Here is a 57,671-nt window from a genome sequence, read left to right on the forward strand (position 1 = left end):
CTGCGGGTCTCACAGACAGCGCCGCTCTGCTTGGCGACACGGGAAATATCACCGCAGGTCTCACAGACAGCGCCGCTCTGCTTGGCGACACGGGAAATATCACTGCGGGTCTCACAGACAGCGCCGCTCTGCTTGGCGACACGGGAAATATCACCGCTGGTCTCACTAAGGTTTCGGTCGGTTCCGTAACTCAATCCGTGAAATCTAGCTCCCAAAGCGTCTTGAAAGACGCCGCTCAGGGCGCATCAAAAAGTATAGTGCAAAGCTCATCTAAATCACTTGTCAGTGGACTCACACGTTCCGTCGCATCGGAATCTGCCAAAAGCGTTTCAAAAGAAGCGGCACAGGAAGTAGCTCAAGAAGTCGTGCAAGAGGCCGCGCAAGGCGTCTCTCAAGAAGTTGTGCAGGAAGCGGCTCAGGAAGTAGCTGAAGAAGTCGTGCAAGAGGCCGCACAAGGCGTCGCTCAGGAAGTTGTTCAGGAAGCCGCGCAGGAAGTAGCGCAAGAAGTTGTGCAGGAAGCCGCACAGGAAGTAGCTGAAGAAGTTGTTCAGGAGGCCGCACAAGGCGTCGCCCAGGAAGTTGTGCAGGAAGCCGCGCAGGAAGTAGCTCAAGAGGTTGTGCAGGAAGCCGCACAGGAAGTAGCTCAAGAGGTTGTGCAGGAAGCCGCGCAGGAAGTAGCTCAAGAGGTTGTGCAGGAAGCCGCACAGGAAGTAGCTCAGGAAGTTGTGCAGGAAGCCGCACAGGAAGTAGCTCAGGAAGTTGTGCAGGAGGCCGCGCAGGAAGTAGCCCAGGAAGTTGTGCAGGAAGCCGCGCAGGAAGTAGCTCAGGAAGTTGTGCAGGAAGCGGTGCAGGAAGTAGCTCAAGAGGTTGTGCAGGAAGCCGCACAGGAAGTAGCTCAAGAGGTTGTGCAGGAAGCCGCACAGGAAGTAGCTCAAGAGGTTGTGCAGGAAGCCGCGCAGGAAGTAGCTCAAGAGGTTGTGCAGGAAGCCGCACAGGAAGTAGCTCAAGAGGTTGTGCAGGAAGCCGCGCAGGAAGTAGCTCAAGAGGTTGTGCAGGAAGCCGCACAGGAAGTAGCTCAAGAGGTTGTGCAGGAAGCCGCGCAGGAAGTAGCTCAAGAGGTTGTGCAGGAAGCGGTGCAGGAAGTAGCGCAAGAAGTTGTTCAGGAAGCTGCACAAGAAGCGGTTCAGGAAGTAGCGCAAGAAGTAGCTCAGGAGGCGGTTCAAGAAGTTGTACAAGAGGTCGCTCAGGAAGCGGCTCAAGAGGTTGTGCAGGAGGTAGTGCAGGAAGCGGCGGAGGAAGCCGCCCAGGAAGTTGTGCAGGAGGCCGCACAGGAAGTCGTTCAGGAAGTTGTAAACACGGGACTCGGCGGCCTATTTTAACAACGAGTCCAAATGAGCAGAAGCACGAATCAGCAAAGCGATGGCAAATCACTTTCACAAGATTAAAAACGTGGTAAAGTAGAAGAATTCAAATAGTTACAAAAAACACATAACTTTGAGATTCACCTTTCAGGCGTTGCCATCGCGAATTATGCAAGTTCGTTATATATATGAGTCCTTATGGACCGCCTTATGCTTCACTCTTTTGTTTTCAGTTTTCTCTTCGCCTGTTTTAGCGGCACAATCCGAGGAAACTCCAAAAGCGACGGCAACTTCAGAGAATAAAGCTTCACCAGAAGTGAAGCCCCCCCCTGCCAAGGCCCCCAAGGCAAACGATAGCGCGTTGATGGCGCTTTCCAAAGGTCTGGGATTTTTTCAGACAGGCCAACTCGAGGAAGCCAGAAAAGCATTCGAAGAGGGTATCAAGCAAAACCCCGGCAAGGGCGAGTTGTATTATTATCTGGGGCTTGTCTTGAATAAATCGCAGGACTACGATCAGGCAATCGCAATCTTCAAAAAAGCTCTGACCCTGTCGCCTGACATTAAAGAGCTATTCCTTAATCTTGGGATTTCCTACTTCAAGACGCAGGATCTTGCATCTGCCCAGGAAACTTTTCAAATCGCTCTTGAAATTCAGCCAGAAAACGGTTCGGCTCAATTTTTTATGGGGATGACTCTAAACGCCCTGCAAAAATTTGAGGAATCGATCCCCTATTTTGATCGCGCCGCCCAACTCGATCCCGAATTCATCCAACTGGGCGGCTACTACAAAGGACTGTCTTATTATAAATTAGGCAAGACGCCTGAAGCGGTGGAACAGTTCGAAAAATCCGTCGCCGTCGATCCACAAACAAAAATTGCGAAGGATTCCCAGCAATTCATTGAACTCCTCACCAACAAGAAAACAAAAAGCAAAAAAAACTGGTCGGCTAATTTCAGCGCAGGCTGGGAGTGGAACGACAACATCACCCGCGCGGAATCGGATCAGGTTTCCAATGAATCGGACACCTCCTACATTTTTGAAGCCGGCGGAGAATACACTCTTCATAAAGATTCGCAATACACAGTCACCACGGGATACAGCTTTTTCCAAAGCCTGTTCGAAAATGCGACCGAGTTCAATTTTCAGTCCCACACCCCCAGCTTTTCTTTTTCGCGCGCCTTCGAAAAATTTGAAGCGAGTATGAATTATTCCTACTCCTATAATTTTCTGGATGATAAATCCTTTCTGGCCATTCACATCCTCGCCCCGACCGTTAATTTTTCTCTGCACCCACAGCATTACATGACGACCAGTTACATGCTCCAGAACAAAACATTTTTCACGGACGCCACCCGAGACGGCGACAATCATTCCCTCGGCTTTCTCAACTTTTTCTTTTTTATGGACAACAAGGCTTACTGGTCGGCTGGATACAGATACTCGGACGAAAGCACGATCAACAAAGAATTAGAGTACGCCGGACATCGAATCAGCACGACGCTGAAACTACCAGCCTACTTGCTCGACACCCTGAAGATTTCCTACAGCCTTTCAATTCGCGACTACAAAAATGTGACCGCAAGCATCAATGAAAAACGCCGAGACGAGAAACAAACGCTCAAGGCATCGATCGTGCAACCCTTGTTTGATTCATTCGTTCTCGACATCAGCTACACGCGCACAGAAAGCAGTTCCAATTTGCTTTCCGTGGATTTCAAGGAAAATGCCGCCGGATTCAATATAGGCTATAAATTCTAGCACCACCCGGCGCGCGAAAACGTTGGGGGTCTTTTGATAAGAGCCGGCCCCGAACCCTAGCTTATCGAATCCAATGCCACGATCATTACACTGGCCCATCGCATTCCTCGTCATCTTCCTTTCGACGTATCTGCTGTACGTCAACCCCGTTTTTCTACAAAAATTTGAAAGCATTTTTCAGGACCTGAATTTTCGCTGGCGGGGAGAAACCGCTCCCGGTCCGAATATCGCGATAGCGGCCATCGACGAAAAAAGCATGGACCAATTTGGACGGTGGCCCTGGCCGCGAGCAACCATCTCCAAGCTGATCGAGCGACTGACCGAGATGGAAGCAAAAGTCATTGGCTTTGACGTCGTCTTTTCATCGCCGGAATTGAACCCCGGCGCAAAAATCGTGGACGATATTGAGACCCGCCTGCTTCTGAACGGCCTTCCTAAAGCGGACGTAGACCAAAGCCTTCTTCCGTTCAAGAATAACGCTGAACCCGACCTTCAATTTGCCCAGACAATCCGCGACTCCAAGAGGACGGTGCTGGGATATTTCCTACATCATTCGCTCACCGATACAAACGAATTAACGCTCGATTCCGTTCAGACCAATATCGAGAACATAGAATCATCAAGATTTCAGAATTTCATCAAATCCAGCGGCGCGCTTCAGTTGGATGAATTACCCATTCGCCCGGCTTATGGCGCAGAGGCCAATATAAAAACCATCTCAAAAAGCACACGAGACGCGGGCTTTCTGAGTTTCGACGTGGAACCGGACGGGTCCATCCGCTGGCTACCTCTGATCGTCAAACTGCAAAACCCTAAAACCAAAGAGTCTTCCTTCTTCCCGCCCTTCTCCATCCGCGTCGTCGAAAAATACCTCGACGGGGCGTTGATTCTCAAGGCAGGGCCGACAGGCATTGATGAAGTTCTGCTCGACGCAGAGGAAGCGATTCCCCTGCCCGTCGATCTGCAAGGAAGAATTTTCATCAACTATCTGGGCAGGCAGAACACCTTTCCACATTATTCAATCGCCGATATCCTTCAAGGCCTCGTCCCCCCGGAAACCTTCAAGGATAAAATTGTTCTGGTCGGCGCAACCGCCCAGGGCTTGAAGGATATACGAAACACTGCATTCGATCCGATCATGCCCGGTATTGAAATCCACGCCACGGTGATCGACAATATACTCAGGCAGAATTTTATCGTTCGCCCGCAATGGGCGCCGTTAGCCGAAGCGCTTTATCTGCTCATTGCAGGCATCGCTCTAACTTTGGTCTACACCCGCATTCGCCCATCGGCCAGCGTCTTTTTCTGGCTTTTTGTCACCGCCGCCCAGTTCATTCTGTTTCAGTGGCTCTTTACATCCAAGCAAATCCTGTTCACAAATTTTTACGCCCACCTCGAACATTTTCTATTATTCACCAGCATCACGATTTATCGCTATCGTGCAGAAGAAAAGCAAAAAAAGCAGATCAAGAACATTTTTGGCCAATACGTTTCGCCCACCGTGATCGAACAGATTCTCCAGGATCCCGAAAACATAAGCCTCGGCGGAGAGCAAAAAGAACTGACCGCATATTTTACCGACCTTGCAGGCTTCAGCGCGGTCTCGGAACAACTATCGGCGCAGGAACTGGTTGCCCTACTGAACGAATATTTATCCGCAATGACCGACGTTTTACTCGCCCACGAAGGCACGCTCGACAAATACGACGGCGACGCCATCAAAGCTTTTTTTGGCGCCCCGATTTACTTTCCCGACCATGCCCTGCGCGCCTGTCTGGTGTGTATTGAAATGCAGGAACGCCTGCGAGAATTAAATAAATTATGGGAGAGTCAGGGGCGGCCAACGATGGGAATGCGCGTCGGCGTCAACACCGGGCAAATGGTGGTCGGCAACCTGGGGTCAAGAGAACGCATGAATTATGGAATGAACGGGGACTCCGTCAATCTGGCCGCGCGCCTTGAAGGAGTGAACAAACTCTATGGAACCGAGTCCATCATCAGCGAGTCCACCTATCTTCAAGCCAAAGATCACCTAGAAGTCAGAGAACTGGATCTGGTTAAGGTGGTAGGGCGAAAAACGCCTGTCAGAATTTATGAACTGCTGGCAAAAAAAGGCGCTCTTGACGACACGCTCAAGGAAAGTTATGAAATTTTCGCCGTCGGACTTCAGAATTACAGGGCCCAACAATGGGACCAGGCCATCGAGCGCTTCAACCATGTTCTGGAGAGAACGCCGCTCGACCGACCGTCCCAACTGCTGATAGAACGTTGCGAACGCTTCAAACTCACTCCGCCAGAAATCGACTGGGACGGATCCTTCACGCTGACATCGAAATAGCCAAGATTCTTTACTTGCAAAAATATTTTTTCAACGTTTAAATAATATTAACGCCTCATACAATGCGTTCACCAGATCGCTTCTATTGAATACCAACGATCTGCCTGTTATGAGTTTGACGACCTGAATCCAATGGAATGACTAATTATAATTTTTTAAAAATTCTCAAAAAAATTCCCTTCCTGAACGTTCTCGGCGACGTTGAGCTGGAACGATTGCTATTGGATTGTCGAACCGTAACCATCGCGCCGGAACAAGTCTTTTTTGAAGAAGGCGAGACCGGCGATTGTATGTTCGTTATCCTTTCTGGCCAGTTGGAAATTTACAAAGAGAATAAAAAAATAGCAGACAGAGGCCCCGGCGAATTTTTTGGCGAAATGGCCCTGGTCGATTCCGAGCCACGCTCTGCGAGCGTGCGCGCGATAACCGATTCCGAACTGCTTGAGATCAATAAAAATGAATTCGGCTGGATTTTCAACTCCCACCCGCAGGTCGCTCTCGAAATATTAAAAACCACCCTGTTTCGACATCGCAATGACCTGACCACCATTGACTGGAGCTTCAAGGAATTAAAAACAACGGAACAGCTCTACAGAGGAATCGTCGAAACCGTATCCGACATCATCCTTCAGGTCAGCCCCGATCATAAAATCGTTTTTGCAAACTCGGCGGTCCGACAATTGAATTACGAGCCGGAAGAATTGCTGGGCCGACCTTTAAAAGACATTATCAACGAGGAAGACCATGGAACCGTCATTCCCAAGTTGACCACAAAACGCAGTGGGGAAAGAACCACAGCCAATCTGGAGATCACCGTAACCTCCAACCGCGCTTCAAACAAACCACCGCAGGATCTGACGCTACTGTTGAACGCTTTTGGTCTCTGGGATATCCCCGATGAAAAATTAAAGCGTTCCAAGTCCGAAAAAAAATTCATTGGGACGCTCATCACCGGACGCGACATCACAGAAAGAAAAAGGGCGGAGATCAAGCTGAAAGAAGCCCACGACGCCCTCGAACAACGGGTGCTGGAACGCACGGCACAACTGGCGGAAAGCAATCAAAGCCTGAAGGATGAAATTCGAAAACATTTGAGAACGCTTGATGATCTCAACAAGGCCAAAATTGAAGCGGAGACCGCCAACCGCGCCAAAACTGATTTCCTCTCGCGCATGAGTCACGAATTGCGCACTCCGATGAATTCTGTCATTGGATATTCCCAGTTGCTCATGGACTCCGAAGGCGAATGGACCTCCGACCAACATAGCGAAGTGCAACGCATTTACGATTCCGGCAATCACTTGATGTTACTCATCAATGATATACTTGATTTGACCCACATTGAGGCCGGGAGATTGGAACTCGCCCTCGAAGACGTCCAGATCAACGGTTCGCTAGAAGAAGCGATTTCCGTCATCATGCCATTGGCAAGCAACAAGCAGATCAAAATCACGAGCAACCTTAAAGACCGCGACCCGATCCTTGTTCAATGCGACCCGACTCGCATCATGCAAGTCTGGCTCAACCTGCTATCCAACGCGGTAAAGTACAACTACCCCAAAGGAAACATCGAAATCCAGGTCGATGTGGTAAACGCAAAAACCGCTGCCATACATATCAAAGATACCGGCCCAGGAATTTCTCAGGAAGAGAAGAATAAAATATTTGAGCCATTCAATCGCCTGCACACGCCCGGCCTGCAAGAAGAAGGCACCGGAATCGGACTGACCATCACAAAAAACCTGATCGAACTGATGAACGGTTCCATTTCCGTAGAGAGCAAAATGAATGTCGGCAGTTGCTTTACCGTCACCCTTCAGCTTGCAGATAAAACCGCGTCTGCCGTAGCGACCGACTCCCCGCCTCCTCAAAAAGCCGATGTGCATCGCGATTCTGAAAAACCGGAACACGTCAAAAAAATTCTCTGTATCGAGGACAACCTGGCTCATTTGCAACTGATCAAGCGAATCATCACAACGCACACTCATTACGAAATTATTTCCGCATCCATCGCCAAGCTCGGGATAGAACTCGCTCAGGCTCATCAACCCGACCTGATTTTGATGGACATGCAATTACCCGACATAGACGGTATTGCCGCGTTTCTTGAATTGCAGAAATTAGAGGAAACGGCAAGCATCCCCGTCATTGCAATCAGCGCCAACGCCCTCAAGACCGCTGAAACCGAAGCGATGGACATCGGCTTCAAGGAGTATATTGTCAAGCCTTACCAGATCCGTCATCTCATCGAAACGATAGACAACTATTTGGCGATGAAGACTCCAAAATAATCCCCAGTTTCATCCAATCCCGGCGAGCATTGTTTTCATAACGATAAGGACTCTGGATCATGACGGACCCACTCTATGATGATGAAAATAACACTTACCGTCTCCTGTTCCACGCCCTTGACGAGCCGATTCTAATCCTGAATTGCGAAGCCAGTCGTTTTGTCGACGCCAATCCTGCCGCGACTCGGCTTTATGGATATTCTCAAGATGAATTCCTGAAACTCAATGTAAGCGCTATAGCAGAGGCTCTCACAACGTCACTAAACGCGACGCCCGACGCACCAACAACACGGCCCAATGAAATCACACAGCAAACCCATCGCAAGAAAGATGGATCTCAATTTCCCTGTGAAGTGAAGACAGGTTCACTCAGCGTCAACAAAAGCAAGCCTGTCTTTGCCATTATTAGAGACTTAACGAGTCACCCTCAAACAGACATCGTCCGATTGAACGAGAGTCAAATCCATTTACAGAGCATCATCAACAATTCCGGCTCTACCATTTACCTGAAAGACATCCAAGGTCGGTACATTCTTGTCAGCAAACTCACCGAATACTATGTACAAAAGACAAATGAAGAATTACGCGGCAAAACCGATTACGAAGTTTTCCCAAAACACGTTGCCGACGCCTTCACCAAACACGACAGAGAAGTCCTGGAATCACAAACCGTCATGGAATTTGAAGAGGTGGCGCCGCACCCGGATGGGTTATTCACCTTTCTGTCCATCAAGTTCCCACTCTGGGATCCCGAGGGGAATATCTACGGCGTCGGCGGAATTTCCATCAACATCAGCGATCGAAAGAAAGCCCAGCAGGAACTGGAAAATTACCGCAGTCAACTAGAAGAACTCGTACAACAACGCAGTCAGGAATTACAGAACACCCACCGACAACTCCTTCACTCTGAAAAACTCGCCGCCCTTGGCAAGCTGAGCGGAACCATCGCGCACGAACTGAATAATCCCATCTACGGAATCCGTAATATTTTTGAGGCGATGGGAGAGGATGAACTCGGCCCGCGCTATGAACACTACGCGCGCCTCGGCGTCGGCGAGTGCGACCGCATTTCCAATCTGGTGCAACGACTCCAGGATTTTTACCAACCCACCAGCCAGATAAAAAAATCACTGGACCTTCACGCAATTCTCCAGGACATGAGCTTTCTTCTTGATAAAGAGCTTCGGCAAAGCAACATTCAAATCATTGAGCGTTTTGCAAACGACCTCCCCAATATTATCGGCGTCGAGGATCAATTGAAACAAGTCGTTTTGAATTTAATTCAAAATGCGAAAGAAGCCATCGGCCCGGATGGAGGAGCGATAACTTTATCGACGCGACACGATAAGGATACCGTTGCACTGACGATCCAGGATTCCGGCGCAGGCATTCATCCGGATCATATCGACAAGATTTTTGACCCCTTTTTCACAACCAAAAATGCGATCAAAGGAACCGGGCTGGGGTTGTCCGTCAGTTACGGAATCATCAAAAATCACGGCGCAGAAATCACGGTACAGAGCGATCCTGAAAACGGGACAACGTTCACCGTGCTTTTTAAATCCCTCGAAACCACATAACCAACAATCATGAAAAACCTGGAAGCGCTCCTCGTGGACGATGAAGAAATTATCCGCGTCACCCTTGCGCACAAACTGAAAAAAAACGGTTTCAAGGTGACCCTTGCGGACAACGCAGACGCCGCCGTCGCGCTGATTCAGGAACGCAACTTTGATTTGATCATCACGGATTTAACCATGGATATCGGGTCCGGGTTGGACGTGCTGAAAGAAGCAAAAAAAAACGATCCATCCACTCCAGTCATCATGCTCTCCGGCTTCAGCTCTTCCCCTCAACTGGAGGAAGCGGCAGAATGCGGCGCCTCGTTCATCGTATTGAAACCCTGTTCATTCGGGGAATTGTTCGAAAAAATTCAAGCCTCCATCAAAGCCTGATTCCTGGGGGCTATCGTATTTCCCGCTTTGGAAATTTCCACTCAGACCGAAACACCGGCTCTCCTTGCGGGTCAAGATAGCCTTCCGCCGCCAGCATGAACGTTTCATCCAGCGGAATGAGAACCAGCTGGCGCCCCGCTTCGGGGTCGGGTCGAACGCCCCTCAACTCGACATTGTTTGGAGAAATCGGAACAATCTTCTGAATAAATTTCAATTCTTCACTGGAAAATTCCGGCGTGCCTTCAGGCACATACCATAACGTTTTCCCTTCAGGGGAAAGCATCCAGTCGACAAAGCGACTTGGCGTGACCATTTCTTTTTGATGATAAAACGGCGTTTGTTTCAAAAATTTTAAAGAAGAAACGCGTCGGGCAACGCGTTCCGCCTGCCTGAGATCAGGATGTTCCACAGGCTCTTCAAAGTCCACAAACAGCAAGGCCCCGCTCAGCAACAAACCAGCGCCAAGCGCCGCCATGTATTTAATTTTTCTATCCGGGGAAAGCCGAGCCATCTGATAACCTTGGAGATTCCAGCCACCCGCACAGAAAGCGCTTGCCAGCGCGCAACAGAGCGGGTCACAATGTCAAAAAACCACAAGAACATTATAACTTGAAAATAATCGCTATAAAGGAATTCCAATGAGCCTTGACTGGACGCTACCCAAAAACGATCCCTGGTCCACCCCCTTCGCAGATTCGCTTCTCCACCACCTGGAGTTGGCGCCCGACCTCAAGGTTCTGGACATCGCGGCGGGAGGGGGAATACCCGCATTCCATATTGCCGACAAAATAGGACCGCAAGGTCATGTACTCGCGATCGACATCAACCCGCATCAAATCCTGCGCGCTCGCTCCACGCAACAGGGCAGGATGCCCTGGTTAAAATTTGAAGTCGCAGACATGAAGCAACTGCCGCCGGGCTTTTCCCGCTTCGACCGCATCACCGGCAACCTGTCCTTCATGTTCTTTCGGCCCAATCGCCCCGAAGCCTTGCAACAATTGCTCGATTTCCTCAATCCCGGCGGCCAGATCGTTTTGACCTTTCCATCGCTCGGCACCTTCGATTCCCTCTGGGATCAGGTTCGCCTGCGCATGAAAGCTCAAGGTCATATGAAAGAACTTGAACGATTTGAAGAATACTTCGAAGAACGCCCCTCCGCCCAGCATGCCCGGCAGTGGCTTGCAGAACTGGGGATGGAAAAAATCGACGTGACCGAATGGCCGCTTGAAATTCCAACAGGACGCGGTCGTCAATTTCTGGAGCACCCTCTTTTGCGCGGAGGTTTTCTCGACGACGTTTACGAATGCTTCGAGGACCCTTCCCTCGCCGAAACATTCATGACCGAGCTGTCCGCAGACACCGAAAGTTTCACTCCCCTGCACGCCATCCGATGCGCCATGTCCGGCTGGAAACCCGCATGACTTTCAGGAATGAACTTTTAACGACTGTGGGTTTGATGATATGATCCCGACATGAACCGTCTAGACAAGCAGGACCTCAGACAACAAATCACGGAAGAAATCGCCGATCAGAAAATTCTGATCCAGCGCCTGACAGAAACCTCCAAGCCCGTGTCGCCGGACAACGCCATCGGACGATTGACCCGCATGGAGGCGATTACCAGCCGCGGCGTGAGCGAAGCGTCCCTGCTCACCGCAAAGAACAAACTGGTAAAACTTGAAAAAGCATTGGACAAGGTAGACCTTCCCGAATTTGGAACCTGCGTGAGCTGCGGACTGGCGATCCCCGCAGGCCGCATCCTTCTGATGCCTGAAATAGAAATTTGCGTGTCTTGCGCAGAAAAAAAATCATCCCGACACTAGCGAGATTCTCCCGCTCCATTTTCACGACCCCTATTGACTATGAAACGATTGAAACATTTTCTGACTTTTTTATTAATTTTGCTCGCCCTGTCACTGAGCGCCTGCAGTAAGGAAAAACCCGGAACGCCGCTCAACTTGCCGCCCGCAGAAGAACCCTCTGCGAGACTCTTCAACGACTTCGGAATTGATTTTTTTGAAAAAGGAAATTATTTCGACGCCTCATTGAATTTCAATCAGGCCATCGTCGCCGACCACACTTCAGGAGAAGTGCATTACAACATGGCGCTCGCGCTCTACATGCGCGGGGAAGAAGAACGCGCCGTCAAGGAATTGCAACTGGCGAAACAATACGCCGACGGCAACCCGGAAATTCTCGACTCGCCCTTTCTCAAACGCTACGTCAAATAAGAACTGGCCCGGCTCAATGCCCCGGCTCGGTATAATGCCGGATGTAGAGAATCAACTGCCACACCTGCTCATCATCCAGATTCTTGAACGCCGGCATCGCCGTACCCGGCGAACCGTTTTTAATCACCCAGAACAACTGACCGTCCGCAATCTCCCGCATCGTCTGACTGCAGGTGAAATTGCGCGATCCGGGAACCAGTTCGCGAAACAAGGTGCCCAGCCCATTGCCGCTGATTCCATGACATAAACGACAGGGCCCCGGAGACGCGTCAAAATGGAACAAGGTTTGCCCGGCGAAAAGATTTTTGGGAATCGCCTGCAGGGGATTTTTCATTTTCAGAAATTTATCCGGCGCCTGCGGCGTATCACGCACCTGGGGACATTTGGGTGAAAATTCCAGCCCCTGATCCATCTTGCTCGCAGGATGCGCCGCAAAAGCAATTCCAGAAAGAACCGGGACAGAGATGAGCATGAGACAACAACGTTTCAAAACATCGCAAAACATACCGACCCCCTTTAAAGTAATTTCAGACAGACGCGCAACAGAGCGCCCCCTCTATTTACAAGAGAGAACCACCCACACATTTATTCAAAAAAAACGGGAAAAGAAAAAGAGTAGAGCCAAATGAAAAAGGGTTAGCGAAAAATCGCTAACCCTTTAACATATAGTGGCGGGGCCGACGAGACTCGAACTCGCGACCTCTGGCGTGACAGGCCAGCGTTCTAACCAACTGAACTACGACCCCGCTATAATCTGATATCGGCGTGAACCGGAATCTACAATGGTGGGCGAAACAGGGCTCGAACCTGTGACCCCCGGCTTGTAAGGCCGGTGCTCTCCCAGCTGAGCTATTCGCCCATTTTGCTCCAGCTTTAAAAACTCCAAAGCCTCGGAAGTTGTGCAGTATATAAATCGCTTTTTTAACTGTCAAGACTATTCGCACATAATTCAATAATTCTATCAACAATGTTTCCAGTCATCCCTTATTTCAACCTATCAAGCGTTTCCCATCCCGAAACCAATTGGGGTTCGCCCTTGGAACATAAAGGTTTTTACCGCAAAAAGGCTTATGATAAAGATTGACAGCGCTCCGAACGGGCTTTAATATGTTTGAAGAAAGTATGGGCGGGTTTGGCGATTTTCCGCGATGCTACGACCCTTTTCAATCGTCCAGGATATGCTTCAAGATATTATTTCCTCTCTCGACGAATTGCCTCTGGAGGATCTGCTCAAGGTCAAAAATCATCTTGACCGATTGATCAAATTCGAAGATCAAAAGTCTCTGGGGAAGCGTCAAGTCAAACGCGCGAAAACCAAGCTGACCGCCTCTCTGGAAATTGAACGGGAAAAAGAGTTTTTTGACCAGACCCATAAAATTGAGATCACAGAAATGTCCGTGAATGGGTTTGTTTTCTCCTCTGCCGCAACGGTTATTGATGGCGACATACTGCAAATCTCGTTTCGTCACCCTGCGACCGGAGAGAAAAAATTCATTGATTGCCAGGCGGTACGGATCAATGAAAACAAGGAAAAAACCGGATCGCTTTACGAGGTAGCGGCTAAAATTGTCGACAAAGCGGCCGTCAAAGCCTACCGGGACATGCTGAAAAAAAGGGGCAAGTTTTAAGCCTTGTCCGCATCAAAGCGTCAATCAATCCATAACCGCTCCCGCTCCAAACGCACCGTCATGGATCTGTTATTTTAATGAAAAACCCCGATATCCTCACCCACTTGATCGAATTGGCTGGCAATACCGCCAACGCCTACACCACCGCATTGTTTCAACTGGATATCGACGGAAAAACATTAGTCCCAACCCGACATCTGAGTTTAAGCAAATCCTTCAATGAAAACGTTCGCATCGGCATGGGTCAGGGGCCTATCGGCAAGTCCGCGCTCACGCGAAATGCCGTGATACTCGATCAATTTGAAGGCGACGCCTCCAATCTGAAAATCTACAAATCCGACGAAAATCTGAAAAGCTTTCTGGCCTTGCCCCTGTTAAGCCCCGATGGCAATATTCTTGGCGTGCTCACCCTCGACAGCAAGGAAAGCTACGTTTTTTCGCAGAAACTGCAGAAGATCATGACCGGCTTTGCCGAACAGATGGCATGGCATTTACTCCACGAGGAAACCGCAGTCACGGTAGACGCAGACAGAAGCTGGCCCTTCTTCAAAGAATTGAGCGCCTACAGTCGCTTCGTTGCCGAGTCCCCGCAATTGCCTGACCTGTCGCAACGCCTGATACAAGTTCCGCCTGAAATTCTCAAATACGACGCCATCGCCGTCGTCGAGCTGGACGAAGGCCGCTTCCCCGGTCGCGTGCTGGCCCACCGGGGATTCTCCCAGGATTTTGAAAATCTGACGATCGAAGAAGGCAAGGGGCTGACCGGCTCCTGCGCAAAAAACAACCAGCCCATTGTGATCTCCGACGCCGAAGACCGCGAGTTGACGATCTTCAATGAAGATGAAGAACCGGAACCCTTTCAATCCCTTCTGGCCGTACCCATCGTTTTACGAGACGCCCTGCGCGGCGCCTTGATTTTCGCCTGCCAGGAACCCGATAGCCTCGACGCCGACGACGCGGACCGCATTTCCATCATTTGCGCCAGCGCCGGAGCGGCGATTTACTGCATCGAAACCCGACGCAACTGGCAATACGACCGAAGCCTCGACCAGATCACCGGCGCGCCCAATCACCGATTTCTCATCGAACACAGAGAGGCCATTCAAGGAGAGATTCTCAAAGAAAATCAGGAAGCCCATTTCCTTGCCGTACAGCTGACCAATTTACCGTCCATTTACGAAACCCACGGAACCGACTGCGGCGATCAACTGCTACGACAGATGATCTCCATGTTTTCCAAGGCCGCCCCATCGCCCAAATACGTTTTCAAGTATTCCGACAACACCTTTCTACTGATCCTGATGGAGAGAACCCGCGAAGAAGTCCTGTCACTCGAAGCGCGCCTCCGTCACGTGTTCGAGAACAACCAGTTTTACGCGCAATCCAAATCACTTTCCCTTAAAACCGACCTTGGCCTGGCGAGTTACCCGGCCGACGGCAAAGACCTTGCGCTTCTCGCGGGTCTGGCCTACGGGAGAGCCACTCAAACTTTCGCCTCCTTTTAAGAAAAGACACGATGGGAAAATTCTCCGACAAATTGTTCTCCTGGTTCAACGCCGATCTGGCCATGGATCTGGGCACCGCCAACACCCTGATATACATTCGCGATCGCGGCATCGTTCTCGATGAACCTTCCGTCGTCGCCATCAACTCCAACGGCGCAGTCGAAGCCGTGGGACTCGAAGCCAAGAAGATGTTCGGCCGCACCCACGCCAAGCTGGAAGCCATCCGCCCCATGAAAGACGGAGTCATCGCTGATTTCGACATCACCAACAAGATGATCACGCACTTCATCAAAAAAGTGTTGAAGCGCAGTTTTCTGGTCAAACCGCGCATTGTCATCGGCGTGCCCACCTGCATCACCCAGGTCGAAAAGAAGGCCGTCATCGACGCTGCCATCATGTCCGGCGTGCGACAGGTGAAACTGGTGGAAGAACCCATGGCCGCGGCCATCGGCGTCGGCATTCCCGTACACAAACCCGAAGGCAACATGGTCATCGACATTGGCGGCGGCACCACCGACGTCGCGGTGATCTCCCTGTCCGCCATCGCTTACGGCGAATCGGTGCGACTCGCAGGAGACGAAATCGACGAAGCCATCGTCCGCCACATGCGCCTGCAACACCATCTCAATATCGGCGTCTTTGAAGGCGAACGCACCAAAATTGAAGTCGGCAGCGCCTACCCGCTCATTAAAAAACTCAGCGTCGAGGTCAAGGGCCTGAACGTCAAGACCGGCGTGCCCACCTCCATCATCGTCGGCGACGACGAGATCCGGGAAGCCATGAAAGAACCCCTCTCCACCATCACCTCCGTACTTCTGCGCGCTCTGGAAAAAACGCCGCCGGAACTGTCCGCCGACATCCATTCCAACGGCATCTACCTGACCGGAGGCGGCGCCTTGATCCGCGGACTGGACAAAATGCTGGAAGAAAAAACCACTCTGAAAGTATACATCCCCGAAGACCCGCTCCTCAGCATCGTCAAAGGCGCCGGGGCCATTCTCGACAATTTTGAAGACATGAAAAAAGTTTGTGTCAACTGAGCCGCTTCTGTAGAATACGCCGGACTCGGTAAACCAGAACAAGGAGCCTCGGTGTCCCAAGAAGCCCATTGCCAGGAATGCGGTAACGTTGTAGAATCCCTCCCAACCCAGGTCGAATATCAGGGTCAGGAGATTCACCTGTTCAATCCGGTGATCTGCGTCGATTGTCTGCAACAGCTGTGCGAGCGACATTCCGCGACCTGCGCCAATTGCGGCGGCGCGATTCCGCCCTACACGCAAGTGGGCGTGCTCAAAGCCGAAAGCGGAGAGAAGCAACTCATTCATATGAACACCGCCTGCTCCACCGCCGGAAGCGCGTTTCACGGTTATTGGGGAAAAGGCGAATTACGAGAATTCATTCAAATCGAAGCATGCTAAATATAAAATTCGTTTCACATAACCGCACGATTCCAGCTGAACCCGGCGAAACCATTCGGGAAGCCGCCATCCGTTCCAAACTCAGCATATACCCGAACATTCGAAAAATTCTCAACTGCCGGGGCCGCGGCTTGTGCAGTTCTTGCAAGATCGAAATCGTCTCAGGCAACGTCGGCCCCTTGAACGAGATCGAAAAGAAAAACCTCGCCGGCGCGCTCAAGAAAAATCCCAACCTCCGTTTGGCCTGCCAGATACAGCTCACAGAGGAAATGGACGGCATCGAAGTGCGTAGCCACGTCTAAGTCGCAATCCCATCCCATCATGCCCGCGAATTGCCAAGCCCCAGCGCCAGGGCCGTCGCCCTGCATTGCATTTGTTTTTACGCGACGAAACAGCGTAAACTCTCCCTTCGAAAACAATTCAAAACCATTTGACAAAGCGCGCAGAACATCCCACAATTATGTTGTTACCTTTTAATTCGCAGTTGTTGGACGATGTGGATCGTCATGCCATCGAAGAGTACCCAAATGAGTGTTGCGGGATCATCCTCGGCAAACCCGGAGACCCCCAATACGATCTCTTTCGGCCTTGCGAGAACATTCAAAATAAACTGCACGAGAAGGATCCGGAGCAATACCCGAGAGACGCGAAAACGGCTTACAATATTTCGCCTCTGGAGTTGATGAAAATCACCAACGAAGCACGGGACAAGGGACTGGAGTTCAAAACGCTTTACCACTCCCACCCCGAACATGACGCCTATTTTTCAGAAGAAGACCGGCGCATGGCTTTGTTCGACGACGAACCCGTGTATCCCGGCGTTTCATATTTGGTGATTTCCGTCTATAATAGAATCATTAAGGATCGCGCTCTTTTTATGTGGGATGCGAGTAGCAAAACGTTTCAAAAACAAACTATCTGATCGATTAAAAACCGATTATTCAGGAGAGCATCATGTCATTAATGATCACCGAAGATTGCGTCAATTGCGGCGTTTGCGAACCCGAATGTCCCAATGAAGCCATTTCCGAAGGCGACGACGTCTATATCATTGACTGGGAATTCTGCACCGAGTGCGTTGGCTGGTACGACGAGCCTCAGTGCGTGGAAGTCTGCCCCGTCGACTGTATTCCAAAAGATCCAGAACACGTCGAATCCCAGGACGAACTACTTGCCAAAAAAGAAGCCTTGGCAAACGGGGAATGATTTAAAACCCAGGCTCGAAAAAAGGCTGTTATGAGAGAAGAAGTTGAAGAAGTATTGGAAACCGTACGGCCCATGCTCATCGCCGACGGCGGCAACGTCGAACTCGTAGATATTGAAGACGGCGTCGTCAAGGTCCGACTGGTCGGTTCCTGCAGTTCCTGCTCCAGCTCCACCATGACCCTTAAAATGGGTATAGAAAAGGCTTTGAAAAAAGCCATCCCGATGGTTCGATGCGTGGAAGCCGTAGAAAATTAATCGCTTCACCTGAAGCTCAACGATACTCTCCGGTTTCCGGATCAGCCCGGCGCCGGAGTCATCGTGGTCTCCTAGCGGCGCTCGATAATTCGTCGCGCGACATCCCCCAAATTCCACGACTACGCCAAAACTATGAACTGTATTCGCTCACAGATCGTTTCAATTGTATGCGCCTTGATATTCACCCTGACCTGTTCTGTCGCGTCCGCGCAAGAACAGGACATGATTGCGCCTGAATTTTCTCTCAACTCTCTGGATGGAAGAACCATCTCGCTGGAACAGTATCGCGGTAAATATTTACTGATTAATTTCTGGGCAACCTGGTGCGGCCCCTGTCGCATGGAAATGCCCTCGCTCGAACGTTTGCACCAGCGTTTCAAAAACAAAGGTTTTGAAGTGCTCGCCATTTCAAACGACATGTTTGGCGCGCGCGTTGTTAAACCTTACATAGAGGCCAACAAGCTCAGCTTCACCGTACTGCTCGATCAAAAAATGACCGTCAGCTCCCAGTACGGCGTCGTCAGCCTGCCCACCACCTATTTGATCGATCCTCAGGGAAAAATCATCGGCGCCCTGTACGGGGCGGAAAACTGGGACACCCCTGCCACCCTGCAATACTTTGAAACGCTTCTGGCCAACGGGTAAAAACGCTTAACACTGGAGAATTCGTGCCCTCACCGCTTTCCTGCATCAAACCCTTATTGCTTTGCGCGCTGTTCATCGCGATGAGCGGCGTTTGCAACTTCGTCCACGCCGCGCCGCAAGACCATCCACTGGAAAAGGACATGGTTCTGGTTCCCGCCGGCCCCTTTAAATTTGGAACCAATAAAACAGACGATGCCGCGGAAGCGCTCTCCATGGGCGTCCCCAAACCCTGGTATGCCGACGAAAAACCCGAGCAAACGATCTTCCTGAAAAGCTTTTATATCGACCGCTATGAAGTGACCAACCAACGATTCAAACGCTTCGTCGACGACGTCTACAGCGAAATTCCGCCGCAAGGATGGAACGGCGTGGACTTTCCCGAAGGAACCGCAGAACACCCGGTGACCGGCGTCAACTGGTACGACGCCTCAAATTTTTGCCAATGGGCTGGCAAGGAATTGCCAACTGAAAAACAATGGGCGAAAGCCGCCCGAGGAAAGAGCGGACGCGAATACCCCTGGGGAGACACCTTCAACCCAGACTACGCCAACCTGCCCGACCGGGCTGGAAGCAAGAAAAAAGTTCAGGCCGTCGGTTCCTTCCCCAAAGGCGCGACGCCTCTGGGCATTCACGACCTGGTCGGCAACGTCTGGGAATGGACAGCCGACGATTACGCCGCCTACAAAGGAAGCGACTACACAAGCCCCAACATCGGCGCAGGATACAAAACACTGCGCGGCGCCTCTGTCGCCGATCTCGGACATTTCCCCGGAGCGATGTACGCCATCGCACTCAAACAATACGCCCGGGCAGGATTTCGGCAGATCGCCAATCCCGAAAACGCCGCGCCCGACGTGGGTTTTCGTTGCGTGAGCAACAGCATGCCGCAACAGGAAAGCAAGTCTGAAGCGCTCAAACAATTGACGCAAAGCAAAACAACAAATTCCGGCAATAGCGAGGCGCCCTCATCGATCGCTTCGTCCACAGTTTCCGGCGATACCTCTGCGACGCAAACACAGTCTCTTGGAAATCCCTTTCAGGCCAAACCCAATTTACCCTCGGGAATCATTGCCCTTGTCGTTCTATCCTTTGTCGCAGGAGTGTTCAGTTTTCTTTCGCCCTGCACCCTGCCGATTTTACCGGCCTATTTCGCCGTCACCGCGCAAGCCGACCGCGCGCGCATGGGATTGATGTCCATTGCCTTTTTCTGCGGCCTCGCGACCCTGTTCGTCATGATGGGCGCCTCGGCGAGTTTTCTCGGGCAATACCTGCGCGATTATTTATTTTCCATCACCACCGGTTCGGGAATTTTAATCGCCCTGTTCGGCGTCATGACCCTGTTCGGAAAAGGATTTTCCGGAGCCAGTTTTCAGGGTCGCCCCACCTCCAGTTTTGTCGGTTATTTTCTTTTCGGAGCCGCCTTCGCTTTAGGATGGACGCCTTGCGTCGGCCCCATTCTTTCCGGAATATTACTGCTGGCCGCTTCCGACAAAACCATCATGCAAGGCGCCGCCCTTCTCTTCTTCTACGCAATGGGTTTGGGATTGCCGCTCATCATGATCGCTACCTTGTGCAGTCGACTGCCCAAGGGTCATTTGTTCTGGCGCATCTTGCGCGGCAAAGGCTGGGAAGTGACTGTCGCAGGCAAAACCCTGCTTTTGCATTCGACCAACATAGCCACCGGCATCCTGCTGATCGGACTCGGTTACGCTTTGGCGATGGGCTACATGACTTATGTGAACAGCCTGATACCCATCGAAGTTCAGCTCTGGTTCAGCGAATTTGAGGACGCCGTTCTGCATTGGTTCCTGTAACGCGCTCTCCCGATTCCTCCGCCATAACGCGCGCCGAATTCTCGTTGGATTACTTTTTGAATTTGATAATAAATTTCTGCTAAAATATCAACGTCATACATTTGAATCTTTTGAACAACCTCACATGAAAAAAATATTCTTAACATGGGCTTTTATATTGCTGACCGCGAGCGCCTGCACCGGCGTTGACACCCAGGTCAAGAAGCGCTGGTCCAATCCCGAAAACACGCTGATCCTGACGGACCTGACCTCGAAGGATTATGAAGTCAAAGACGCCGGGCTGGCTCTCATGGACGCGCTGGAAGACGCCTTGATCGCAAACTCCAGTTTTGTGATCGCGCACGACGCCGGACGCTATCAACTGAAATATAAAATACTGAACTACAACAAGGGAAACCGCGCGGCTCGCATCGCCACTTTTGGCCTGATGGATTCCGCCAAGTGCGAACTCAAAGTCAAAGTAGCGCTGTATGACGGGGAAAATCTGGTCGGCGGCTGGGTCGTTGAATCCTGGCAAAAAGATGGGATACGGTCCGAGGAGACCTTGTTTCAAAAAGCCGCACAGGACATCATCGCGCATCTTCGCGGCGGTTTTTGATTTCAGTTTCCCCCTTCCCCTTTGAATCTTGCTTTTAATTTCCCGCGACCGCGCCGAACATCAACTGCGGTCGACGCTAACGACCCCCGCCCCGACGGAAAGGCCAACCATAACGTTGAATGAACTCGGCAAGAACAAGGTCGGACATCTCCCTGAAACCACTACTGGCGCGAGTCGCCCTGTTCCTCGGCCTTGCGGTTTTGGGCGGCTGTCAGGGAATGCCTGGGGCTGTGTTCTGGGAATCCGAAGTCGGCGTCTATCATACCGTTCTGGAAGGGCAAACCCTTTATTCGATTGCCCAGGCTTACGACAGGGACGTCGATTACCTGGCCCGACTGAACGGGGTCGACGATCCCACAAAATTACGAACGGGAACACGGCTATGGATTCCCGACGCGCATCGCGTGTTGCAAGTTCCAACCGACGGCCGGGCGCCGCCTTCCCGGCAAGCTCAAGGCCGCTCAAAATCAAAACAAAAACAGCAAACAACAAAAGAAACCGCCAAAAAGCGGACTTTGATCTGGCCTGTGGACGGCGTTCTGACTTCCGGATTTGGACGACGCAATGGCAGGAATCATGACGGCATCGACATCGGCGCCGAAAAGGGAACGCCCATCGTCGCGGCTGAGGCGGGAAGAGTCGCCTTTAGCGGCTGGGGGCCAACGGGCTACGGGCGCATGGTCATCGTCCAGCATCAGGGGCACATAACAACTTTATATGCGCATAATGAAAAAAATCTTGTGAAGGTGGGCGACAAGGTCGTGCAGGGTCAACGCATCGCTCTGGTGGGAAGCACCGGGCGTTCCACCGGGCCGCATTTGCATTTTGAAGTTCGCAACGACACCCAGCCCAAAAACCCGCTCATTTATCTGAAGCCGAGAAAATAATTTTTGATATTGACCCCAACCTGATTGTTAACCCCGCATGACATCGATCCCGATAATGGATTGTTGAACGCAAAGGAGAGATTTTAATGGATTTGATTAAAAACGCGATTCGGGACATTCCCGATTTCCCAAAACCGGGCATTCTGTTCAAGGACATCACTCCGCTCCTCAGCAGCGCCGAGGCTTTCAAAGAAACCATCAATGTTCTGACAAGTCGTTACGCCGACAAAAAAATCGATATGGTGCTTGGCGTGGAAGCGCGCGGTTTCATTTTTGGCGCCGCTCTCGCACATGCGCTAGGGGCCGGCCTCGCCGTGATTCGCAAGCCGGGAAAACTTCCCTACAAAACCTACGAAAAAAAGTACACGCTGGAATACGGGGAAGACGCGATCCAAATTCATCAGGACGCCTGTCAAGCGGGTCAACGCGTCCTTCTCATCGACGACGTGCTCGCAACCGGCGGCACCATGGGCGCAGCGATTTCACTGGTCAAAGAAAATTTTGAAGTGGAGCTTGTCGAGGTCAGCTTTGTGATCGAGCTGGATTTTTTAAACGGGAAAGACCAGTTGCAGGGAGTGCCGAGTTATTCTCTCGTGCACTATTAAAAAAAGGAGGCTATCAGCTTTCGGAGTCTTCGATGCGGCGCAAAGAGATTTCACTCGCCAACGCCTTCATCATGGTTATCGTTTCTTCGACAAAATGCGGAGCCGTTATAAGCTCAATCCAACCGCGGGAGCGGTCGATAGTTCGCACGATGGCAAAGTTTTCATAGCATTCGAAGATGCTGACGATGTAGGCAATGTCTTTGGTTTCGACTTCGTAACGCAGTTGTACGGTTTCCGTGGGGGCCGTCGTCATCTCAGCTCGCCGCCTGACGCGCCGGATTCCCAGATTTGCCGGATGCGCGTTGTTCCAGCATGAGCATGAGAAGCGTCACCGCTGAAGGCGTCACTCCGGGGATGCGCGACGCGAGTCCCAGGGTAACGGGCCGCGTCTCTTCGAGTTTCTGCACCACTTCGCGCGACAGGCCCGAAATACCCTCGTATTGAAAATCTGCGGGAATGGAATAATTCTCCAGTCGTTTTTGCTTTTCCACCAGCTGGTTCTGGCGTTGGATGAAGCCTTCGTACTTCACCTGAATCTCAACCTGTTCCGCCGCCAGATCGGGCACGGGACTTCCGCCAAACACTTCGAGCAAACTCGCATAACTGATTTCAGGCCGACGCAACAGCCCTGCAAGGGTGGTCGGCGATTTCAGTTCGCCGGAGTGCAGGCGCTGGAGCCTGGCAAGCGTTTCCTGATTGGGGAGCGCTTTCGTTGAACGCAAGCGCGTCAATTCCTTTTCCACACAGTCCCATTTATCCTGACAGCGCTGGAAGGTGTTCCTGTCCACCAGCCCCAGATCGAGTCCCTTTTTCATCAAACGCGCGTCGGCGTTGTCCTCCCGCAGGAGCAAACGATATTCTGCGCGCGAGGTGAACATGCGATAAGGTTCTTCCGTTCCCTTGGTCACAAGATCGTCGATCATCACGCCGATATAACTTTCCATCCGCGTCAAAATGAACGGCGGTCGTCCCTGTGACTTGAGCGCGGCGTTGATTCCGGCGATCAAACCCTGACCCGCCGCTTCTTCGTATCCCGACGTGCCGTTGATCTGTCCTGCGTGAAACAAACCTTTAACGCGATGCGTTTCCAAAGTCGGCGCGAGTTGAGTCGGCGGCACAAAATCGTATTCCACGGCGTAACCCGGACGAACAATCACCGCCTCTTCCAAGCCCGGAATGGTGCGCACCAGTTTCCATTGCACTTCTTCCGCCAGGCTGGTCGATATCCCGCTCGGATAAACCCAGTCGGTATCCAGGCCTTCCGGCTCCAGAAAAATATGATGTGAGTTTTTATCCGGGAACTTGACGATCTTGTCTTCAATGGAGGGGCAGTAGCGCGGCCCGATGCCTTCGATGATGCCGCTGTACAAAGGCGACAGATGCATGTTCTCCTGAATGATGCGCGCCGTCTCCGCATTGGTATTGGTCAGATAGCAGGGAACCTGCGGCCGGTTGATCCTTTCGGTGCTGAACGAAAAGGGACGCGGGTTCGCATCGCCTTCCTGAATTTCACAGCGACTGAAATCAATCGAACCGCTCAGCAATCGCGGCGGAGTGCCCGTCTTCAATCGACCCAGCTGAAATCCCGCCGACAGAAACGAGCGCGATAACTGGGTTGAAGGGTCTTCGCCCACGCGCCCGCCGGGCGAATGGCTCATGCCAATATGCAATTTACCGTTCAGAAAGGTTCCGGTGGTGATGACCACCGCGTCTGCAAAAATTTCCGTACCCTTTGAGGTTCGAACGCCCTTGACGGCGCCCGCCTCGCGATACAGTTCGTCCACCTCTTCGCACAAAATATCCAGATTCTCCTGACGCTCCAGAACTTTTCGCAGGTCTTCCTTGTAAAGTTTCTTGTCCGCTTGCGCGCGCGAACCTTGTACGGCGGGACCTTTGGAACGATTCAATATTCTGAACTGAATTCCGGTTCGGTCAATGCACTTGCCCATCTCGCCGCCAAGCGCGTCGATCTCGCGAACGATATTGCCCTTGCCCACGCCGCCGATGGCGGGATTGCAGGGCATGAGGGCGATCTTGTCCAGGTCCAGCGTGATGAGCAGGGTTTTGGAACCCATGCGCGACGAGGCCAGCGAGGCTTCGCAACCGGCGTGCCCGCCGCCTATAACAATAACGTCGTAACGTTTCATCTCATTCATCAGATTTTAAATTCACAAAAAATTATAAGTTGCCTGATCGTCTCGAAAGACAACCCGTTAAAATTGCCCGACTAAGCCGTCGCAAGGGAGGGGATCGATTCCCGGCCCCCGGCGCGAATCACCGACGCGGCATAGCGACTTTCAAATTCTGGAAACAAATCCGGGTGAACGCAGGCGGCCAGAATCTCCAGCGAATCGAGCAGGCGCGGTCCCGGTCGATTGAAATAACTGTTGCCGTCGACCAGGTAGGTTTCATTATTGATTCCCGCCTTCCAACCGCTCCAGGGGGCGGCGCCCTTCAGGGCTTCGATTTCGCTCAAGGTTTTGCTCATCTTGTAACCGCAAGGCTTGACGATCACCACATCCGGGTTGATTTCATTCAGGCGTTCCTTTGAAAGCGTGACGGCGTTCATTCCCGCCTTGGCTTCCAGAGCCTCGCAACGGATCATCTCGATCATTTCAGGCAACCACAAACCACCCGCCATGACAGGATCGATCCATTCAATCGCCAGCACTTTCCGGCGCGGCGGCTTCTTGCTGATCACGCGGTCGCGGACCGTGCGAATTCTTTCCTGCACTTCCATCATCAAACTACGACAGGTATCCTGGGCGCCCAGCGCTTCGGCCACTCGCGCCACATCATCCCAAATATCACCCCAGCCGCGCGGACGCAGGGAAATGATCTTCACTTCTTTCCCTGTCAGAGTTCGACAGGCCTCTTCGACTTTATCAAAGGACACCGCGCACACATCGCATAAATCCTGGGTGATGACGATGTCTGGTTGAAGCTCCTGCAACAATTCGACGTTCAAATCATAAATACTGACGGTCGATTTTAAAATATCCTCGACGGACTGGTGAATCTCACCGCTTGAAGCGCGTACATTGATCCGCGACGAGGTCAAATGAGGAAGCGCGCTGATCGATTCAGGAAAATCGCATTCGTGCGACACGCCAACCAGGGAAGATTCCATACCCAGACGACAAACAATTTCCGTTGCGGATGGAAGAAGCGTAACGACTTTCATGAAGACAACTCCTGTCAGCCCATTCATTCATGCAAATGAACCGAGAGTGATTAATAGATTGATGTCTGCTGGAATAAATGGAACGCCGACAACAAGTCGTGGGAGACCGACTAAACCATACTGACCGAACTTTGCCGCATCATGGCCCTCTGCTCCGGGGTCATTTGTATGTGCGGTAATTTGTTGTCCTTGAAATGATCGATGTACAGGAAAATGTATTCGCGGACGCAGGTTCTCAAATCCCATTTGGGATCGTGGTGACGCTCGAACTCTTCAAACACTTCCAATGCCTCGTTGATGCTCAATCCTTGATCCACCGTAAAATAATAATCCATCGCCAAATCCCATTCTGGATTCTTGTAAGTAGACACGCCGTACTTCTCCGGCTCGAACGCGACGGGACTGTAACGACCCAGCACGAAGGTCATGAATCCCAGAGAATGTATATAATCTTTGTTCTCTTCGCAAAACTTTTTGCTGTCCTCGGCTTCTTCCTTCGTCTCGCCAGGGAAACCAAAAAAGCCCATGATATGATTCCAGATTCCCGCCTCGGAAGATAATTTCAAATTGGTCCGTATCGCATCCAGTTGCGTCGCCTTGTCCATCAGCTTGAGCACGCGCTGGTTTCCCGACTCGTAACCGAAGTGCAGGTAACGACAGCCCGATTGCGCCGCTTCCTCCCAGACCTTTTTATCCAGCAAAGACTCCTCGAAGCGCATGTGCGTGGTCCAGGCGATATCGACATCCTGCCGAATCAATTCCTGCGACAGCTTCCTGAAGTGCGCCGGGGGATAGGATTCGTCGGTGAAATGCATGTAGCGCGTTTCGTATTTGGCTTTAAGGAATTTAATTTCGTCGACAATCTGTGCGACCGGTTTGGTTCGGAAGCCTTCCACATAGCCCTGAAAATGATCGCAAAAAGTACATCGTCCCCAATAGCAACCGCGTGTGGCGAGGTAAGGCAAAATGAGCCGGGGCACAAAATATTTTTCCAGCGGCAGTCCGTCGAAATCCGGCGGCGGCAATTGCGAAAGGTCTTCGGCGCTGACATCCTTGTTTGTTTGAACGCCGTCCGAAGTTTTATAGATCAGGTTCGGCAGGGTGGAGAAATCGCTCTCTCCCTTGTCCAGCAAATCCACCAATTGTAGAAAGGCGCTCTCGCCTTCATAGATCACCGCCGAATCGTAATACTGAAACAATTCCTCGTTCTCTTTGATCACGTCGCGCAAGCGCGTGACGATGTTGCCGCCGATGGTGATATGCGTGTCGGGGAACTCTTCCTTGATCATCTTGCAGAAGGTGAAGGTCGGAATCACCTGCTTTTGCTGAACGATGGAAATACCGACCACGCCCGGCTTCTCCTTTTGCATCACCGGTCGCACCAAGCGTTCGTAGACGTCGCGATACACATTGATCTGCTCGTCGTCGAGAGACTCCAGCACTTCGGAGGACATGAAGGGTTTGTAAACCAGGTCGGTTTCGATCGGAGGAAAACAGATCTGCGCCGGGTAGTAGCCCAGAGAAATCGTCGCCATCGTCTCATGCAGGCAGTGAGTGGCCCATTCCAGCTTTTCTATTTCGTAGAAGTCTTCGCTTCGCAGGATGGCTTTCGCGGTTTCCGCATCGCGACCGATCTGATCGATGCGCTCAGGCGTGAGCGCGGCGAGTTGATCGCGGAGCGCGCTTTCTTCGGGATTGAGTTCCCGCTCCCCGGCGACATGTTGCAGGTGACGCAACTCAAACGCGATGCGCTCTGAAACCGTTTTCATGAAATCGCGGCTGAAAAACAGGTCGTACATTTCCACGTTGACGTCCATCTGCGTCACATCGTGCCCCGCCGGTCGCAGGACCGAGGTCAGGGAAGGCAGACTCAGATACGGCTCCGAAGGCAACCAGTCCGGTGGAAATAAAAGCAACACTTTCATCATTCACGCCTTTCGCTGAAACGCATTCCCGGAACAACGCGGGAACGCTCAGGCTTCACAAAACGCCTTGGGGTCTTTAGTCTTTTTGGGGCCTTGACCGCTGAGCGCGTCTTTTCCGAAATGGTCCAGATACAGCAGGAAATGTTCGCGCGGCAGGGTGCCCCATAATCGAAGCGATGAAAAATTCTCTTCCGCCAGTTTGATGCACTTGTCATTCATTTCAACCGCCTCGGCGCGCGACATTCCCACGTCCGTCAAAAAATCCAGATTCATGGCGATATCGGCGTCGGGGTCCTGAATGATTTTCTTGATCGAATATTTGTCGGGAAATTGATAGCAACTTGAATCGCGGTTCAGCAAAAACACGCCCGGCCCAAAGGAATGGATCGACTCCAGATTGCCCATCAGAAAATCGATGGTCTCCTGCGCTTCCGGCCGGGTCTCCGTCGGAAACCCAAAAAACAGGAAGGCGTGATTCCAGATCCCCGCCTTGTGACTACGCATCAGCACGTCGCGCTCTACCGCCTTGGTCGTGCCTTTATCGATGAGCGCGAGCACGCGGTCGTTGGCGCTCTCCATTCCATACATGAGGAAAATGAATCCGGCGTCGTGAATCTTGCGGAACAGTTCATCGTCCATCACCTTCTCGAATTTCAGCAGAGCCAGCGATTTGATCTCGACGCCGCGCTCCAGCAGGGCGTCGGACACGTCGTTCAGGGAATGCGGCGAGACCGCTTCGTCAGAGAAGGTAAAATATTTGGTGTTGAATTCCTTGCTGTGCGCTTCCAGCTCATCCACCATCTGATCGGTGCGTTGCTTGCCGTAACGGTGCCCGTACACATAACTGTGCGTGCAAAATGTACATTTGCCCCAGTAGCAACCGCGGCTTTGCAGAACCGGAATGATGGGATAAGGCGATAGATACTTCTCCATCGGCAAGCCGTCGAAAGTCGGGTGCGGCACTTCCTCGAAACGCATCTCCACCCGTTCCTTGTTGATCTTCACTTCGCCGTCTTCGACAAAGATCAGATTCGGCGCCGCGCCCAGCGGAATATCTTTTTTCAGGCAATTCAATAATTGATTGAGCGGCTCTTCCCCCTCGAAAGTCACGATGCTGTGGCAGAACTCGTCAAAAAATTCGGGATGACCCAACAACTGCGTCGCGTTCACGCTGAAAATCGGGCCGCCCAGCGTGACATGCAAATGCGGATAACGTTCTTTCAACATCCGCGCCAGGGTCAGACCGGGGATGATCTGCGAGATGCCGACAATCGAAATGCCAACGACGGCGTAGTCTTCCCACGACTCCGTCGGCAACAGGGTCTGATCGTACAATTCGATGAAAGGATTGGTCAGCGGATCGCGCGACGCTGCCGCCGCCTTGCGCGTGGACTCCTCAGCGCGAATGCCGCTCTCAAAAGTAGAAAGGTTGAAGACAGCCGGGGCGTAAACATCGGAAACCAGCTTCAGAGCCGACTTGATGATGAGGTCCGCCTGACGGTAGGACTCAAAATCAAAAAACCGCTCCGGCGTGCGCATCACCGCCTTGGCGTCTTCGATCTGGGAGATGATCGCGCCAGAGAATTTCTGCCCCGTCGCCAGCACATCCATCAAAGACTTGTCCTTGATGCTGAAAGTCTTCTTGGAGCGAATCGCCTCCAGCTTGGCGTCGATCTTGCCCGCAATGCCCGTCAAAACCGGCTCGGACAAAAAACTGTCGTAAGACTCGATATTAAAATCCCTTTGCGCCACATCCCAACCCTTGGAACGCAGATACGCGGTCAAGTAGGGAGTGCTCAGATAGGGCTGAGTCGGATACCATTGCGATGGGAATATAAGTAAAGTTTTCATGGGTAAATCAGTCTACCATTTTGCCCGCTATTCCCCAATAAGAAAGAAAAGCCGGGAAATTCAATCCTTCCTCCAGAGTTTAACAAACCTTAGCTCCCCTTAAATGTTTATCAAAGCTAAATTGTTTGCCTTCATAACTCTTTTACCCATACAATATATACAACAACTTAAACTTATAATTTAATCGAATGACATGCAAGCTCTTGGTCTAGCTATTTTGAAGCAAATTCTACAAATGCTTTAACTCGGAGAAATCATGCCAGTATAGGCGCCAGTTCCTACGGATTTTCTACATTTAATCAGAGAATAACCATATGCCCGTAACGCATAGCTTTCAAGACACCGGATGGATTCTGATCTGTTCTGCAATGGTCTTGTTGATGCAAGGCGGGTTTTTATGTTTGGAGACGGGCTATGTTCGCGCAAAGAACAGCATCAATGTAGCGATTAAAAACTTTGTTGATTTTTTCATCTCCTCTGCAATTTTCTGGATCTTTGGCTTTGGCTTGATGTTTGGAGCCAGCGTCGAAGGCTGGATCGGCTCCAACCGGTTTCTGTTCGACGAATACTCCAACGCATGGCTCTCCGCTTTTTTCATCTTCCAGATGATTTTCTGCGGAACCGCGACGACCATTGTTTCCGGCGCGGTTGCGGAAAGAATGCGTTTTGTCGGCTATATTATCGTGAGCGTTATCATTTCAGGATGCATCTATCCTGTCATCGGCCACTGGATATGGGGCGGTCTTGAAAGCGGAGCCAGAAACGGCTGGTTGGCGGGTCAGGGATTCATCGATTTCGCCGGAGCCACGGTTGTGCATTCTACCGGCGGCTGGGTGGCGCTGGCCGCGGTTCTCGTCATAGGCCCGCGAATTGGCGCGTTCGCAAATGGCAGACAAATCCAGGGGCAAAATCTTCCCTTGGCGACCCTGGGCGCCTACCTCCTGATCTTCGGCTGGATGGGCTTCAATGGCGGCAGCGCTCTGGGGCTGGATGAACGCATCCCGAAAATTTTAATCAACACGCTGCTTGCCGGGACATTCAGTTGTCTCCTCGCAACCTTCCTGTCATGGAAATATTATGGTCAGGCGCGGGTGGAAATCGTCATCAACGGCGCCCTTGCCGGGCTGGTCGCCATCACCGCATCCTGTCATATTATGCAACCCCTGGCGGCGGTTGGCATTGGCCTGATCGCAAGCATTGTATTCTTTGTCTCCGATTTGCTGCTCGACAAGCTGGGCGTTGACGACGCAATCGGCGCCTTTCAAGTTCATGCCGTCCCCGGGATATGGGGGACTCTGGCGGTCGCTATTTTTGGCGCCTCTGAGACATGGGGAACTGGTCTGAACCGATGGGAACAATTCATCGTTCAGGCGCAGGGAGTCGGCGTCACTTTTCTCTGGGCCTTTGGCGCTTCCTACTGCTTGCTAAAACTCGTCAATCGCTGGACTCCCCTTCGCGTCAATAAGGAAGCTGAAATTCAGGGATTGAATATCTCCGAGCATGGCGCCAGCACCGCTCTGCTCGATCTTTTAACGGAAATGGACGCGCATCAACAATCGAGCAAACTCTCTTCAGTCAACGTGGAGCCGCATACAGAAGTCGGCCAGATCGCCAAAGTCTACAATAAAGTGGTCGACGCCGTTATTTCCAAAGAGCAGGAACTGTATCAGGCGAATCAACAGCAGGATTTGATCCTGAACTCATCAGGAGAAGGCATTTATGGTCTCGATCTGAAAGGCAACACCACTTTCGCCAACCAGGTTGCGGAACAATTGCTCGGTTATACCATTGATGAAATGCGCAACGAATCCCAGCACGCATTGATTCATCACACCCATGCCGATGGAGCTCCCTATAAACGCGAAGAATGCCATATCTACAAAGCCCTGCACGACGGCAAGGTACATCAGGAATCCGATGAAGTGTTCTGGAGGAAAGACGGGACCAGCTTCCCTGTAGAATATGTGAGCGCTCCCATGATCGACAACGGAGTCATCATCGGCGCCGTCGTGGTGTTCAAGGACATCACCCAGCGCAAGATCTTCGAAAGGCAGTTGGAGGACGCCAAAGATTCCGCCGAGAAGGCCAACCTTGCCAAAAGTAATTTCCTGGCCAACATGAGTCATGAAATTCGCACTCCCATGAACGCGATACTGGGCTACTCTCAAATCCTTCTGCGAAACGACAGGTTTGATCCTGAAACAAAAGACGCCCTTACAACGATTGGCAGAAGCGGACAAAACCTGCTCAGCCTTATCAACGAGATACTCGATCTCTCAAAAATTGAAGCCGGGAAGATGGAAGTGATCGCGAACGATTTTGATCTGCATGATCTGATTTGCGGGATCAACGACATGTTCAAACTTCGATGCAAAGAGAAAAATCTTGAATGGACGGTACAGGGAATTGATCAAGAGCGGATCGTCTTTGGCGACGATGGAAAACTGCGGCAGGTTCTCATCAATCTGATTGGCAACGCCGTAAAATTCACTAAAGCCGGATCCGTTTCTCTCCAAATCTCCCCTAAAGAAAATGATCGTTACCTGTTCGAGATCGCAGACACCGGGCGTGGGATCACGGAAGAAAATCAGAAAATCATCTTCCAACCCTTTGGCCAGGACGATGAAGGGGCAAAGGAAGGGGGAACCGGGCTGGGGCTTGCCATTTCAAAAAAACAACTGGAGCTGCTGAAATCAGACCTGAAACTGGCGTCGCAACCAGGCAAGGGTTCCCGTTTCTACTTCACTCTGCGCCTGCCATCTGCAACCGGCCAACTTCGCAGACAACCGGAGCGGACAGGCAAAGTCATCCGGTTAGCCGAAGGGCATCAGGTCAAAGCCTTGGTTGTGGATGATATCAAAGAAAATCGCGACGTCCTGAGATTGCTTCTCACGGATATCGCCGCGCAGGTTGTTTGCGCTGAAAACGGCCAGGAGGCGCTGGATAAAATTCCAGAGTTCGAGCCGGACATTATCTTCATGGACATTCGCATGCCCATCATGGACGGAGAGGAGGCGATGGCGGAAATACAAAAACGCTACGACCCAAACCGTTATCAGGTTGTGGTCATCACCGCTTCCGTGCTGGGAATCCTCGAAGAGAGGTTCAGCAAGCAGGGTTTTCATGGCTTCATTTCAAAACCCTTTCGCGACGATGAAATTTTCACATGCCTGAAAAACCTGCTCAACGTCGAATATGAATACGCGACAGCCGCGCCGGTAGAAAGCAAAGACCCTCTTGAAGATGAAATCGACTTTTCAAATCTCACGATTCCCGAAAACATTCTCACGAAAATGAAACTGGCTTCAGAGCAATACAATATTACCGACCTGGAACAGGGGCTGAAAGATTTGGCGGGACTGGGGAAACCAGGACAGGAAGCATTAATCAAGCGCATCAAAGCGCTCCTAAACAAATACGACTGCGTCGAAATCAACAACATTCTCGATCAAGTCACCGCAGATACGGAATGACAAGCAGGCAATAAAACGTTTCCCGCCACAACAGACCACCCACCTTGATTACCCGCTATTCCCCAATAAGAAAACAGGGAAGTTTCGGAAAATCAGAATTACACATTATCCCCATATCAGTTGACAGGAACTTGACTTTATCCGCACCCTGAAATAGGATTCGATTGACCATCATTCATCAATTATAAGGTTTCCTCTCATTTACTTCGAGGCTCTAATTGGCCATACCTGATTTCCAGACAATCATGCTTCCCCTGTTAAGACAGTGCGATGTCAAGGGTACGATCGACAATGCTCAAATCAGAAAACGATTGGCTGGCGAATTTCAGCTAACCCCAGAGGAAGAAGCGCAACTTTTACCCAGCGGTAAACAAGCTGTTTTCAGAAACCGCGTTGCATGGGCGCAAGTTTACCTAGTCAAAGCTGGATTACTGGAAAGACCCAAGAGAGGGGTTCTCAGAATCACACAAGCGGGACGGGATGTTCTCAATACAAATCCGAATAAAATAAATATAAAATTTCTAAAAAAATTCCCTTCATTTGTCGCGTTCAGAACCAAGCAAGACAATGAGAACATCGCCAATTCAGAAACAGAAACATCCTCTGACAGAACTCCATCAGAGCAAATCGAAGAAGGATTTCAAACATTAAAAAATGAAATTCTCGATGACATTCTGGTAAATATCAAATCCTGTTCGCCGCAGTTTTTTGAGCGGCTCGTGATCAAGCTATTGCTCGCAATGGGTTACGGCGGTTCAGTCAAAGACGCCGGAATGGCAATTGGGAAAAGTGGCGACGAAGGAATTGATGGACTGATCAAAGAAGATAAGTTGGGATTGGATGTAATTTATGTCCAGGCGAAAAAATGGGATACAAACACCATCGGGCGACCCGAAATTCAGAAATTCGCGGGCGCGCTACTTGGCAAACAAGCATCCAAAGGAGTTTTCATCACAACTTCTTATTTCACAAAGGAGGCGGAAGCCTATGCTGAAGACGTCAATAGTAGGATCATTCTGATCGATGGACAACGACTGGCTGATTTAATGTTTGAATATAATATTGGAGTCAATACGGCTGACTATTATGAAATAAAAAAAATCGATTCCGACTTCTTCTCCGAAGATTAAAACAAATCATTTTTGCCAGACTTACCTGATCCAGACACGACAGATGCTGTCTATTAAAAATTCCAATCAAATTTAGCAAGGGGATTTCACCCCTTGGATTCGCCGCCGTCGACGAACAGGGTTTCGCCGTTCACGAAGGGGCTTTCGATGAGGTATTGCAGGGCGCGCACGATGTCTTCGGTGTCGCCGTGATTCTGGGCGGGAATATTCTTTGCCGCGCGTTTCAGATAACCGGGATCGCCGCCCACGGGCGGAAGGATCAGGCCGGGGGCGATGGCGTTCACGCGCACTTCGCTTCCCCAGTCCACCGCCGCAAGATGGGTGAGGTGGGACAGGGCGACCTTGGATACGGAATAGGCGGCGAAGGCGGGAACGTTGCGCTTGATCCGTTCATCGAGGATATTGACGATCATCCCCTTCCCCACCTTCCTTTTATAATCGCGCATCAGAATATAGGGCGCGGACAGATTGATGTTGAGGGTTTTCTCCAGGGTCTCGCGACTCGTGTTTTCCACCGACTCGTTCAGAAACAGCGACGCGCAATTGATCAGTAATTCCAGATCGGGAAAGGATTCCAGAACCTGCCCCGTCAATTGTTCGACCGCTTCCAGATCGGACAGGTCGCAGGCGAAGGCTTCGCCGCGCCGTTTCAGAAATTTAACTTCCTTGAGCGTGGCGTTGGCTTGCGATTCGGATCGGTTATAATGCAGGGCGATGTCCCAGCCCAGATTGGCAAGGTGAAGGACCAGCGCGCGCCCGATGCGGACGGCGCCTCCGGTGATGAGCGCTGTTGGCATGCTTGAACCCCTTTGGCAATACGGGTATACTTTCGGTTTTACAACCTGCATTTAACGATAAATTCCGGTTTAATTCCAGCCCATTCATTTGGAGATCTTCGGATGGAAGAGACAAGTCAGAAAAAAGTAGTGAATATTGTGATCTTGACGGTATCGGACACGCGCACGGACGCCGACGACAAATCGGGACAAACGCTGGTCGATCGGGTCAAGGCGGCGGGGCATAATCTGGTAGAGAAACGCATCGTGAAGGACGAAATCCCTCTGCTCCAGGCGGCGTTGAAAGAATGGATCGCAAGTCCTGACGTCGACGTGGTGATCTCCACCGGCGGGACGGGCGTGACCGGTCGCGACGTGACGCCGGAGGCCTTCGAGGCTTTGTATGAAAAACCAATTCCCGGATTCGGCGAGTTGTTTCGCATGCTCAGCTACCAGAACATAAAAACATCGACGATTCAATCGCGCGCGACGGCGGGCGTCGCCAACGGAACTTTCCTGTTCGCCTTACCGGGTTCGACGGGCGCTTGCAAGGATGGCTGGGACGATATCATCGTCCATCAACTGAACAGCCAGCACAAGCCCTGCAATCTCGTGGAACTGATGCCGCGTTTGATGGAAAAATAAGACGCGCTCGATCAGGCGGATTCGACCTGGTCGGATATAAAGATGATGTGTTTTTTGTTAAGCGCGATGAATTCCGATTCGAACAAGAGCTTGCCGGAAGCGGCGTCGTATACGCTGACTTCGGTGACGGGGATGAAGCTCTCTTCCATTTGGTTCAGATAATCCAGCATGCGGTTTTTCGGCATCTTGAAAATCTTTCCTTCGATGCGCTCGTTCGTGGTGCGTATCTCAACGCCGATGGTATCTTTGGTGATGTGGGAGTTGTAGGCCATGTCGCCTTATCGTGAGGGGTGACAAAAAAGAACTCTTCAGGAATTGTAACTTTGCTTCTCTAAAAAATCCATTAAAACCGAAAAAACCTCTGTAAATTCAATAATTAATGACTTCTATTCGCTTGCAGGGAACCGACGGGATCCGTCGCGAAATCAAACGCGCAAAACAACTACCCGGCGTCTCGCCGCAGAAGGCTTTTCTTAAACACGGCGTGTTGACGGAAGAGTTCATGGAACTCTACGCCTACGCTCATGCCACGCAGGTTTTCAACAGCGCGCACAGGACTGAAAGACCGGCTATCGTGATCGGCTGGGACCCGCGCGACCCCGACGGCGTTTTCACATCGTCCGTGGTGCGCGGGGTTCGACGCGCCAACTGCGACGCATGGGTCCTCGGCGTGGTCCCCACCCCACTGGTTCCCCTGTACATGCTGTACGAACAGGGAAGCGGCGGCATGATGGTGACGGCCTCGCACAACCCGCCCGATCAAAATGGAATCAAAATTTTTAACGGCTATCGCGGACTCAAACCCTTCCCAAAAAACGACGCCACTTTATCGCGACGGATTCTATCGCTCGACTATGCGCAGATTCATCGCAGACCGCTCAGCGGCAAATTGAAGGATTGTCGAGACGACGCGCTGGCTCTGTTCCGAAAATTCTCCCTCGCGCCTGAAAACGCATGGTTCGATCATCGCAAGGCTTCGGACTCTCAGTTTCGCAACTGGGCGCTGGTCGTCGATCCGGCCAATGGCTCGCTCAGCAAACTCGCCGCTCCTATCTTTCGCAAGGCCGGTTTCGGTCATGTCTATGAAGTGAACAACGGAGCGGGCGCGGTGAACCGTAACGGCGGCGTCGCCGATCTGGAGGGGTGCCGCGTCATCTCCCAGGCGGATGCGCTCAATAAAGAAGGAAAATTTTTCACGCATCAGGCCGTTAGAAAATTGTTTCAACTGGCTTCGCGATTTGCGAAAGAATTAAAGTCTGGAAAAAAACGTCTCGCAGGCGCGGTGTTCGACGCCGACGCCGACCGATTTTACAAACTCGACTACGACCCGGCGCAACAATGCGTGCATGTCTCCGGCGGAGACGACACGGCGTATCTGCAAGCGCGGTTTTTCTCGGCGAAACAGGCGAAGGGCGCGCGTTTCGTCAACACCGTCGAAAGCGACCTCAACGTCAGCGGCGCGGTCGAAGCGCTGGGCCTGCAATCCTGCCTGACCGCCGTCGGCGACAAATGGATTCAACTGCAATTCGCCAAAGCCCTCATCTCGGCGCGCATCGGTTTTTTGAACGACCATGAAATTCCTCTTTCCGCTTCCCTGCTGGAGCAATGGGAAGAATTGAGCGCAGGCGTCAGCCCGCCGGATGTCGCGAAACTCCAGAAACTGGAACACAAACTCAACGCCTTGATCGAACGCGCCGGGCATTCTCCCGATGCGGTCGACGCAACGCTGGCGCAACAAATTGTGGTGGGGAGCGAAGAGACCGGACACAACATCACACCCGGCAGGCTGGAACTGAAAAACGGCAAACGCGCCGTGGTGTTTTTCGGCAGTGGATTGAAAAGTGCTCTCAACACCTTCGCCGCCGAACACGACGCCAAACAGACCAAATTTCGCGCCTTTCGTCCTCCCTTTCGGCAAGGCTTCAAGGCGACGCTCTATGCTTACTATGTAAAGAAGGAACTGTTCGCGCAGGACAGCGCGATCTGGAAGCAGATCAAAAAAGAAATTCTCAAATCAACCCAGGCCAAAGGCTGGGAGAGCCGGGTCGTGGATTTCCCGGAAGACCCGGACATGCTCTATGTGGAAGCGAAACCCGGCGGCAAACGACGCGCCGGAATCTTCGTGCGCAATTCGGGGACGGAAAATAAAATCGGCATCAACCTGCGCGGAGCGATGGGAGACACCCCCGCTCTGAAACTCATCGGCGAAAGCCTGATCCGCATCCTCATGCAAAGCATGAAGGATGAAAGCAACGAACTCTGCCGACTCGAAGCGCAATGGGTCGAACGCCTCGCCACCCGCGCCCACCCTTCCGAACCTCAGGATATGGAGCCTCTGCAGAAAGAACGTCTGCTCAACGAAATGCTCAAGCAGGGTCTGGTTCAGCCCGGCCCCAACGGCCCGCGCCTGACCAAACGCGGACAATGGTTCGCCAGCCTCGCCCGAGCCGCCGAATAAATCTGGATCTTGATGGAAGAGGAATCAGTCGATTTGCGGGATCTTGGTGGGGTCGTCTTCGACGTCTTCCATTTTCTTGTCGAACAGTTTGCGCGAAAGAACCCAGGAGCCCCAGGCCACCGCCACCACCGTTCCGCCGCCCATACAAGCCCAAAGAATCGTGTTGCCCGACTCGGACATGCCGCGTAGAAAAATGAACATCCCCAACGGCAGGGCCATGATCGAACCGAAACAAGTCAGTAGCATGGCGCTACGGGCAAAATATTTGGGACGAACATCGACGTTCAATTCAGGCAGGTACTGACGACTGGCCGGGTCAGCCATATCGAGCAAGGGCTCTTCGCCTTCGCATTTAGGGCAGAACTTTCCGCCCCAGAAAGAGTTTTTACACTTCAAACAAAATTTGACCACAACGCGCTCGCTCGGTTAATTTGGAATGAGAACAGGATATCCTTAAATCCTGTAAAGATCAATATGGATCGTCTGATTTGAGGCGCACAGAAAATGCAACGAACGGGCTTGACGCTGTTGACTCACGGCGGGGCGGGATCTAAAAATGAATACGCCGACGGCTCCATGCGCGCCGCAACGGCGGGCGTGAAACTCTGGCAATCCGACGCGACCCTCGCCGATGCAATGTGCTGCGCCGTGGTCGAACTTGAAAACGACCCGCGCTTCAACGCGGGCATCGGTTCGCATGCGCGTTCGGACGGGGTGATGCAGATGGACGCGGCAATGATGACCAGCCTCGGTCAATTCGGCGCCGTCTCCTGCGTGGAGGGATTCAAAAATCCCATCGCCATCGCCCGGGCCGTATTGGAAAGCGAATACAATTTGCTCTGCGGACGCGGCGCCGAAGAATTCGCGCGCGACCGCCAATGCGAGCCATACCCGGCAGACGCTCCGACCCATACCAGCATGGATTTTTCAAATGAAGAGAGTGAAGATACAGTGGGTTGCGTCGCCTTCGACGGCGATCTATTCGTCGCCGGACTCAGCACCGGAGGCACGCACCAGTCCCATCCCGGTCGCGTCGGCGACGTGCCCCTGATCGGATGCGGCCTCTACGCCGGAACCGAAGGCGCGATCGCCTGCACCGGAAGCGGCGAAGCCATCACCCTGCAAATGACCGCCTACCGCGCCTATCAACTCGCGCTGGCGGGGAAAAGCCCGCAAGCGATCCTTGAAACCACGCTCGGCTGGTTCGATTCAGACGACGCCTTCGGCGTCATCCTCATCACCCGCGACGGCTTTGCAGGCGGCGCCAATCGGAGCATGGCCTGGTCCAGCGTTCGCGTTTGATTTTCTAAATTGATACGCCAGGCGTTTCAGTCCAGTGTTTTTGCGACATCCAGACCCATCGCTTCCAGCGACGCATCCATTTCATCCAGCAGGGAAGAATAGATCCGGTCCAGGTTCCGCTCGAAATGCTCGGAGATCGAACCGAAAGCAGAGAGGATTTCCTTCGTTTCGCAAAAGCCCTCGTTCACTGCATGCAAAGCTGTGACGAGATATTCATTCAGCGCCAGTTGAGAATCGACGCCCTTGTTTTTTTTCAGGAATTTTTCGAAGAACAGAGATAACATGCGGCCCAGTTGACACGCCACCGTAGCCGGGTCGTTGTCCTTCACAAGCGCCAAAGCCTCCGCCTCCGGGAAACTGGAAATATTGAGATGAGCGCTCAATTTTTCGAGAATATTTTCCGCAAGCAGTCGATTCGGGTTCTCACGAACCCCGAAAACCACATTGGACAAACTCGATTGCAAAGTCGCATCGAGCATGAAAGGCCCCGACGCATCCGAAGAAATTTTCGCCGTTCCTGGCGATTTGCGGGCGCGATTGTCCCGAACCAAAGCAGCATCCATGTCACACTCCGGTGAAAGATTAGAACTGGTAAAGACCTCCAAACATATAAAACCTAACGGTCAAACCGGAGCAAACATGAAGGGAAATATGGGCCAGGAAAGAAAGCGACAAGAAAACAAAGATATCAGTTGATTTTTGAAATGAAACACGTTTTAATAGCCGGTCCCTCGGTACCCATAAGGAAAAATGCCAGCGTAGCTCAGGGGTAGAGCAACTGATTCGTAATCAGTAGGTCCGCGGTTCAAATCCGCGCGTTGGCTCCATTTTTTCAAGGTGTTACGATTTCAATCGTGACACCTTTTTGTTTTTGTAGACACAATATAGACAGCTAGTTTCAATTAAGAAAGCCAAAAATGAAGCCACCTTTAATGAGTCCTGAGCTGCATAAGCAGTTTGCTAAAATTGCTGGCAAATTTTCTCCGTCTCTCCAGAATGCCTTGCTAGACATTGGTCCATTAAACATTCCTGACCGTAGAAAAGGGGGCGTAGCTCAATTTCTTTCTAGGGCTGTCGTGGGTCAACAACTTTCCGCGAGGGCCTCGACTTGTATTTGGCTCCGTATTGAGGCGGCAGTCCGTGAAAACCAGAACCAGATACCAAACTTCTTTTGCGAGGATAACTTTAGGTCCATACAAAAATGCGGGGTATCCAGAAATAAAATAAAAACCCTTATTCACATAAGAAACGCCCATGAGAAGAATCAGCTATCTGATGCTTTTTTCAAGAGATTGGATACCGAAGCTCGCTCGGCACACCTGACAAAAATTTGGGGTGTCGGGCCATGGACGGCAGAAATGACTTCATTATTTTATTTCCAGGATTTAAATATTTGGCCTGAAGGGGATATTGCCGTACAAAAGACATTTAAGAAGTTTATAGGTGAATCAGGAGAAGTGACAGCAAAGGAAGGAGCAGGTTTGTTTTCCCCATATCGATCATTTTTGGCTCTTTATATGTGGCGCATTGTGGATGGTGAGCTATAGATCCTCAGTCATTTAAAATATGTTAAAATTATTTATGTATCGAAGACTAAATGTTTCTATTATTTATGATCGCAGTAATTATCATTAATCTATGAATTGGAACAAATTTAAATTTATTGATTTATTTGCAGGGATCGGAGGAATTCGAATCCCATTTGATCGACTTGGTGGGACGTGTGTGTTTACCTCTGAATGGGACAAGTACGCCCAACAAATGTATTTTGAGAACTTTGGGGATAAGCCTAACGGTGACATTACCCAAATTTATGAAGATAATATTCCTGAGCATGATGTTTTACTTGCAGGATTTCCTTGTCAACCATTTTCGATTATGGGCGAAGGACAAGGTTTTGCTGATACGAGGGGGACTCTTTTTTTTGATATTGAAAGAATCATTAAGGCAAAAAAACCCAAGGCGTTTTTATTAGAAAATGTCAAGCAACTAGTTGGGCATGATGGAGGCCGTACTTTTAAAGTTATTATGGAAAGATTACGCGCCCAAGGTTATACCGTTTACTCAAAGGTCCTCAATGCTTTGAATTTTGGAGTGCCACAAAAGCGAGAACGCATAATTATTGTAGGATTCCGAGAAAAAATAGATTTTACATGGCCAAAAGGGACTCATAATTATCCACCGCTCGCAAATATTTTGGAAGAGGATTCCATGGTTGACCCCTCGCTTTTTGCTTCCAAAAAAATTCAACAAAGCCGCATTGATCTTTGCAAAAATATTCCTGACTATCCTTCGATTTGGCACCAAAATAAATCTGGAAATATTTCAGCACTGCCTTATTCCTGTGCTTTGCGTGCTGGTGCATCTTATAGCTACTTACTGGTAAATGGGCGGCGGCGGCTCTCAGCTAGAGAAATGCTTCGCCTACAGGGATTCCCAGATAGCTTCAAAATTGTTGTTAGCTACACCCAACTCAGAAAACAAGCTGGAAACTCCGTAACGGTTCCTTTGATTCAAGCTGTAGCAGAAAATATGATAGAAGCGTTGCGTACTCGAGCCCCCAAAAGACACAATCAGGAGCAAATGATCCTTATATGGGAAGAGGGAAGAATAAGTGCCTGACGTGGATCTAGAAATTGCAAAAGGACAACTAGATATCATAATAAAAAAGGCACGAGTACACCTTTATAAGCCGATTCAAATTGCAGAAATCTTGTACCGCTCTCGCGTCTATCAGGATATTAGTTTAGCCAAAATAGAAACCTACCGTACCCAATCGCGCCGATGGCGCGATGAGATTTGCGCAAAATTTTTAGGGCGCAAGTCTACCTCTTCTGCAAAGTTCCAAGATAACCTTTTTGAATCGAATGCAGTGCCTCCAGAAGTTCTAGTAATCTTAGGGCGGGCAAATGAATCTGGTATCGGCGCAAAGGCCGGGGCAGTGGAAGCCTATATTTATGATGCATTTCATACTCGCTATTTACAAATGTCGAACGGTCTCGATTTAGTAAGAGATGCAACCCCTGAAAACTTTAATCTAAAGGATTTCCTAGAAAGTTTTAGGAGAGAACCTGGGCTTGCTCGTAGCATTGATAAAATATTTGAAATTATAGTTTATGCTCTTTTCTCAAGTTTATTAGATTCACTGGATGCGCAGATAGGTGTAAGAGTTGAAAGTAATCAAATCTTGGAAGAATTCTCTGATTTCGCCGAAAAAATCCTAACATTAACCCCAGATAAGCCAGAGGTTAACTTCCGTCCGCATGTATATAGGGTAGGAGTAACTAATGCTGCAGATAGAGGCTTGGATATGTGGGCAAATTTTGGATTAGCCATTCAGATAAAACACCTCTCATTAACTTCCGCTATGGCAGAAAGTATTTCTACCGGGATTTCAGCAGATAGAATTGTTATTGTTTGTAAGGATTGCGACCGAGATACATTAGTTTCAGTATTGCGGCAGTTTGGTGTTGGTGGGCGCATTCAATCTGTCGTAACAGAGAGCGAATTAATTGATTGGTACGAACGCGCGCTCCGAGGTCACTGCGCCGAAAAGTTGAACAATTTAGTTTTAACTCGGCTTGCAAACGAAATCGTTGCAGAGTTTCCCTCTACGTCTGATGGTGAGTTCGAAGCTTTTTGGAGCAGCAGAGATTATGAGATACCAAATAGAGATTTTTGGACAACATAGATGCTTTTGTTGTCTATTACTTATATAAAAGTGATGAGAATTTTCAATTTCTTATTATCTAGATAATTTACAGCATATAAGTCTAGGAGCGTTAGAATAAGAATTGCCCATTCATTTTATTGAGATATTTAAAAGCCTCCAAAGAAAAAACCGATAAGCAAGCAAATAGTTCCCCTGAATGTCTGCAGCTTGTTTACTGATGATAAAAACTTTACCAAGGAAAATACAAATTGAGTCCGTTTTTTGAAATCGCCTATGCAGCTGTTTCGAATAGCCTCTGTTTGTTTACAGGAACAGGTTTCTCTAAAGCCATTTCTGAAAACGAGGCCCCCAGTTGGAAAGGGTTATTAGAGTCAATGTGCGATTTAACTGACAAGCCCGAAGAGCTTAAAGCTGGACTTTTCCCTAATGGTGAAGTTAATTCTTTGAGTTTAGAAGAGGCGGCGCAAGTAATCTCTATTGAACTAGAAAAAAATGGTAAATCAATTCATGAAGAAATAGCTGCTTTAATCAAGACTATTAAATTGAAGGGCGATAATTCTTCAATAGCCAAATTCCTAACGGCTTGGCCCTTTACAGTTATTTCAACTAATTATGACAAGCTGATTGAAACTCTCTCTGGAGAAGGAGACTGCTACTCATTATCTCCTGGGTTGCCAATACCTCGTTCGGAAGCTCGTGTGAAAGTGTATCACGTACATGGGTCGGTAGACTCACCTGTTAATATGGTAGTTACTTCTAATGATTATTTTCAGTTTATAAATAGTGAATCTTATTTCTCTAAGAAGTTAAGCACCATCCTTCACGAAAATTGCGTTGTCATTTTAGGGTATTCATTAGGCGACAATAATCTCAAGTCTATTCTTAGCAACTATAAGGGTTTTTCAAAAAATCATGTAATTAGCTCTAACATAATTTTCATATCCAGAACGGCTATTAATAAGCACGTTAAAGATTACTACTCTCATTGCTATGGCATTCGGGTTATGGATGAGATCTCTGTCCATCAATTCTTTGAAAAATTGGAGGCCACCCTTGACAGCGCACGTAGCAAAGTAGAACCCTCAATATCAAACATTAAAAAAGTTATTATTGAGAATAAAATTTATAGTGAAAGTTACGTGAGAAATGAGAATTCATTTTACGAAATTATATTATCGATCGCGGCAATTGGAAAGAGTATCGATGATAAAAGTATTGTAGCCGCCTTAGGTAAAGTAATTGAGATGAAAATTAAACTAACATGTGAGAATCATGCATGGGATCAATATACCCATCTTGCAGAATGGTTAATTTATCTTGCGAACATACTTGAGCTAAAGGGAACAACAATTGAAAGTATATATTTGAATGCCACCCTTAAATCAATGAACTCCATGAGCCAAGAAACTTATGTTGGCTATTCATGGCAAGCTTATAAATCATGGAGTGAGAAGTGGCTTGGCATCATCGCATCAAACAGGATTTTAATTCGCAACTATGTTGAAAAAAACTCCACTTCCCCAGATGCGTTATTGCTAGTAAAGCGTAATTAGCCCAAATAGCTAATTAAAGATGCTGCTAAAGTGCGGCATTACGCCTTCTGCATTTTTCTTAAGAAAGGTTATTATTTGCGAGGCTAATGGGACGCTGGGGCAGATCAAATAGAACAAATTGATTATAATTTCTATTTCACAAATCAACCTGGGGCGCGGGGACAGAGATACCCCGCAAGTCCCACTGAGGCTTTTCACTAAGACCTTCTAATTTATTTATAAACCTGCTACTGCCCAACTGTCCCACTATTTTGTGTGGATATATCATCTTCGTATTCCAAGATTGAGCTATCAATAGCGTAAAATCGAAATCTGCCAATTCCAGAAATTTGTTTTTTATATGTAAAACGATGCCCTTCGTTGATTCGGAGCAATCCTTTTTTTCTCAAATCTTCTAGAATTTCTTTATAATTTAATCCTTTGCACGCTTCCTTAAAACCATCAGTTGTGAAAAGATATATATTTTCATCTTTATCGAAGTATCCGATCAAGTCTCTAATCTGGGAAGATTCACTGTTGCTGGAATCCTCAAATCTACTTTGATGTCTTACTATAAATTCTTTGACTACATTTATCCCTCTAGCTGAATAGGATTGACTATCTTGGCCTTTTAGCCAAGTATTTCTTATGTGAATAATTGCATTTTTGATGTCTTCCTTTTCAAATGGAAGAATGCCAAGTTCAACAGCCAAATCCCCTGCTACCTTAACTAAAGCCAATCTTTGTAAAGCCCGGGCTTGCTCGGGTTCAAGACCTTTAATTTCTAATTCGGAATTTGCTGTTTCAAATGCATCTTTGATAAACCTTTTGAGTAACCCAAAATTTTTAAATCGGTTAATTATTAATTTAATAAAAGCTGGACCAGCAGTTCCGTAATAATTCGAGCATTCTTTTTTAATCTCCATTGCAAGTTGGCTTGCTGTTCTCCGATGATCTAGATCAAAAACCCCACCTTGTATTGGGATATCCATTAACCTTAAAATTTGCCCTGCCCTAGCAGTCTTTCCCTCCTCTTCAATTTTTTGTTGGGCAGAAATTTCCCCAGTAGATAAGAGCAAAATATGCCAGGAACGGGATTCTCTGATGCCTCTATCTGCATCCAAGGAAACCTTACCTTGCCCTCCAGTAACATCATAAATGACTTTTCCAAAGTCTTTCGCGTTACAGGTTCCTGCTTCATCTAGGATTAATATCCCATCATTATGAGAAGCAGCTAAGGCTTCTAATCCATTATGAGTGGTGTTCCATTTTCGAACATAGGCCAGCTTTGCGGCTTCCGATGGATCAGACCCACAGCCCCAGACACTAGCGGATAATTGAGCGGCGGTCGTTTTCCCGTGGGATGAACGCCCGTATAAATGGAATCCGCCTCCTTCTAAGCCTGCGGCCTTGAGTAATGGGCCTGCAAAGGAAACACAAAGACAAAAAATTAGATAGGGATGGTCTTGAGCTAGGTAGGATATGTTTTCTTGCCAGTCCTCAAGTGTGCCTTTTGATTTAATAGTAGCGGCTGAGGGGCTATGTTTTTCTGGCTGAAAAATGCAGTCCTCGTTTGCGTTACTACTTATAACTTGGTTGGGTAGCACATAGGTAAGTCGTCCATTTGGATTTTCTAGCCAACCTAATTGAGGAACGCAGGTTATTCTTGATTCAGGTTTGAATTGTCCTAAATATTTTAAAAAATTCCTTTCGTTCCCGGGAATGATATCCAGACCTTGAGACGCTAAATCTTGAGCTAGTTTATTTCCACTTTCGTGAAACCGTTCTTTGGGTATCGACTGCTTATGATGTTTGTTATCGCTATCAATCCATTCGACCAATACCCCCCAGGATTTACTTTCTATATTTCTCGTTCTTGCAGAAACCCAACAAGGGCTAGCTATTTTCAAATCAGGCTTCTTATCATCAAATGAAATTTGAAAAACACCATCAAACGATAGGTTAAATCCCTCTGGAATATCTATTTCACCCCAGAGTTTCGGCTCATATCGTTTTGGATTGTTTTTTTGATCAGAAAGAATAATACCTTCAATTTTTGATATCAAAACTTCATCCGACCAAGGATCAATGTTCTGATTATTCCATTCTCTTCCAAGCTTTAAAATTTTGTCAAAGGAATACCCGCTTTTAAGCCATTTTCCAACAGCAGGCAGAAATACCTCGTGCCGCTCTCCGTCCTTACAAGAAATAGGAAGTTCATTAGATGAAATGCGATTTGGTTTGGACGAATCATTTTTCGTTCGAATTGTCCTATCCTCTGATAGATAAATACTTTCGGGATTAAACAATTTTCCTTCATTTAAAAAACTATCGAACTCAGCATCAAAAGGGCATCTGGGAAGGAAATATAATTGAGCGGGTTTTTTACTGCATTGATCTAAATTGTGATCAAAAATTGAATTGAAATAGTTAAAAACCTTTCCTAATTGATTTGGTTCAATTGGTTTTTCAAATGGAATGACAACCCTCCATTTTTGTTTTTCAGGACTATGTGAAAATGTTGTATGAGCGAAAAATTCAACTTCATGTAATCTCGTTTGAATTAATTGCTTGCTGATTTCTCCATTGTCGAAATCAAGTGCAATTGCAGTTATACGATCAATGTTATTATTTGTTCTCTCTAGTTCTGACTTAAAAAGTCCAGGGATCCAGCCAGGACCATTTTTAGCTTTATTTCTTTTCGCTTTATCGCCAATATCATTCGGATTTAACTTATGATATTCATCAAATGAAATATTGCTTTTAATTGGATTTTTTAATTCATTACAAAATTCTCCCCAAGACAGAGAGTCTGGTTTTGGATTTTTATCAAACGTATTTGAAACTCTAGAAATAGAAATCTCAAACGCAGCATTCGTTTTCATCGTGGCTTCAATTAAGCTTTCCATCATCCACCTCAATTTCTACCGGCCCGACCAGTATCACTAGTCGATTGCCGGATTCCCGCTTTGACATAAGCTTTCAAAGAAGAGAGTTCGTATCGAACTGCCCTCGCCCCCACTCTTACAAATGGAATGCGAGCCCCTGCCCATCGGTCCCGTTCAAGAAATGCTTCGCTAACGTTCAAAAATTTTGCAGCTTCCCTAGTGGTCAATAATCTGTCTTGCTCTACTTGCATGGTTTTCTCCCAAAATCGATTAAAAATGAATGTGAAAAAGAGCAAAAATTGAGTCTGCCCTCATTAGGCATGCCCCAATTTCTTGCTCTTCTAGAGCTGATTCTGGATTCATTTTGACGTTTAAACCCAGAAGCATTTCAATCAGGACAACCAACTGTCCGACATATTAATAGATTTACAGTGAAAATCAAACAAATAATTAACATGCATTGTAATTTTAATGAACAAGAGCGGGGAGCGAGAAAGCGCAACCGGCATATAATTAAATAGTTATTGGAAATTATAGGATGTAAAAAATATTTCTATTTCCTCAACAATTCAATTCGACTTTCCATCTACTATTTTGATTATTATGAAACTTAAGAGAACTGAATGCACATTAAATGGCGGGAATCGGAAGGAATAATTAGGCGGGATCAAACAACCTCCAACATTTTCAAACAATCTCAGCCGACTTCAAAAAAGAGGCGGCTACCGGGACTCTTTCTTCCAAGAAAATCATCTTCTTTTGCCCATTGCTGTTTGAAGCATCCAGTAATTTATCTGCAATTTTTTGCATGGGCTTTCGCAACCTATCTATGTCAGAAATAATATACCCTGCAGTCACATCGTTGTTCATTTTATGATTTACCAGCCTTTTGATTGCATAAGGAGATATTTCAAGGCTCTCAGCAATTGTAATAAAAGTTCTTCGCAAATCGTGAATTATAAAATGAACTTTTGATTGTTCTATTACCTTTTTGATTGAACGTTTTGGCTCTATTAAATATCCCCGACCATCCTTTCCGGGGAAAACATACTCATTCACAGCCAGTTTTTTTCTCTCATTCAAAATTTTAACCAAAAAACTAGATAATGGTAAGTTTAAAGGCTCATGATTTTTGGGGTCTGGGATTAACAAAGTTTCATCTTTAAGATCAACATTCTCCCAAAGCAGTTGAGCCGCTTCCTGCCTTCTAAGACCGGAGAATAATAAAAATAGTAAATAGTCTGCTATGACATGAGTTGAATCGGGGTTTTCAGGCATTTTAAGAGAAAGAACTGCATCAAACCATGCAGGAAGCTCATGCGCTTTAATCACTGTCTGCCTTCTATGTTGACGATACCAGGAGCGTGTATCAGTCAATATCAAAACAGGATTTTCATAGAGAATTGACCGTCCGCTATCATCATGCTGGGTGACTTTCACATAACCCAAAAAAGACCTCAAAAACCGCATGGCTCCATTGGCATAAGCATGCCCTCTCTTCTCTCCTAGCTCCCTGTGTCGCTTTATTATCATGGGTTTTGTAATGCCTGTGATTGGTTTCTTATGCCAATCAGAAAAGGCCACATTAAACATTCGCTCATAATCGTAAAGCGTGTGCCTTTTCAAATTTTTCTTGGCGTTTATAAACTCTTGGTATGCCTCAACAAGAGTTATGGCTACTTGTTTTTGTTTTTTCTTTTCAGCAACAGGATCGATCCCTTGAGCAATTTCACCCAGCAATTTTTGAGCTTGTCGCCTTGCCTGTTCAGCAGTTAATTCTCCAAAATGCCCCAAGGTCATTCTGCGAATTTTGCTACCTATTCTTTTTTCAACAATAAAAGATTTGGTTCCGGATGAGGTGATTCTTACTCCAAAACCTTGAAGGAGGGAATCTCGAAGGAAGGCTTGTCCTTCACGAGGAATCGCAACACGATCGATGATCGTTTTGGTAATTTTGACCTTCTGATTTCTCGATTTTGTAGACACTATGTAGACACCCGAGTTCAAATTCACTCTGGCAGTCTAAAAGAAGGTCCAATAAAAAGTCAACTAACTATTTATATTTAAAAGTCTATTAGAACAACATCAAACTTCTTCAAAAACCTTCAAACAGGTCGAAATTCGTTTCGTAATCAGTAGGTCCGCGGTTCAAATCCGCGCGTTGGCTCCATTTTTCCAAAGCCTTACGAGCAAGACCTTCCCGCCGAATTACCGCTATTGCCCACATGGGTTCAATCGTCAACAATCTGCACGCAAAAAATATTCGCCTTATCATCAACTCGCTACATCCAAGGATACAGGTAAAACTAATCAATGCCGGTGGAATCCAGAAACACTTGGTACAAACAAAGTGTTTCAGAACTTCATTTCATCAATAAGGTTTTTAGATTTTCACTAATATAAGACCTACAAAATCTAAACGTTCTTTAATTCCCTTATAGAAGCAGGTAAAATTCGGGTTAAAGAATACCAAAAGATTTTTGAATTGTAATACTCAGAATATTGCTAATAAATAGGGATAAGGTATTTAATGGAAATTGAAAAAGCAATTGAATTAGCCTTGAAAAACGTTGCAAAACACGGCGACACGGATATTTTTCCCATTCCATTCGAAACTCACGTTTTTTTTGATAATCCAATGGAGTGCAAAAAGCTCTTACTGAATATGCACGCTAAATTTGATAGCTATATTGCGCAAACACCGCCTGCAACATTAGAGACACTCACTCAAGTCGGTTATACGGGATTCAGGTGGGCTACTCAAATAGAACCATTCTGGAATGTATATTATTTAGCTTTGGTTATTTCCATTGCCGATAAGATTGAGGAGGAAAGAATTCCATTGGATGAGGAAACGGTATTTTCATATCGCTATGAATGGGATGATGCCAACGCAAAGCTTTTCAAACCTAGTACATGGCAAGATTATAAAAAGAAAGGGATAGAGCTAAGCGATAACTACCAGTTCGTGGTAGTTACGGATATTGCCGATTTCTATCCGCGCATTTATCATCATCGCATAGAAAATGCACTTAAAAGGCTTTCTAGTGTAGGAGAAATACCAAAGAGGATAATGGATTTGTTATCATCATTCTCAAAAAATGTTTCTTATGGGCTGCCTGTTGGTGGCCCTGCATCAAGAATTTTAGCTGAGCTAGCCCTTGTAACAACTGACCTGCAATTAAAGAGAAGAAATATTACCTTTTGTAGATATGCTGATGACTATTCCATATTTTGCGCAAATAAGTCTGATGCATATAAATTAATTGTGCTTCTTTCAGAGAAACTCCATAACGAAGGACTTTCTCTTCAGAAGAAAAAAACAAAAATTATTACAACGGATGAGTTTAGAGAGACCGCGCAGCTCCTCGATCCTGCGGATAAAACCGATCCATTGGCTGAAGAAGAGCAGAAGTTGCTAAATATTTCCCTGAGATATGATCCTTATTCCGACACTGCTGATGAGGATTACGAGGCCTTAAAATCTGCTGTAAAAGACGTAGATATAATAGGGATATTGGGACGCGAAGTATCAAAAACAACAATTGACTCAACTGTTACAAAACAAGCAATTAATGCCATATATGCACTAGAACCTCAGGAAAAGTACGGCGCACTATGTACTTTACTTAAAGATGACAATCTTTTCGTTTTGTCTCCCGTTTTTGTTTTGGTTATGAGAGCCATTAGGGGAGTATATGATGATATTCCTGAGGATGGGAAAGACTTTATCGATCAGCAACTAGCACTATTATATGAATCTAAATCACACTTACTTGGCGTCGATTTAAATATCAGTTATTTTATCCAAGCTCTGTCAAGACGACGCTCACTACCTAAGGAAGAAATTTTAATCGATATTTTTGATCAAACCACAAAGTCGCTAATCAAGCGTCAAGTGATAATGGTTATGGCAAGTTGGGATTGTCATTATTGGTTGACAGATATCAAAGGCCACTACGGAGGGTATACAGTGTGGGAAAAGCGCGCGCTTATTATTGCCTCGTACTCACTTGGCGATGAAGGTAAACATTGGAGAACACATATTAAAGAAACTTGGAGTGAAATGGATATCCTTATTAGAGGCTGGTATTCAAAAAGACTTCAAAATGCAAAGAAGTTTCCAATATGATATCAGAAAAAAATATAGCGGGTGAGTTTAAAGGATTTTGGAACGAATCACTACCTTTACTAATACCTTCATTTGTCCGTGTATTTAATGAGGCCAGTATGGATGATCTTACTGAATACGCTCACTCAAAAATGCAAAGAATACCTATTGGCAAGGATGTAGAAAAGCATGACTTAGTAGCAGAATTTTCTTTTCAGATTGCAAAATGGACGCATGATAAATCTTATGGAGTTGAAATTTTAAGACAGGAACCCAATTGCATAATAGAACCGTATGAGAAGTCTATTAAGTTCCTGCAAAAGTATAAAAACGAAGAAGGCAAAATTGTACTTAACGAGGATGAAATTACTGAATCAATCGACCTAGCTGAACAGTATGAATACTTTCTGGAGCATTTAGGCTCCGATGATATTGAATTTAGCCCCACAATTGTAGGGGCAGGTTTTTTGGGTAGGTGTAAAGCCGATCTATCCGTAGGTGACACGCTTTACGAAATAAAGACAGTCTCAAGAAACATATCAGGAAAGGACATAAAGCAACTTCTAATATATTTGGCTTTGCAGTATTCGACTGGACAAAGACGGTGGAAGAAGGCAGGATTCTATAATCCGCGAAAAGCTCAACATTATAAGTTCTCAGTTGACCATCTAATCCATAAAACTTCCGGTGGAAAGGCTACGGCTGAATTTTTCTCTGACATAGTTGATTTTTTGTCTAGCCGAGGTGTTGAGCTTGATACGGCTTTTTAAAATATTAAATGTCACTTTTTAAATATAACCTTCCCTCAATTAAATCCATTGAGTTCTAGTTTTTCCGACTTGATTTGGCCCGCCAATACTCTCTGAGCGTTTAATTCCCGAGCGGTCATAGAATAGGCTACAATAGCTCTGATAAAACGTATCTTTGCCTCCTCGCGTGGATGAAAAACTGCGCGGTTTGGCTGGAAAAGGTTTTTTATGATAAGCGTTCCCAAGGGTTTCTTGAAAAATGCATTCGGTTTCTTTGCCGGATGCTTCTTCCTCGTATTCTTCTTACTGCCTGACGAGGGATTGGCTCGCGAGAATCCTCCGGCCTCGATCTCTATTGAAGACGCAAATTGGGACCTTCATTCTTCGGGCGTGCGCTCGCGCATGTTCATGGATCTGTATCAGTGCTCGATTTACCTGCAACATGATGAGGCTGATCTTGTGTCGATCCTTGAACTCCAGCGCCCGGTCGCGGTGCGCATTCGGGTTTTGATTGCCGAGCTTCCCGACCAGGTTCCCGACCCGTGGCGGGAGGCGATCCAGCCGGAAATTTCCGACAAGCTCTATCATCGTTTTAAAAAGCAATTCTTCAAACTGGGTCAGGACGACCTCTTGACCTTCACTTATCAGCCTGGGGGTTCGACTGTTTTTTATATCAACGGTGAAAAAAAGTTTTCGGATTCTGGACCGGAATTGATGCGCTCGATGCTGGAGCAATGGATCGGCCCGATCCCTATCTCAGAAGATTTGAAAATGGCCTTACTGCTGAAGAAAGGAGATTAAAAATGACTTCGAAAAGCGATCACTTAAAGAAATTGAAAGATCAATTGGCAACCTGGGAAAAGCAAATCGAACAACTCAAAGCAAAATCTGAAAGCGTTAGCGCAGAGGCCCAGGTGAAATATTATAAAGAGATCGAAGATGTACGAATGCTTCAGAAAAGCGCCCAACAAAAACTGGATGCCTTGAGCGCAGGAGGCGAGGATGCGTGGGAAGAACTCAAGCAGGATATGGGGAGCGCTTACGGAAACATCAAATCCACATTGTCCAAAACCAAGAAAGCTTTCAAAGAAGGTTTGAACGAAACAAAGGAAAAGTAACGCTTCAATATCGAATCCACATTGTCCAAAACCAAAAAGCTTTCAAAGAGGGTTTGGAAGAAACAAGGGAAAAGTAACGCTTCAAAATCGAATCCACATTGTACAAACCAAAAAGCCTTCAATAAGGCCTCGACAATACCAGGGAGAAATGACATGGATAAAAAAGAAGAGTTTCAAAACAAATTACAGGCCCAGTTAGACGATTGGAGCGCGGAAATCGACCAGCTCAAAGCCAAAGCCGACAAGGCGGAAGCAGAGGCGAAACTGGCATATTACAAAGAGATCGAAGAAATTCGCGGCATGCAAAAGTCTGCACAGGACAAACTCAATGAATTGAAAGAAGCCAGCGAAGAGGCCTGGGAAGACCTGAAAGAAGGGGTAGAAAGCGCCTGGGGCTCTTTAAGCAATGCGGTTCGCTCGGCCATCTCCCGATTCAGTTAATCCTTCAGGCAAACAACCGAACCAGTCATGAAGAAGAATCTTAAAATCGGCGACAAAGCCTCTCTCGTTAAAGTATTTACGCAAGAAGAAGTCGTCAACTACGCTCAACTCTCTGGAGACGTCAACCCGATCCATCTGGACGAGTCATACGCCGCCGGAACGGTTTTTGGAAAACGTATCGTACATGGCATGCTGGTCGCCAGCCTGTTCTCCGCGCTTGTCGGGGTGGAACTGCCGGGAGAAGGTTCCATCTACCTGGGACAAAGCCTGAGCTTTAAAGCCCCCGTGTTCATCGGCGACCGTGTCACCGCTACGGTCGAAATCATAAAAATCCGCGAAGACAAACCCATCATCACCCTGCGCAGCCTCTGCGTTAACGATGCGGGGCAAACGCTGATCGAAGGCGAAGCCGTCGTCAAGTATGTGTAAAACAACTCCAACTCTTCTTATCAGCCGTTAAGCCGGGGCTGCAAATATTGCCGGATTTACTCTCGCCCCCTTCTTAGAAGGACACCCATATAGCCTATCGTGACAGTGAACAGGCTGACTCCGTAATGTATCATCGTAGAAATCCAGTAGGCGCCGGGTTCGTTGATGGAGTCGTAGATTTCGTGGCAGGTCCTGTTTCTTCCCGCGAAGCATTCGACGCTTCCGCTGAGCAGGGCGCCTGCAAGGAAATAGAGCATCACCGCTCCTAACGCAAAAAATATAAAGATGGCTTTCTTATGATAGAGGCTGAAGCCTTGCAGGCCTTGTCCTTCCGACCCGCGATCTTTCTCAAAGCGTTTCAGGAACGCCGCCATGCGCGGCACGATCCAAAAAGCGAGCCAACCCATCGTCGCCAACATGAGCAATCTGAAATAAATATCCAGCGATGACGGGAATTGCGGCGCGAAATGAACGCGAGCGCTGACGGAGACAATGAAAACGGCAAGGCCTGAGTAGAAAAGAAGCCCGTCCCGATTGTCTTTTGACGGAGGCGGCAGACTGGCGAATGTCGCTTCTTTTTGCTCTTTCTTCTTTCGTTCCTGCACCTCCCAATACTTCGCGAAGACGATCCCGCAGGTGACGCAGGTGTCTGCGCTGTCTTGTTCTGTTTTGCATTGAGGGCATTTCATCATCGCCGCCGATTGAGTTTCGCCTGCCTCTATCATAGTACAAAATCGGTATGATTGAGAATTTAGCGCTTTATCCGGTAAAGGAGATCGAATGTCTCTTGCGCCTCCCTCTTCTTTTACGCCTACTTCCTCAATACTTACGGGGACTTCCGCTTTCATGCAGAAAATCAGACTATAAATCCTATGCTTTGAATCGCTTATCGGTTTATCATAGAGAGTGCGGATATAATTCTACGACGAGGCTTCTACGCGTCGATGGATTTCCTCGACCCCGTGAAAGAAGAGGTTTATCGGCCCTGAGCGGCTTTAACTGTTCTTCTAAATAATCTGAGAGTAATGAATGGTTTTTTCAAAACGGTTGTTAAACATTATTGCCCTTCTATTATTCCTGCAGTGGCTGGATGGCGTCGCCCCTCACAAGGGCTTTGCAGAATCTATTGACGACACCCGCGTCGCAAACAGCAACGCTTCCAAGGTCGTTGACGAGGAATTAGACGCTTTGATGGAGTTGGACCTTGAGGACTTGCTGGTAACGGTCGCCTCCAAGCAGGATGAAAAGCTCTCGGATGCGCCGGGGATCATCACGGTTATCACGGCGAAAGATATCAAAAATTATGGCGCCAACAATTTGATGGACCTTCTGTCGCGCCTGCCCAACGTTTACGGCTACGGCACGGCGGCGGGCATGAACAGCGTGACGTCGATACGCGGGCAGACGCTTGGCTTTCAAGACGTGCATGTGTTGTTCCTGCTCAACGGTCGACCGATGCGGGAAAACGTTGCGGGCGGTCTCAATATTCCCATCTATTCGACGCTTCCTCTCAATGCAATTGAACGGATCGAAATCATTCGCGGTCCGGGTTCTGCCCTTTATGGCACCGGCGCCTTCTCTGGCGTGGTCAACATCATCCTGAAAAATTCCGAGTCCGAAGAAGCGAACGCCTTTCAGGCGGGATACGGCTCTTTCGACACGAAAACGGCGGCGGGCATTGTCAGCGGCAAGAAAGACGACTGGGACTATATGGTTTCCGGCAACGTTGCCGACGCCGAGGGCTGGCGTTTCAGCATGACGGATGAAAACAACGTCAACAACACGACGAGTCTCAATCAGAAAACCCACGGCATGGTGGCGCATGCGAGCAAGAACGGATTCACCTTTACCGGGGCTTCGCTTTACGACGCGCGACAGAATCTGGGTTCCACGCCGAACTGGCCGATCAGCCACCTCTACGAAATCCGCCGCAGTATGTTCGACCTTCAATACGAACAGGAATTGACGCAAAACTGGAAGGCCACCTGGAACTTCACCTACAATTTAATGGATCTGGTGAACTCAACCGACACCGATTTTCTTTCTGAAAATATGCATGTGGAAGGAGCGGTGCGCGGCAAACTGTTCGACCGGGTCAACCTTCTTGCGGGAGGCGTGTACAAACGCCTGGGAGACGACCCGGGCGTGGGCCGGACTTTTTGGGTGAACGAACACAGCCTCTATGCACAAGCAGATTACGATGTATTCAAATCGTTGAATCTGCTGGTCGGCCTTCAGTTGAACAAAGTGCGAAAAGTAGACTACGACCTTTCGCCCCGCTTTGCCGCAGTATGGCATATCACCCCGGAGCTTGGCGTCAAAACGCTATACTCCAAAGCGTTTCGCTCGCCCACTGCGGGAGAATTGAAAGTCTTCACAGCCAGCTTTATAGGCAACGAGTCGCTTCGCCCCGAAACCATCAAAACCTTTGACGCCCAGATTTTCTACAAAAAAAGCAATCTCTTCACCGCTCTGACCTATTACGACAGTCGACAAAAAGACACGATAGAACTGGTCTCTTCCGGCGCGGCTGTAACTCCAAGAAATGGGGAGAAGGTGCATTATCAGGGCGTCGAATGGGAATGGAAGTTGAAACCGGAGCGGGAATGGGAATTCAGCGGGTCGCTGTCCTATCAGGTCAATGAAAACGATTCAGGCAGTCCCGATGTCGGGCGCATCTCCAATTTCATGGCGAAAGCAGGCGTTCTCTATCAATCTCCCCAAGGCTATTCGGTCGGCCTGTTCAACAGTCACTTCAGCGACGCGCAACGAATCAACAGTGCGCGCCGGGTCAACCCAGAGGCCGAAGCCTACAATCTACTCACTCTCAACGCATCGATGGACGTTCCTAAAAAAATGATTCCTGGGGGCTGGCCCGATGTCCGCCTCAATCTATACGTCGACAACTTACTTGATGAAGATATTTATTTCCCCGAAGTCATCAGAGGTATCATTAACACGATCCCCATCCATAGCGGTATCGGGGCGTTCGGCCAAATCGTTTTGAAATTCTGATCTGGTAACGATTATGAAGAACAAACGAAAATTCATTTGGCTTTCCCTCTATATCCTTATCTATTCCTTTTCCGTATTGTCTTCACACGCCTTAGCGACAGAGAGTGAACTGAAAAACAAAACCAAAGCCGTCTTCATCTATAAACTGCTACGTTATATTTCCTGGCCGGAGAGCAAGAAACCTCCTTCAAATAAGCCTTACATGCTATGCATCGTTGAACAAAACGAATTATTCGGGCATCTTAAATACATCGAAGAGAAAGATAAGGGATTTGTTGTTCAGGCAATCAAAGACTATTCCGATGCGGATGATTGCCATATGGTATTTGTTTCTGCCTCCAGTAACATCTCTACACAACAAATACTACGGGCCACAAATAGCATATTGACGATTGGAGAGTCCTCTGATTTTTTTGATCGCGGCGGCATGATTTATTTTTCCTATGGCGCAAGCGGCTTGAAACTTAATATCAAC

54 protein-coding genes and 3 tRNA genes (1 of these 57 running past the window's edge) are annotated in these 57,671 nt (G+C 48.6%); 40 read left to right on the forward strand and 17 right to left on the reverse strand.

Features of this window, described 5'->3' with window-relative positions:
- The 6 genes from G3M78_01525 to G3M78_01550 form a co-directional block, all read left to right on the forward strand.
- Window positions 1-1,379 (forward strand): hypothetical protein (locus G3M78_01525; GenBank protein ID QPJ64151.1); only part of this gene is annotated, 1,379 nt, incomplete at its 5' end.
- A 298-nt stretch (window positions 1,380-1,677) separates the two neighbouring features.
- Window positions 1,678-3,120: a tetratricopeptide repeat protein gene (locus G3M78_01530; protein QPJ64152.1), complete on the forward strand. Its 1,443-nt coding sequence runs from the start codon at window positions 1,678-1,680 to the stop codon at window positions 3,118-3,120.
- Window positions 3,121-3,193: 73 nt separating this feature from the next.
- Window positions 3,194-5,458, forward strand: a complete 2,265-nt coding sequence (locus G3M78_01535) for an adenylate/guanylate cyclase domain-containing protein (GenBank protein QPJ64153.1) — start codon at window positions 3,194-3,196, stop codon at window positions 5,456-5,458.
- Between the two features lie 137 nt (window positions 5,459-5,595).
- Window positions 5,596-7,749, forward strand: a complete 2,154-nt coding sequence (locus tag G3M78_01540; GenBank protein ID QPJ64154.1) for a cyclic nucleotide-binding domain-containing protein — start codon at window positions 5,596-5,598, stop codon at window positions 7,747-7,749.
- Between the two features lie 59 nt (window positions 7,750-7,808).
- The gene (locus G3M78_01545; GenBank protein ID QPJ64155.1) at window positions 7,809-9,329 is read left to right on the forward strand and encodes a PAS domain S-box protein; all 1,521 of its coding nucleotides are present in this window, start codon (window positions 7,809-7,811) and stop codon (window positions 9,327-9,329) included.
- Window positions 9,330-9,338: 9 nt separating this feature from the next.
- The gene (locus tag G3M78_01550) at window positions 9,339-9,704 is read left to right on the forward strand and encodes a response regulator (GenBank protein QPJ64156.1); all 366 of its coding nucleotides are present in this window, start codon (window positions 9,339-9,341) and stop codon (window positions 9,702-9,704) included.
- A 10-nt stretch (window positions 9,705-9,714) separates the two neighbouring features.
- On the opposite strand, the gene G3M78_01555 is transcribed toward G3M78_01550, so the two are convergent.
- A complete protein-coding gene (locus tag G3M78_01555; GenBank protein ID QPJ64157.1) occupies window positions 9,715-10,215 on the reverse strand; it encodes a hypothetical protein in 501 nt (166 codons plus the stop codon).
- Between the two features lie 127 nt (window positions 10,216-10,342).
- Here G3M78_01555 and G3M78_01560 point away from each other — a divergent pair, with 127 nt between their 5' ends.
- The 3 genes from G3M78_01560 to G3M78_01570 are packed head-to-tail and all read left to right on the forward strand — an operon-like array spanning window position 10,343 to window position 11,935.
- A complete protein-coding gene (locus G3M78_01560) occupies window positions 10,343-11,125 on the forward strand; it encodes a class I SAM-dependent methyltransferase (protein ID QPJ64158.1) in 783 nt (260 codons plus the stop codon).
- 51 nt (window positions 11,126-11,176) lie between these two features.
- The gene (locus tag G3M78_01565) at window positions 11,177-11,527 is read left to right on the forward strand and encodes a hypothetical protein (GenBank protein QPJ64159.1); all 351 of its coding nucleotides are present in this window, start codon (window positions 11,177-11,179) and stop codon (window positions 11,525-11,527) included.
- Window positions 11,528-11,566: 39 nt separating this feature from the next.
- Complete coding sequence (locus tag G3M78_01570) at window positions 11,567-11,935, forward strand: hypothetical protein (protein ID QPJ64160.1); 369 nt, start codon at window positions 11,567-11,569, stop codon at window positions 11,933-11,935.
- A 13-nt stretch (window positions 11,936-11,948) separates the two neighbouring features.
- On the opposite strand, the gene G3M78_01575 is transcribed toward G3M78_01570, so the two are convergent.
- From G3M78_01575 to G3M78_01585, 3 genes are all read right to left on the reverse strand, one after another.
- Window positions 11,949-12,407, reverse strand: coding sequence for a cytochrome c (locus G3M78_01575; protein QPJ64161.1), 459 nt, complete (start codon window positions 12,405-12,407; stop codon window positions 11,949-11,951).
- Window positions 12,408-12,604: 197 nt separating this feature from the next.
- A tRNA-Asp gene (locus G3M78_01580) sits at window positions 12,605-12,681 on the reverse strand.
- A 37-nt stretch (window positions 12,682-12,718) separates the two neighbouring features.
- A tRNA-Val gene (locus G3M78_01585) sits at window positions 12,719-12,794 on the reverse strand.
- A gap of 319 nt (window positions 12,795-13,113) precedes the next feature.
- On the opposite strand from G3M78_01585, the gene G3M78_01590 reads away from it, so the two are divergent.
- The 13 genes from G3M78_01590 to G3M78_01650 all read left to right on the forward strand — a co-directional run bounded on the left by G3M78_01590 (window position 13,114) and on the right by G3M78_01650 (window position 22,496).
- The gene (locus G3M78_01590; protein ID QPJ64162.1) at window positions 13,114-13,563 is read left to right on the forward strand and encodes a hypothetical protein; all 450 of its coding nucleotides are present in this window, start codon (window positions 13,114-13,116) and stop codon (window positions 13,561-13,563) included.
- A gap of 77 nt (window positions 13,564-13,640) precedes the next feature.
- Entirely contained in the window at window positions 13,641-15,068 is a 1,428-nt protein-coding gene (locus G3M78_01595) for a GAF domain-containing protein (protein ID QPJ64163.1), read from the forward strand.
- Between the two features lie 11 nt (window positions 15,069-15,079).
- Window positions 15,080-16,108, forward strand: a complete 1,029-nt coding sequence (locus tag G3M78_01600) for a rod shape-determining protein (GenBank protein QPJ64164.1) — start codon at window positions 15,080-15,082, stop codon at window positions 16,106-16,108.
- A 51-nt stretch (window positions 16,109-16,159) separates the two neighbouring features.
- Window positions 16,160-16,486 carry a hypothetical protein gene (locus G3M78_01605; GenBank protein ID QPJ64165.1) on the forward strand — a complete coding sequence of 109 codons (327 nt, stop codon included), beginning with the start codon at window positions 16,160-16,162 and terminating at the stop codon, window positions 16,484-16,486.
- Window positions 16,480-16,788: a (2Fe-2S)-binding protein gene (locus G3M78_01610; GenBank protein QPJ64166.1), complete on the forward strand. Its 309-nt coding sequence runs from the start codon at window positions 16,480-16,482 to the stop codon at window positions 16,786-16,788. The genes G3M78_01605 and G3M78_01610 overlap by 7 nt, the downstream gene beginning before the upstream one ends.
- Before the next feature lie 158 nt (window positions 16,789-16,946).
- Window positions 16,947-17,408: a M67 family metallopeptidase gene (locus G3M78_01615; GenBank protein QPJ64167.1), complete on the forward strand. Its 462-nt coding sequence runs from the start codon at window positions 16,947-16,949 to the stop codon at window positions 17,406-17,408.
- A gap of 32 nt (window positions 17,409-17,440) precedes the next feature.
- A complete protein-coding gene (locus G3M78_01620) occupies window positions 17,441-17,692 on the forward strand; it encodes a YfhL family 4Fe-4S dicluster ferredoxin (protein QPJ64168.1) in 252 nt (83 codons plus the stop codon).
- Between the two features lie 30 nt (window positions 17,693-17,722).
- Window positions 17,723-17,947, forward strand: a complete 225-nt coding sequence (locus tag G3M78_01625; GenBank protein QPJ64169.1) for a NifU family protein — start codon at window positions 17,723-17,725, stop codon at window positions 17,945-17,947.
- Window positions 17,948-18,079: 132 nt separating this feature from the next.
- Window positions 18,080-18,592 (forward strand): TlpA family protein disulfide reductase, encoded by a 513-nt coding sequence (locus tag G3M78_01630; GenBank protein QPJ64170.1) that lies wholly within the window; start codon window positions 18,080-18,082, stop codon window positions 18,590-18,592.
- Window positions 18,593-18,672: 80 nt separating this feature from the next.
- The gene (locus G3M78_01635) at window positions 18,673-20,406 is read left to right on the forward strand and encodes an SUMF1/EgtB/PvdO family nonheme iron enzyme (GenBank protein QPJ66732.1); all 1,734 of its coding nucleotides are present in this window, start codon (window positions 18,673-18,675) and stop codon (window positions 20,404-20,406) included.
- Between the two features lie 124 nt (window positions 20,407-20,530).
- Window positions 20,531-21,004, forward strand: a complete 474-nt coding sequence (locus G3M78_01640) for a hypothetical protein (GenBank protein ID QPJ64171.1) — start codon at window positions 20,531-20,533, stop codon at window positions 21,002-21,004.
- Between the two features lie 119 nt (window positions 21,005-21,123).
- Window positions 21,124-21,891 (forward strand): M23 family metallopeptidase, encoded by a 768-nt coding sequence (locus tag G3M78_01645; GenBank protein QPJ64172.1) that lies wholly within the window; start codon window positions 21,124-21,126, stop codon window positions 21,889-21,891.
- A gap of 86 nt (window positions 21,892-21,977) precedes the next feature.
- Window positions 21,978-22,496, forward strand: coding sequence for an adenine phosphoribosyltransferase (locus tag G3M78_01650; GenBank protein ID QPJ64173.1), 519 nt, complete (start codon window positions 21,978-21,980; stop codon window positions 22,494-22,496).
- 13 nt (window positions 22,497-22,509) lie between these two features.
- Here the strand turns inward: G3M78_01650 and G3M78_01655 are convergent, their stop codons facing one another.
- The 5 genes from G3M78_01655 to G3M78_01675 all read right to left on the reverse strand — a co-directional run bounded on the left by G3M78_01655 (window position 22,510) and on the right by G3M78_01675 (window position 29,456).
- Window positions 22,510-22,749, reverse strand: a complete 240-nt coding sequence (locus tag G3M78_01655; GenBank protein QPJ64174.1) for a DUF4911 domain-containing protein — start codon at window positions 22,747-22,749, stop codon at window positions 22,510-22,512.
- 1 nt (window position 22,750) lies between these two features.
- Window positions 22,751-24,643 (reverse strand): tRNA uridine-5-carboxymethylaminomethyl(34) synthesis enzyme MnmG, encoded by a 1,893-nt coding sequence (mnmG, locus tag G3M78_01660; GenBank protein ID QPJ66733.1) that lies wholly within the window; start codon window positions 24,641-24,643, stop codon window positions 22,751-22,753.
- A gap of 80 nt (window positions 24,644-24,723) precedes the next feature.
- Window positions 24,724-25,680 carry an ABC transporter substrate-binding protein gene (locus G3M78_01665; GenBank protein ID QPJ64175.1) on the reverse strand — a complete coding sequence of 319 codons (957 nt, stop codon included), beginning with the start codon at window positions 25,678-25,680 and terminating at the stop codon, window positions 24,724-24,726.
- A 110-nt stretch (window positions 25,681-25,790) separates the two neighbouring features.
- Window positions 25,791-27,605 (reverse strand): radical SAM protein, encoded by a 1,815-nt coding sequence (locus G3M78_01670; GenBank protein ID QPJ66734.1) that lies wholly within the window; start codon window positions 27,603-27,605, stop codon window positions 25,791-25,793.
- A 48-nt stretch (window positions 27,606-27,653) separates the two neighbouring features.
- The gene (locus G3M78_01675; protein QPJ64176.1) at window positions 27,654-29,456 is read right to left on the reverse strand and encodes a radical SAM protein; all 1,803 of its coding nucleotides are present in this window, start codon (window positions 29,454-29,456) and stop codon (window positions 27,654-27,656) included.
- A 314-nt stretch (window positions 29,457-29,770) separates the two neighbouring features.
- On the opposite strand from G3M78_01675, the gene amt reads away from it, so the two are divergent.
- Both amt and G3M78_01685 read left to right on the forward strand, forming a co-directional pair.
- On the forward strand, window positions 29,771-32,929 hold the full coding sequence (amt, locus tag G3M78_01680; GenBank protein ID QPJ64177.1) for an ammonium transporter: 3,159 nt from the start codon (window positions 29,771-29,773) through the stop codon (window positions 32,927-32,929).
- A gap of 218 nt (window positions 32,930-33,147) precedes the next feature.
- Complete coding sequence (locus tag G3M78_01685) at window positions 33,148-34,059, forward strand: restriction endonuclease (protein ID QPJ64178.1); 912 nt, start codon at window positions 33,148-33,150, stop codon at window positions 34,057-34,059.
- Between the two features lie 86 nt (window positions 34,060-34,145).
- Here the strand turns inward: G3M78_01685 and G3M78_01690 are convergent, their stop codons facing one another.
- Window positions 34,146-34,856, reverse strand: coding sequence for an SDR family oxidoreductase (locus G3M78_01690; GenBank protein ID QPJ64179.1), 711 nt, complete (start codon window positions 34,854-34,856; stop codon window positions 34,146-34,148).
- A 102-nt stretch (window positions 34,857-34,958) separates the two neighbouring features.
- Between G3M78_01690 and moaB the strand changes: the two genes are divergently transcribed.
- Window positions 34,959-35,480: a molybdenum cofactor biosynthesis protein B gene (gene moaB, locus G3M78_01695; GenBank protein QPJ64180.1), complete on the forward strand. Its 522-nt coding sequence runs from the start codon at window positions 34,959-34,961 to the stop codon at window positions 35,478-35,480.
- 11 nt (window positions 35,481-35,491) lie between these two features.
- On the opposite strand, the gene G3M78_01700 is transcribed toward moaB, so the two are convergent.
- Entirely contained in the window at window positions 35,492-35,752 is a 261-nt protein-coding gene (locus G3M78_01700) for a hypothetical protein (GenBank protein QPJ64181.1), read from the reverse strand.
- Window positions 35,753-35,859: 107 nt separating this feature from the next.
- Between G3M78_01700 and G3M78_01705 the strand changes: the two genes are divergently transcribed.
- Window positions 35,860-37,938 carry a hypothetical protein gene (locus G3M78_01705; protein QPJ64182.1) on the forward strand — a complete coding sequence of 693 codons (2,079 nt, stop codon included), beginning with the start codon at window positions 35,860-35,862 and terminating at the stop codon, window positions 37,936-37,938.
- Between the two features lie 24 nt (window positions 37,939-37,962).
- On the opposite strand, the gene G3M78_01710 is transcribed toward G3M78_01705, so the two are convergent.
- Entirely contained in the window at window positions 37,963-38,349 is a 387-nt protein-coding gene (locus G3M78_01710; GenBank protein QPJ64183.1) for a hypothetical protein, read from the reverse strand.
- 93 nt (window positions 38,350-38,442) lie between these two features.
- On the opposite strand from G3M78_01710, the gene G3M78_01715 reads away from it, so the two are divergent.
- Window positions 38,443-39,240 (forward strand): hypothetical protein, encoded by a 798-nt coding sequence (locus G3M78_01715; protein ID QPJ64184.1) that lies wholly within the window; start codon window positions 38,443-38,445, stop codon window positions 39,238-39,240.
- Window positions 39,241-39,266: 26 nt separating this feature from the next.
- Here the strand turns inward: G3M78_01715 and G3M78_01720 are convergent, their stop codons facing one another.
- Window positions 39,267-39,803: a hypothetical protein gene (locus tag G3M78_01720; protein ID QPJ64185.1), complete on the reverse strand. Its 537-nt coding sequence runs from the start codon at window positions 39,801-39,803 to the stop codon at window positions 39,267-39,269.
- A 189-nt stretch (window positions 39,804-39,992) separates the two neighbouring features.
- Between G3M78_01720 and G3M78_01725 the strand changes: the two genes are divergently transcribed.
- From G3M78_01725 to G3M78_01745, 5 genes are all read left to right on the forward strand, one after another.
- A tRNA-Thr gene (locus tag G3M78_01725) sits at window positions 39,993-40,067 on the forward strand.
- 90 nt (window positions 40,068-40,157) lie between these two features.
- Window positions 40,158-40,787 (forward strand): DNA-3-methyladenine glycosylase 2 family protein, encoded by a 630-nt coding sequence (locus tag G3M78_01730; protein ID QPJ64186.1) that lies wholly within the window; start codon window positions 40,158-40,160, stop codon window positions 40,785-40,787.
- 91 nt (window positions 40,788-40,878) lie between these two features.
- On the forward strand, window positions 40,879-41,862 hold the full coding sequence (locus G3M78_01735; protein ID QPJ64187.1) for a DNA cytosine methyltransferase: 984 nt from the start codon (window positions 40,879-40,881) through the stop codon (window positions 41,860-41,862).
- Window position 41,863: 1 nt separating this feature from the next.
- Window positions 41,864-42,931, forward strand: a complete 1,068-nt coding sequence (locus tag G3M78_01740; protein ID QPJ66735.1) for a HaeII family restriction endonuclease — start codon at window positions 41,864-41,866, stop codon at window positions 42,929-42,931.
- 230 nt (window positions 42,932-43,161) lie between these two features.
- Window positions 43,162-44,466 (forward strand): SIR2 family protein, encoded by a 1,305-nt coding sequence (locus G3M78_01745; GenBank protein QPJ64188.1) that lies wholly within the window; start codon window positions 43,162-43,164, stop codon window positions 44,464-44,466.
- A gap of 227 nt (window positions 44,467-44,693) precedes the next feature.
- On the opposite strand, the gene G3M78_01750 is transcribed toward G3M78_01745, so the two are convergent.
- The 3 genes from G3M78_01750 to G3M78_01760 all read right to left on the reverse strand — a co-directional run bounded on the left by G3M78_01750 (window position 44,694) and on the right by G3M78_01760 (window position 49,271).
- Window positions 44,694-47,354 (reverse strand): DUF927 domain-containing protein, encoded by a 2,661-nt coding sequence (locus G3M78_01750; protein QPJ64189.1) that lies wholly within the window; start codon window positions 47,352-47,354, stop codon window positions 44,694-44,696.
- Between the two features lie 8 nt (window positions 47,355-47,362).
- Window positions 47,363-47,584, reverse strand: coding sequence for a helix-turn-helix domain-containing protein (locus G3M78_01755; GenBank protein QPJ64190.1), 222 nt, complete (start codon window positions 47,582-47,584; stop codon window positions 47,363-47,365).
- 436 nt (window positions 47,585-48,020) lie between these two features.
- Window positions 48,021-49,271: an integrase family protein gene (locus G3M78_01760; GenBank protein QPJ66736.1), complete on the reverse strand. Its 1,251-nt coding sequence runs from the start codon at window positions 49,269-49,271 to the stop codon at window positions 48,021-48,023.
- Window positions 49,272-49,863: 592 nt separating this feature from the next.
- On the opposite strand from G3M78_01760, the gene G3M78_01765 reads away from it, so the two are divergent.
- The 6 genes from G3M78_01765 (at window position 49,864) to G3M78_01790 (ending at window position 54,181) form a co-directional block, all read left to right on the forward strand.
- Window positions 49,864-51,465, forward strand: a complete 1,602-nt coding sequence (locus tag G3M78_01765) for an RNA-directed DNA polymerase (GenBank protein QPJ64191.1) — start codon at window positions 49,864-49,866, stop codon at window positions 51,463-51,465.
- Window positions 51,462-52,214 carry a hypothetical protein gene (locus G3M78_01770; GenBank protein ID QPJ64192.1) on the forward strand — a complete coding sequence of 251 codons (753 nt, stop codon included), beginning with the start codon at window positions 51,462-51,464 and terminating at the stop codon, window positions 52,212-52,214. Before G3M78_01765 ends, G3M78_01770 begins: the two co-directional genes overlap by 4 nt.
- Before the next feature lie 207 nt (window positions 52,215-52,421).
- Window positions 52,422-52,994 carry a hypothetical protein gene (locus G3M78_01775; GenBank protein ID QPJ64193.1) on the forward strand — a complete coding sequence of 191 codons (573 nt, stop codon included), beginning with the start codon at window positions 52,422-52,424 and terminating at the stop codon, window positions 52,992-52,994.
- Between the two features lie 2 nt (window positions 52,995-52,996).
- Window positions 52,997-53,311 (forward strand): coiled coil domain-containing protein, encoded by a 315-nt coding sequence (locus G3M78_01780; protein QPJ64194.1) that lies wholly within the window; start codon window positions 52,997-52,999, stop codon window positions 53,309-53,311.
- Window positions 53,312-53,464: 153 nt separating this feature from the next.
- Complete coding sequence (locus G3M78_01785) at window positions 53,465-53,752, forward strand: coiled coil domain-containing protein (GenBank protein ID QPJ64195.1); 288 nt, start codon at window positions 53,465-53,467, stop codon at window positions 53,750-53,752.
- Between the two features lie 27 nt (window positions 53,753-53,779).
- Window positions 53,780-54,181: a MaoC family dehydratase gene (locus G3M78_01790; GenBank protein ID QPJ64196.1), complete on the forward strand. Its 402-nt coding sequence runs from the start codon at window positions 53,780-53,782 to the stop codon at window positions 54,179-54,181.
- 56 nt (window positions 54,182-54,237) lie between these two features.
- Here G3M78_01790 and G3M78_01795 read toward each other — a convergent pair whose 3' ends face one another.
- A complete protein-coding gene (locus G3M78_01795; protein QPJ64197.1) occupies window positions 54,238-54,906 on the reverse strand; it encodes a hypothetical protein in 669 nt (222 codons plus the stop codon).
- 304 nt (window positions 54,907-55,210) lie between these two features.
- Between G3M78_01795 and G3M78_01800 the strand changes: the two genes are divergently transcribed.
- Both G3M78_01800 and G3M78_01805 read left to right on the forward strand, forming a co-directional pair.
- Complete coding sequence (locus tag G3M78_01800; protein QPJ64198.1) at window positions 55,211-57,196, forward strand: TonB-dependent receptor; 1,986 nt, start codon at window positions 55,211-55,213, stop codon at window positions 57,194-57,196.
- A 13-nt stretch (window positions 57,197-57,209) separates the two neighbouring features.
- A protein-coding gene (locus G3M78_01805; protein QPJ64199.1) for a YfiR family protein crosses the window boundary here: on the forward strand, window positions 57,210-57,671 show its 5' portion. It continues 72 nt past the right edge of the window; only the first 462 of its 534 coding nucleotides appear in the window; it begins with the start codon at window positions 57,210-57,212; the stop codon falls past the right edge of the window.

It is taken from the genome of Candidatus Nitrohelix vancouverensis (genome assembly GCA_015698305.1).
GTDB lineage: Bacteria > Nitrospinota > Nitrospinia > Nitrospinales > VA-1 > Nitrohelix > Nitrohelix vancouverensis.

Bases quoted from the DNA above. Each gene is read 5' to 3' on its own strand.
- G3M78_01535 (QPJ64153.1), top strand. From the start codon at position 3,194: ATGCCACGATCATTACACTGGCCCATCGCATTCCTCGTCATCTTCCTT.
- G3M78_01540 (QPJ64154.1), top strand. From the start codon at position 5,596: ATGACTAATTATAATTTTTTAAAAATTCTCAAAAAAATTCCCTTCCTG.
- G3M78_01545 (QPJ64155.1), top strand. From the start codon at position 7,809: ATGACGGACCCACTCTATGATGATGAAAATAACACTTACCGTCTCCTG.
- G3M78_01550 (QPJ64156.1), top strand. From the start codon at position 9,339: ATGAAAAACCTGGAAGCGCTCCTCGTGGACGATGAAGAAATTATCCGC.
- G3M78_01555 (QPJ64157.1), bottom strand. From the start codon at position 10,215: ATGGCTCGGCTTTCCCCGGATAGAAAAATTAAATACATGGCGGCGCTT.
- G3M78_01560 (QPJ64158.1), top strand. From the start codon at position 10,343: ATGAGCCTTGACTGGACGCTACCCAAAAACGATCCCTGGTCCACCCCC.
- G3M78_01565 (QPJ64159.1), top strand. From the start codon at position 11,177: ATGAACCGTCTAGACAAGCAGGACCTCAGACAACAAATCACGGAAGAA.
- G3M78_01570 (QPJ64160.1), top strand. From the start codon at position 11,567: ATGAAACGATTGAAACATTTTCTGACTTTTTTATTAATTTTGCTCGCC.
- G3M78_01575 (QPJ64161.1), bottom strand. From the start codon at position 12,407: ATGCTCATCTCTGTCCCGGTTCTTTCTGGAATTGCTTTTGCGGCGCAT.
- G3M78_01590 (QPJ64162.1), top strand. From the start codon at position 13,114: ATGCTTCAAGATATTATTTCCTCTCTCGACGAATTGCCTCTGGAGGAT.
- G3M78_01595 (QPJ64163.1), top strand. From the start codon at position 13,641: ATGAAAAACCCCGATATCCTCACCCACTTGATCGAATTGGCTGGCAAT.
- G3M78_01600 (QPJ64164.1), top strand. From the start codon at position 15,080: ATGGGAAAATTCTCCGACAAATTGTTCTCCTGGTTCAACGCCGATCTG.
- G3M78_01610 (QPJ64166.1), top strand. From the start codon at position 16,480: ATGCTAAATATAAAATTCGTTTCACATAACCGCACGATTCCAGCTGAA.
- G3M78_01615 (QPJ64167.1), top strand. From the start codon at position 16,947: ATGTTGTTACCTTTTAATTCGCAGTTGTTGGACGATGTGGATCGTCAT.
- G3M78_01620 (QPJ64168.1), top strand. From the start codon at position 17,441: ATGTCATTAATGATCACCGAAGATTGCGTCAATTGCGGCGTTTGCGAA.
- G3M78_01625 (QPJ64169.1), top strand. From the start codon at position 17,723: ATGAGAGAAGAAGTTGAAGAAGTATTGGAAACCGTACGGCCCATGCTC.
- G3M78_01630 (QPJ64170.1), top strand. From the start codon at position 18,080: ATGAACTGTATTCGCTCACAGATCGTTTCAATTGTATGCGCCTTGATA.
- G3M78_01635 (QPJ66732.1), top strand. From the start codon at position 18,673: ATGAGCGGCGTTTGCAACTTCGTCCACGCCGCGCCGCAAGACCATCCA.
- G3M78_01640 (QPJ64171.1), top strand. From the start codon at position 20,531: ATGAAAAAAATATTCTTAACATGGGCTTTTATATTGCTGACCGCGAGC.
- G3M78_01645 (QPJ64172.1), top strand. From the start codon at position 21,124: ATGAACTCGGCAAGAACAAGGTCGGACATCTCCCTGAAACCACTACTG.
- G3M78_01650 (QPJ64173.1), top strand. From the start codon at position 21,978: ATGGATTTGATTAAAAACGCGATTCGGGACATTCCCGATTTCCCAAAA.
- G3M78_01655 (QPJ64174.1), bottom strand. From the start codon at position 22,749: ATGACGACGGCCCCCACGGAAACCGTACAACTGCGTTACGAAGTCGAA.
- mnmG (QPJ66733.1), bottom strand. From the start codon at position 24,643: ATGAAACGTTACGACGTTATTGTTATAGGCGGCGGGCACGCCGGTTGC.
- G3M78_01665 (QPJ64175.1), bottom strand. From the start codon at position 25,680: ATGAAAGTCGTTACGCTTCTTCCATCCGCAACGGAAATTGTTTGTCGT.
- G3M78_01670 (QPJ66734.1), bottom strand. From the start codon at position 27,605: ATGAAAGTGTTGCTTTTATTTCCACCGGACTGGTTGCCTTCGGAGCCG.
- G3M78_01675 (QPJ64176.1), bottom strand. From the start codon at position 29,456: ATGAAAACTTTACTTATATTCCCATCGCAATGGTATCCGACTCAGCCC.
- amt (QPJ64177.1), top strand. From the start codon at position 29,771: ATGCCCGTAACGCATAGCTTTCAAGACACCGGATGGATTCTGATCTGT.
- G3M78_01690 (QPJ64179.1), bottom strand. From the start codon at position 34,856: ATGCCAACAGCGCTCATCACCGGAGGCGCCGTCCGCATCGGGCGCGCG.
- moaB (QPJ64180.1), top strand. From the start codon at position 34,959: ATGGAAGAGACAAGTCAGAAAAAAGTAGTGAATATTGTGATCTTGACG.
- G3M78_01700 (QPJ64181.1), bottom strand. From the start codon at position 35,752: ATGGCCTACAACTCCCACATCACCAAAGATACCATCGGCGTTGAGATA.
- G3M78_01705 (QPJ64182.1), top strand. From the start codon at position 35,860: ATGACTTCTATTCGCTTGCAGGGAACCGACGGGATCCGTCGCGAAATC.
- G3M78_01715 (QPJ64184.1), top strand. From the start codon at position 38,443: ATGCAACGAACGGGCTTGACGCTGTTGACTCACGGCGGGGCGGGATCT.
- G3M78_01720 (QPJ64185.1), bottom strand. From the start codon at position 39,803: ATGGATGCTGCTTTGGTTCGGGACAATCGCGCCCGCAAATCGCCAGGA.
- G3M78_01730 (QPJ64186.1), top strand. From the start codon at position 40,158: ATGAAGCCACCTTTAATGAGTCCTGAGCTGCATAAGCAGTTTGCTAAA.
- G3M78_01735 (QPJ64187.1), top strand. From the start codon at position 40,879: ATGAATTGGAACAAATTTAAATTTATTGATTTATTTGCAGGGATCGGA.
- G3M78_01750 (QPJ64189.1), bottom strand. From the start codon at position 47,354: ATGGAAAGCTTAATTGAAGCCACGATGAAAACGAATGCTGCGTTTGAG.
- G3M78_01755 (QPJ64190.1), bottom strand. From the start codon at position 47,584: ATGCAAGTAGAGCAAGACAGATTATTGACCACTAGGGAAGCTGCAAAA.
- G3M78_01765 (QPJ64191.1), top strand. From the start codon at position 49,864: ATGGAAATTGAAAAAGCAATTGAATTAGCCTTGAAAAACGTTGCAAAA.
- G3M78_01770 (QPJ64192.1), top strand. From the start codon at position 51,462: ATGATATCAGAAAAAAATATAGCGGGTGAGTTTAAAGGATTTTGGAAC.
- G3M78_01775 (QPJ64193.1), top strand. From the start codon at position 52,422: ATGATAAGCGTTCCCAAGGGTTTCTTGAAAAATGCATTCGGTTTCTTT.
- G3M78_01780 (QPJ64194.1), top strand. From the start codon at position 52,997: ATGACTTCGAAAAGCGATCACTTAAAGAAATTGAAAGATCAATTGGCA.
- G3M78_01785 (QPJ64195.1), top strand. From the start codon at position 53,465: ATGGATAAAAAAGAAGAGTTTCAAAACAAATTACAGGCCCAGTTAGAC.
- G3M78_01790 (QPJ64196.1), top strand. From the start codon at position 53,780: ATGAAGAAGAATCTTAAAATCGGCGACAAAGCCTCTCTCGTTAAAGTA.
- G3M78_01795 (QPJ64197.1), bottom strand. From the start codon at position 54,906: ATGATAGAGGCAGGCGAAACTCAATCGGCGGCGATGATGAAATGCCCT.
- G3M78_01800 (QPJ64198.1), top strand. From the start codon at position 55,211: ATGGTTTTTTCAAAACGGTTGTTAAACATTATTGCCCTTCTATTATTC.